Source organism: Lentzea sp. NPDC004782, from assembly GCF_040609115.1.
Lineage (GTDB): Bacteria > Actinomycetota > Actinomycetes > Mycobacteriales > Pseudonocardiaceae > Lentzea.
This window is the reverse complement of record NZ_JBEXJN010000001.1, coordinates 113569-170866: the sequence shown is the minus strand read 5'-3', so window position 1 is coordinate 170866 and position 57298 is coordinate 113569. Positions and strand designations below refer to the sequence as shown.

49 protein-coding genes (2 of these 49 running past the window's edge) are annotated in these 57298 nt (G+C 68.6%); 21 read left to right on the top strand and 28 right to left on the bottom strand.

What is annotated here, in order from left to right; translation table 11 throughout:
- On the top strand, positions 1–675 hold the 3' portion of the coding sequence (locus ABZV40_RS00785; protein ID WP_355433803.1) for an iron chelate uptake ABC transporter family permease subunit. 372 nt of this gene lie to the left of the window's left edge; only the last 675 of its 1047 coding nucleotides appear in the window; its start codon lies off the left edge, out of view; its stop codon occupies positions 673–675.
- Positions 672–1463 carry an ABC transporter ATP-binding protein gene (locus tag ABZV40_RS00780; RefSeq protein WP_355433802.1) on the top strand — a complete coding sequence of 264 codons (792 nt, stop codon included), beginning with the start codon at positions 672–674 and terminating at the stop codon, positions 1461–1463. The genes ABZV40_RS00785 and ABZV40_RS00780 overlap by 4 nt, the downstream gene beginning before the upstream one ends.
- 48 nt (positions 1464–1511) lie before the next feature.
- On the opposite strand, the gene ABZV40_RS00775 is transcribed toward ABZV40_RS00780, so the two are convergent.
- Together ABZV40_RS00775 and ABZV40_RS00770 are read right to left on the bottom strand one after the other, a co-directional pair.
- Positions 1512–1820, bottom strand: a complete 309-nt coding sequence (locus tag ABZV40_RS00775) for a TIR domain-containing protein (protein WP_355433800.1) — start codon at positions 1818–1820, stop codon at positions 1512–1514.
- A 274-nt stretch (positions 1821–2094) separates the two neighbouring features.
- Positions 2095–2895, bottom strand: coding sequence for a (2Fe-2S)-binding protein (locus ABZV40_RS00770; protein ID WP_355433798.1), 801 nt, complete (start codon positions 2893–2895; stop codon positions 2095–2097).
- Between the two features lie 319 nt (positions 2896–3214).
- Here ABZV40_RS00770 and ABZV40_RS00765 point away from each other — a divergent pair, with 319 nt between their 5' ends.
- Positions 3215–5776: an ATP-dependent Clp protease ATP-binding subunit gene (locus tag ABZV40_RS00765; RefSeq protein WP_355433796.1), complete on the top strand. Its 2562-nt coding sequence runs from the start codon at positions 3215–3217 to the stop codon at positions 5774–5776.
- A 116-nt stretch (positions 5777–5892) separates the two neighbouring features.
- Entirely contained in the window at positions 5893–6405 is a 513-nt protein-coding gene (locus ABZV40_RS00760) for a hypothetical protein (RefSeq protein WP_355433794.1), read from the top strand.
- A gap of 4 nt (positions 6406–6409) precedes the next feature.
- Here the strand turns inward: ABZV40_RS00760 and ABZV40_RS00755 are convergent, their stop codons facing one another.
- Entirely contained in the window at positions 6410–7042 is a 633-nt protein-coding gene (locus tag ABZV40_RS00755) for a hypothetical protein (protein WP_355433792.1), read from the bottom strand.
- Between the two features lie 72 nt (positions 7043–7114).
- Between ABZV40_RS00755 and ABZV40_RS00750 the strand changes: the two genes are divergently transcribed.
- Positions 7115–8137, top strand: coding sequence for an endonuclease/exonuclease/phosphatase family protein (locus ABZV40_RS00750; protein ID WP_355433790.1), 1023 nt, complete (start codon positions 7115–7117; stop codon positions 8135–8137).
- Here the strand turns inward: ABZV40_RS00750 and ABZV40_RS00745 are convergent.
- Genes ABZV40_RS00745 through ABZV40_RS00735 form a run of 3 tightly spaced genes read right to left on the bottom strand, consistent with a single transcriptional unit; the run spans position 8109 to position 10676 of the window.
- Complete coding sequence (locus ABZV40_RS00745; RefSeq protein ID WP_355434107.1) at positions 8109–8903, bottom strand: Sir2 family NAD-dependent protein deacetylase; 795 nt, start codon at positions 8901–8903, stop codon at positions 8109–8111. The two genes, ABZV40_RS00750 and ABZV40_RS00745, sit on opposite strands and share 29 nt — an antisense overlap.
- Positions 8903–9214, bottom strand: coding sequence for an antibiotic biosynthesis monooxygenase (locus tag ABZV40_RS00740; RefSeq protein WP_355433788.1), 312 nt, complete (start codon positions 9212–9214; stop codon positions 8903–8905). Before ABZV40_RS00740 ends, ABZV40_RS00745 begins: the two co-directional genes overlap by 1 nt.
- 10 nt (positions 9215–9224) lie before the next feature.
- The gene (locus ABZV40_RS00735) at positions 9225–10676 is read right to left on the bottom strand and encodes a M1 family metallopeptidase (protein WP_355433787.1); all 1452 of its coding nucleotides are present in this window, start codon (positions 10674–10676) and stop codon (positions 9225–9227) included.
- Between the two features lie 15 nt (positions 10677–10691).
- Between ABZV40_RS00735 and ABZV40_RS00730 the strand changes: the two genes are divergently transcribed.
- On the top strand, positions 10692–11438 hold the full coding sequence (locus ABZV40_RS00730) for an alpha/beta hydrolase (protein WP_355433785.1): 747 nt from the start codon (positions 10692–10694) through the stop codon (positions 11436–11438).
- Here ABZV40_RS00730 and ABZV40_RS00725 read toward each other — a convergent pair.
- The 3 genes from ABZV40_RS00725 to ABZV40_RS00715 form a co-directional block, all read right to left on the bottom strand.
- Complete coding sequence (locus tag ABZV40_RS00725) at positions 11387–11896, bottom strand: 2'-5' RNA ligase family protein (RefSeq protein ID WP_355433783.1); 510 nt, start codon at positions 11894–11896, stop codon at positions 11387–11389. The two genes, ABZV40_RS00730 and ABZV40_RS00725, sit on opposite strands and share 52 nt — an antisense overlap.
- Position 11897: 1 nt before the next feature.
- On the bottom strand, positions 11898–12767 hold the full coding sequence (locus tag ABZV40_RS00720) for an A/G-specific adenine glycosylase (protein ID WP_355433781.1): 870 nt from the start codon (positions 12765–12767) through the stop codon (positions 11898–11900).
- A gap of 78 nt (positions 12768–12845) precedes the next feature.
- Positions 12846–13358, bottom strand: coding sequence for a carbonic anhydrase (locus ABZV40_RS00715; RefSeq protein WP_355433779.1), 513 nt, complete (start codon positions 13356–13358; stop codon positions 12846–12848).
- A gap of 154 nt (positions 13359–13512) precedes the next feature.
- On the opposite strand from ABZV40_RS00715, the gene ABZV40_RS00710 reads away from it, so the two are divergent.
- On the top strand, positions 13513–14187 hold the full coding sequence (locus tag ABZV40_RS00710; protein WP_355433777.1) for a hypothetical protein: 675 nt from the start codon (positions 13513–13515) through the stop codon (positions 14185–14187).
- Positions 14188–14297: 110 nt separating this feature from the next.
- On the opposite strand, the gene ABZV40_RS00705 is transcribed toward ABZV40_RS00710, so the two are convergent.
- Both ABZV40_RS00705 and ABZV40_RS00700 read right to left on the bottom strand, forming a co-directional pair.
- On the bottom strand, positions 14298–15401 hold the full coding sequence (locus ABZV40_RS00705; protein ID WP_355433775.1) for a LacI family DNA-binding transcriptional regulator: 1104 nt from the start codon (positions 15399–15401) through the stop codon (positions 14298–14300).
- A gap of 124 nt (positions 15402–15525) precedes the next feature.
- Entirely contained in the window at positions 15526–16563 is a 1038-nt protein-coding gene (locus ABZV40_RS00700; RefSeq protein ID WP_355433773.1) for a LacI family DNA-binding transcriptional regulator, read from the bottom strand.
- Positions 16564–16784: 221 nt separating this feature from the next.
- On the opposite strand from ABZV40_RS00700, the gene ABZV40_RS00695 reads away from it, so the two are divergent.
- The 3 genes from ABZV40_RS00695 to ABZV40_RS00685 all read left to right on the top strand — a co-directional run bounded on the left by ABZV40_RS00695 (position 16785) and on the right by ABZV40_RS00685 (position 19928).
- Positions 16785–18041 carry an extracellular solute-binding protein gene (locus tag ABZV40_RS00695; protein ID WP_355433771.1) on the top strand — a complete coding sequence of 419 codons (1257 nt, stop codon included), beginning with the start codon at positions 16785–16787 and terminating at the stop codon, positions 18039–18041.
- A 112-nt stretch (positions 18042–18153) separates the two neighbouring features.
- Positions 18154–19032, top strand: a complete 879-nt coding sequence (locus ABZV40_RS00690; RefSeq protein ID WP_355434105.1) for a sugar ABC transporter permease — start codon at positions 18154–18156, stop codon at positions 19030–19032.
- A complete protein-coding gene (locus tag ABZV40_RS00685) occupies positions 19032–19928 on the top strand; it encodes an ABC transporter permease subunit (RefSeq protein ID WP_355433770.1) in 897 nt (298 codons plus the stop codon). The genes ABZV40_RS00690 and ABZV40_RS00685 overlap by 1 nt, the downstream gene beginning before the upstream one ends.
- Positions 19929–20186: 258 nt before the next feature.
- Here the strand turns inward: ABZV40_RS00685 and ABZV40_RS00680 are convergent, their stop codons facing one another.
- Genes ABZV40_RS00680 through ABZV40_RS00665 form a run of 4 tightly spaced genes read right to left on the bottom strand, consistent with a single transcriptional unit; the run spans position 20187 to position 26319 of the window.
- Positions 20187–22895 carry a condensation domain-containing protein gene (locus ABZV40_RS00680; protein WP_355433768.1) on the bottom strand — a complete coding sequence of 903 codons (2709 nt, stop codon included), beginning with the start codon at positions 22893–22895 and terminating at the stop codon, positions 20187–20189.
- Complete coding sequence (locus ABZV40_RS00675; RefSeq protein ID WP_355433766.1) at positions 22892–24472, bottom strand: condensation domain-containing protein; 1581 nt, start codon at positions 24470–24472, stop codon at positions 22892–22894. Before ABZV40_RS00675 ends, ABZV40_RS00680 begins: the two co-directional genes overlap by 4 nt.
- Positions 24469–25515 carry a MupA/Atu3671 family FMN-dependent luciferase-like monooxygenase gene (locus ABZV40_RS00670; protein WP_355433764.1) on the bottom strand — a complete coding sequence of 349 codons (1047 nt, stop codon included), beginning with the start codon at positions 25513–25515 and terminating at the stop codon, positions 24469–24471. Before ABZV40_RS00670 ends, ABZV40_RS00675 begins: the two co-directional genes overlap by 4 nt.
- A 12-nt stretch (positions 25516–25527) precedes the next feature.
- Positions 25528–26319, bottom strand: a complete 792-nt coding sequence (locus ABZV40_RS00665; RefSeq protein WP_355433762.1) for an aminoacyl--tRNA ligase-related protein — start codon at positions 26317–26319, stop codon at positions 25528–25530.
- A 182-nt stretch (positions 26320–26501) separates the two neighbouring features.
- Here ABZV40_RS00665 and ABZV40_RS00660 point away from each other — a divergent pair, with 182 nt between their 5' ends.
- Positions 26502–27788 carry a condensation domain-containing protein gene (locus tag ABZV40_RS00660; RefSeq protein ID WP_355433760.1) on the top strand — a complete coding sequence of 429 codons (1287 nt, stop codon included), beginning with the start codon at positions 26502–26504 and terminating at the stop codon, positions 27786–27788.
- Entirely contained in the window at positions 27772–29130 is a 1359-nt protein-coding gene (locus tag ABZV40_RS00655) for a methyltransferase (protein WP_355433758.1), read from the top strand. Before ABZV40_RS00660 ends, ABZV40_RS00655 begins: the two co-directional genes overlap by 17 nt.
- Here ABZV40_RS00655 and ABZV40_RS00650 read toward each other — a convergent pair.
- Positions 29120–30076 (bottom strand): XdhC family protein, encoded by a 957-nt coding sequence (locus ABZV40_RS00650; protein WP_355433756.1) that lies wholly within the window; start codon positions 30074–30076, stop codon positions 29120–29122. The genes ABZV40_RS00655 and ABZV40_RS00650 overlap by 11 nt on opposite strands.
- A 39-nt stretch (positions 30077–30115) precedes the next feature.
- Positions 30116–30610, bottom strand: a complete 495-nt coding sequence (rraA, locus tag ABZV40_RS00645; protein ID WP_355433754.1) for a ribonuclease E activity regulator RraA — start codon at positions 30608–30610, stop codon at positions 30116–30118.
- A 143-nt stretch (positions 30611–30753) separates the two neighbouring features.
- Between rraA and ABZV40_RS00640 the strand changes: the two genes are divergently transcribed.
- The 3 genes from ABZV40_RS00640 to ABZV40_RS00630 are packed head-to-tail and all read left to right on the top strand — an operon-like array spanning position 30754 to position 33928.
- Positions 30754–32037 carry an MFS transporter gene (locus ABZV40_RS00640; protein WP_355433752.1) on the top strand — a complete coding sequence of 428 codons (1284 nt, stop codon included), beginning with the start codon at positions 30754–30756 and terminating at the stop codon, positions 32035–32037.
- Positions 32034–33203 (top strand): NAD(P)/FAD-dependent oxidoreductase, encoded by a 1170-nt coding sequence (locus ABZV40_RS00635; RefSeq protein WP_355433750.1) that lies wholly within the window; start codon positions 32034–32036, stop codon positions 33201–33203. Before ABZV40_RS00640 ends, ABZV40_RS00635 begins: the two co-directional genes overlap by 4 nt.
- Positions 33204–33238: 35 nt before the next feature.
- Entirely contained in the window at positions 33239–33928 is a 690-nt protein-coding gene (locus ABZV40_RS00630) for an alpha/beta fold hydrolase (protein WP_355433748.1), read from the top strand.
- A 112-nt stretch (positions 33929–34040) separates the two neighbouring features.
- On the opposite strand, the gene ABZV40_RS00625 is transcribed toward ABZV40_RS00630, so the two are convergent.
- The 6 genes from ABZV40_RS00625 to ABZV40_RS00600 are packed head-to-tail and all read right to left on the bottom strand — an operon-like array spanning position 34041 to position 39841.
- A complete protein-coding gene (locus tag ABZV40_RS00625) occupies positions 34041–36365 on the bottom strand; it encodes a xanthine dehydrogenase family protein molybdopterin-binding subunit (RefSeq protein WP_355433746.1) in 2325 nt (774 codons plus the stop codon).
- Positions 36362–36838: a (2Fe-2S)-binding protein gene (locus ABZV40_RS00620; protein WP_355433744.1), complete on the bottom strand. Its 477-nt coding sequence runs from the start codon at positions 36836–36838 to the stop codon at positions 36362–36364. The genes ABZV40_RS00625 and ABZV40_RS00620 overlap by 4 nt, the downstream gene beginning before the upstream one ends.
- A complete protein-coding gene (locus ABZV40_RS00615; protein WP_355433742.1) occupies positions 36838–37695 on the bottom strand; it encodes an FAD binding domain-containing protein in 858 nt (285 codons plus the stop codon). Before ABZV40_RS00615 ends, ABZV40_RS00620 begins: the two co-directional genes overlap by 1 nt.
- A complete protein-coding gene (locus ABZV40_RS00610; protein WP_355433740.1) occupies positions 37692–37928 on the bottom strand; it encodes a hypothetical protein in 237 nt (78 codons plus the stop codon). The genes ABZV40_RS00615 and ABZV40_RS00610 overlap by 4 nt, the downstream gene beginning before the upstream one ends.
- Before the next feature lie 13 nt (positions 37929–37941).
- Positions 37942–38499 carry an aromatic-ring-hydroxylating dioxygenase subunit beta gene (locus tag ABZV40_RS00605; protein ID WP_355433738.1) on the bottom strand — a complete coding sequence of 186 codons (558 nt, stop codon included), beginning with the start codon at positions 38497–38499 and terminating at the stop codon, positions 37942–37944.
- Positions 38492–39841: a Rieske 2Fe-2S domain-containing protein gene (locus ABZV40_RS00600; protein WP_355433736.1), complete on the bottom strand. Its 1350-nt coding sequence runs from the start codon at positions 39839–39841 to the stop codon at positions 38492–38494. The genes ABZV40_RS00605 and ABZV40_RS00600 overlap by 8 nt, the downstream gene beginning before the upstream one ends.
- 166 nt (positions 39842–40007) lie before the next feature.
- Between ABZV40_RS00600 and mdlC the strand changes: the two genes are divergently transcribed.
- The gene (mdlC, locus tag ABZV40_RS00595; RefSeq protein WP_355433734.1) at positions 40008–41585 is read left to right on the top strand and encodes a benzoylformate decarboxylase; all 1578 of its coding nucleotides are present in this window, start codon (positions 40008–40010) and stop codon (positions 41583–41585) included.
- 55 nt (positions 41586–41640) lie between these two features.
- On the opposite strand, the gene ABZV40_RS00590 is transcribed toward mdlC, so the two are convergent.
- From ABZV40_RS00590 to ABZV40_RS00570, 5 genes are all read right to left on the bottom strand, one after another.
- Entirely contained in the window at positions 41641–42414 is a 774-nt protein-coding gene (locus tag ABZV40_RS00590) for an SDR family oxidoreductase (protein WP_355433732.1), read from the bottom strand.
- Between the two features lie 11 nt (positions 42415–42425).
- Positions 42426–43307 (bottom strand): VOC family protein, encoded by an 882-nt coding sequence (locus ABZV40_RS00585; protein ID WP_355433730.1) that lies wholly within the window; start codon positions 43305–43307, stop codon positions 42426–42428.
- A gap of 105 nt (positions 43308–43412) precedes the next feature.
- Positions 43413–44480 (bottom strand): ParB N-terminal domain-containing protein, encoded by a 1068-nt coding sequence (locus tag ABZV40_RS00580; RefSeq protein WP_355434102.1) that lies wholly within the window; start codon positions 44478–44480, stop codon positions 43413–43415.
- A gap of 185 nt (positions 44481–44665) precedes the next feature.
- Positions 44666–46078 carry a gamma-aminobutyraldehyde dehydrogenase gene (locus ABZV40_RS00575; RefSeq protein WP_355434099.1) on the bottom strand — a complete coding sequence of 471 codons (1413 nt, stop codon included), beginning with the start codon at positions 46076–46078 and terminating at the stop codon, positions 44666–44668.
- Positions 46079–46111: 33 nt separating this feature from the next.
- Positions 46112–47386, bottom strand: a complete 1275-nt coding sequence (locus ABZV40_RS00570) for a cytochrome P450 (protein WP_355433729.1) — start codon at positions 47384–47386, stop codon at positions 46112–46114.
- A 277-nt stretch (positions 47387–47663) separates the two neighbouring features.
- Here ABZV40_RS00570 and ABZV40_RS00565 point away from each other — a divergent pair, with 277 nt between their 5' ends.
- From ABZV40_RS00565 to ABZV40_RS00545, 5 genes are all read left to right on the top strand, one after another.
- The gene (locus ABZV40_RS00565) at positions 47664–48950 is read left to right on the top strand and encodes a condensation domain-containing protein (protein WP_355433727.1); all 1287 of its coding nucleotides are present in this window, start codon (positions 47664–47666) and stop codon (positions 48948–48950) included.
- Positions 48951–48970: 20 nt separating this feature from the next.
- A complete protein-coding gene (locus ABZV40_RS00560; RefSeq protein WP_355433725.1) occupies positions 48971–49981 on the top strand; it encodes a ferritin-like domain-containing protein in 1011 nt (336 codons plus the stop codon).
- 86 nt (positions 49982–50067) lie between these two features.
- A complete protein-coding gene (locus ABZV40_RS00555; protein ID WP_355433723.1) occupies positions 50068–52017 on the top strand; it encodes a KedN5 family methylcobalamin-dependent radical SAM C-methyltransferase in 1950 nt (649 codons plus the stop codon).
- Positions 52014–52286, top strand: coding sequence for a hypothetical protein (locus ABZV40_RS00550; protein WP_355433721.1), 273 nt, complete (start codon positions 52014–52016; stop codon positions 52284–52286). The genes ABZV40_RS00555 and ABZV40_RS00550 overlap by 4 nt, the downstream gene beginning before the upstream one ends.
- Positions 52287–52298: 12 nt before the next feature.
- Positions 52299–57298: the 5' portion of an AMP-binding protein gene (locus ABZV40_RS00545; RefSeq protein ID WP_355433719.1), read on the top strand. The gene runs 1018 nt beyond the window's last position; only the first 5000 of its 6018 coding nucleotides appear in the window; its start codon is at positions 52299–52301; the stop codon falls past the right edge of the window.

The window sequence follows — 57298 nt, the reverse complement described above, 5'->3', positions numbered from 1 at the left end:
GTGGTGACCGGCAGCGCGGCCGACGTCGGGTTGCCGGCGGCGGGCCTGGCGGGCGGGCTGGTCGCCGGACTGCTGGTGTACGCGCTGGCGTGGCGGCGGGGCATCGAGGGCTTCCGGATGGTGCTGGTCGGCATCGGCATCACCGCGGTGGCCGCCAACGTCACGCATTACCTGCTGACGGTCGGCGACGTGCAGGACGCCGGACGGGCGATGGTGTGGCTCACCGGGTCGTTGAACGGGCGCGGCTGGGAGCACGTCGTCCCGGTCGCGTCGGCGCTGGCCGTGCTCGTGCCGGTGGCGCTGGCCGGCGGGCACGTGCTGGGGGCGCTGCAGTTCGGCGACGAGACCTCGCGCGGGCTGGGCGTCCGCGTCGACCTCGCGCGGTCCGGGTTGATCGTCGTGGCGGTCGTGCTGGCCTCCGTGGCCACCGCCGCGGCCGGGCCGATCACCTTCGTGGCGCTGGCCACGCCGCAGATCGCGCTGCGGCTGGCCGGCACGGCGCGACCGCCGCTGTTCGGGTCCGTGGTGATCGGCGGTGTCCTGGTGATGCTGTCGGACCTGGTGGCGCGAACGATCTACCGGATCGAGCTGCCGGTCGGGGTGGTCACCGCGGTGCTCGGCGCGCCCTATCTGATGTACCTGCTGGTTCGCAGTCGCCGGGAGGCGCGGGTATGAGTGTGCGTCTTGAGGCTTCGTCGCTGTCCGTCGGCTACGGCGAGCGGCTGGTGGTCGACACGCTGGACCTGTCGGTCGTCAGCGGCACCGTCACCGCGGTGATCGGCCCGAACGGCTGCGGCAAGTCGACCCTGCTGCGCGCTCTGGGCCGCCTGCTGCCCGCGCGTTCCGGCGCGGTGCTGCTGGACGGCAAGCAGATCGACCGGATGGCGACCAAGGACGTCGCACGGGTGCTCGGGTTGTTGCCGCAGTCGCCTTCGGCACCGGAGGGCCTGACCGTCGCCGATCTCGTCGCGCGCGGACGGCACCCGCACCAGACCTGGTACCGGCAGTGGTCGTCGGACGACGCGGCCGCCGTCGACGCCGCGCTCGCGATGACGGGCATCTCCGACCTGGCCGAGCGGACCGTGGACGAGCTGTCCGGCGGTCAGCGGCAGCGCGCGTGGATCTCCATGGCGCTGGCTCAGGGCACGGACCTGCTGCTGCTCGACGAACCCACGACGTACCTCGACCTCGCGCACCAGATCGACGTGCTGGACCTGGTGCAGGAGCTGCACGCCACCATGGGCCGCACGATCGTCATGGTGCTGCACGACCTGAACCTGGCCGCCCGCTACGCCGACACGATCGTGGCGATGCGGGACGGCCGGATCGTGGCCCAGGGCACGCCCGCCGAGGTGCTGACCGAGCAACTGCTGCTCGACGTGTTCGGGCTGGACGCGCGCGTCGTGGACGACCCGGTGGCCGGGACGCCGCTCGTCGTCCCGGTCGGGTCGCGCCACCGCTAGCCCGGGAGCAGGTGCAGGGCGACGACCAGGTCGTTCGCCGGCTGTGCGTCAGGCGGCCGAAGCCGTGAAGTGTTGTTCCGAGATCAGCAGGTAGATCGGCATCGGGCTGGCGACGGCCCAGCGGAACTCCTTCCTGGTCCAGTGCGTCCGCCGGTACCGGGGGGACACGACCGCCACGAAGGCGTCCGACTCGCAGAACGCCCGCTCCACGCCCTCGTGCCGGTCGTGGTCCGGATCGTGGTGCAGGTCGTCGAGGTACGGGGTGCTGCCGGGCAGCAGATCCCTGACCTGCCTCTCGATCTCGCGGAGGGCGTCGTCGTCGTTGTCCTTGCGGGAGTAGCTCACGAACACCCTCATCCGAACCTGATCCATCCCACCTGTGACCTCATCTCGGCCAGGAGGTCGCTGACCGAGGAGCCGCGGGACCAGCGGCGCCGGAGTCGACGCCGTTGATGTCCGGCCGTGCCGCCCGCACCAGCTCGCAGGCGCATTCCGCGTCTCCGCCGCAGTTGGCGCTACCGCAGACCCATGTGTTCACGACCAGCATGGTGGGTCTCAATTGGTGGGGGAAGATCTGCGGCGGCAGTCGGAACCAGCGTCGGCTCGCCGACGGCGCCGGGGTGGGCAACGGTCAGGAGCAGGTGCGCGGGCAGGCCGTGCAGGGCTCGGCGTCCGGCAGCACGTAGTGGAAGCAGCAGCTGTTGCGCTTGCGCTTCCAGCCGTCGGCGGAGAGGTGCAGCGTCGACGCGGAGACGAACGGCTCCAGCTTCTCCGGCAGGATCAGCGCGGCGTCGGCGACGCCGCCGTTCTCGTCGCCGCACGCGCGGCCCGCGGCCCAGGCGCCGTACTCCAGCATGTCGGTCGCGGCGGCCCAGAGGGTGCGGCGGCCGAAGCGGACGACCTGGCCGAAGGAGGCCACGAACTGGGCGGCGTGGGCGGCGTAGCGGGCTCGCAGCAGTGCGGCGAGTGCGGCCTCGTCGGCGATGACGGTGGCGGCCGGGTGGTTCGAGGCCGGGTCGTCCGGCAGGCACGCGAACTCGTCGCAGAACAGGGAGATGCCGTCCGGGTGCGGGCGGCCCTCGGCGTTGACGCGGAAGGCGATGTCGGACGGCCTGAGCGAGGGGACGCGGCGGGCGGTGTGGAAGAGCAGGCCCGCGAGGGCGCCGGGGACGTGCAGGTACCAGCCCATGATGTAACCGGCGGTGGCGCGGTCGTCGGACTTGCCGTGCTGCTCGACCATCCACTCGGCGAGGTCCTTGCGCCACAGGTCGAAGCGCGCGGGCTCGGCCAGCAGGTCGGAGCAGATCGTCCAGTCCGGTGAAGTCGGAGTGCCGAAGCGGATCTCGGAGTTCGCTTCCAGGCGGGCGATGGACTCGGCGAGCGGCGTGAGCGCACGCGGGTGCTGCCGTGAGACCCTCGCCGGTACCGTCAACGCGCAAGCCCTCTCTCGGATGAATGAGGCTTGCCTAACCTTAGCGAAGGGTGACCTTGCTTCGCGCCTTGTGGTGGCGCCGGTCACACGAGTATCGCTCAACGGTGGGTTGTTCGCGCTGAGCGGACATCGCCCGATCTGTGGAATCCGTTGCTCCCGACCTGCGTTGATGCCGACGTCAGGGTTTACCGGACGCCACTGTGCGCTGACGGGAACCACAGGCCTCGGTACCGCCCACTACAGTGGAGCCACGGTGCCGCGCTCACCAGGGTAGATCGGTGGAGCCGAGGACCGCCGACGCAGCAGTCAGGGAGTGCGAATGTTCGAAAGGTTCACCGACCGCGCGAGGCGGGTGGTTGTCCTTGCCCAAGAAGAGGCACGGATGCTCAACCACAACTACATCGGCACCGAGCACATCCTCCTGGGTCTGATCCACGAGGGTGAAGGTGTCGCCGCCAAGGCGCTCGAGTCGTTGGGGATCGCGCTGGAAGGCGTCCGCCAGCAGGTCGAAGAGATCATCGGCCAGGGCCAGCAGGCTCCGAGTGGACACATCCCCTTCACCCCGCGCGCCAAGAAGGTCCTGGAGCTGTCGCTGCGCGAAGCGCTGCAGCTCGGCCACAACTACATCGGCACCGAGCACATCCTGCTCGGGTTGATCCGCGAGGGCGAAGGCGTTGCTGCGCAGGTCCTCGTCAAGCTGGGTGCCGACCTGAACAGGGTGCGGCAGCAGGTGCTGCAGCTGCTGTCCGGTTACTCGACGGAGAAGGGCGCGTCGGAGTCGACCGGTCGTGGCGAGGGCACGCCGTCGTCGTCCCTGGTGCTCGACCAGTTCGGGCGCAACCTCACGGCTTCGGCCCGTGAGGGCAAGCTCGACCCGGTGATCGGGCGCACCAAGGAGATCGAGCGGGTCATGCAGGTGCTGTCCCGCCGCACCAAGAACAACCCGGTCCTCATCGGCGAGCCCGGCGTCGGCAAGACCGCCGTCGTCGAGGGACTGGCGCAGATGGTCGTCAAGGGCGAGGTGCCCGAGACGCTCAAGGACAAGCAGCTCTACACGCTCGACCTCGGCTCGCTGGTCGCGGGCTCGCGCTACCGCGGTGACTTCGAAGAGCGCCTGAAGAAGGTCCTCAAGGAGATCCGCACGCGCGGCGACATCATCCTGTTCATCGACGAGATCCACACGCTCGTCGGCGCGGGTGCCGCCGAGGGCGCGATCGACGCCGCGTCGATCCTGAAGCCGATGCTGGCTCGCGGTGAGCTGCAGACGATCGGTGCCACCACGCTCGACGAGTACCGCAAGCACGTCGAGAAGGACCCCGCGCTGGAGCGCCGCTTCCAGCCGATCCAGGTGGGCGAGCCGTCGCTCGAGCACACCATCGAGATCCTCAAGGGCCTGCGCGACCGGTACGAGGCGCACCACCGCGTCTCGATCACCGACTCCGCGCTGGTCGCCGCCGCCACGCTGGCCGACCGGTACATCAACGACCGGTTCCTGCCGGACAAGGCGATCGACCTCATCGACGAGGCGGGCGCGCGCATGCGCATCCGCCGGATGACCGCGCCGCCGGACCTGCGCGAGTTCGACGAGAAGATCGCCGACGTGCGTCGCGACAAGGAGTCCGCGATCGACGCGCAGGACTTCGAGCGCGCGGCGAAGCTGCGTGACGCGGAGAAGCAGCTCCTGGGCCAGAAGGCCGAGCGGGAGAAGCAGTGGAAGGACGGTGACCTGGACGTCGTCGCGGAGGTCGACGACGAGCAGATCGCCGAGGTCCTCGCCAACTGGACCGGCATCCCGGTGTTCAAGCTCACCGAGGAGGAGACCACGCGTCTGCTCCGCATGGAGGACGAGCTGCACAAGCGGATCATCGGCCAGGTCGACGCGGTCAAGGCCGTGTCGCAGGCGATCCGCCGCACCCGCGCCGGCCTGAAGGACCCGAAGCGCCCCTCCGGCTCGTTCATCTTCGCCGGCCCGTCCGGTGTCGGTAAGACCGAGCTCTCGAAGGCGCTGGCGAACTTCCTGTTCGGCGAGGACGACGCGCTCATCCAGATCGACATGGGCGAGTTCCACGACCGGTACACCGCGTCGCGGCTCTTCGGTGCCCCACCCGGTTACGTCGGCTACGAAGAGGGCGGCCAGCTCACCGAGAAGGTGCGCCGCAAGCCGTTCTCCGTCGTGCTCTTCGACGAGATCGAGAAGGCCCACCAGGAGGTCTACAACACGCTGCTCCAGGTGCTGGAGGACGGCCGCCTGACCGACGGTCAGGGCCGGACGGTGGACTTCAAGAACACCGTCATCATCTTCACGTCGAACCTGGGCACGTCCGACATCAGCAAGGCCGTCGGCCTCGGCTTCACCTCGGGTCAGGACACCGCGTCCAACTACGAGCGGATGAAGAACAAGGTCAACGACGAGCTGAAGAAGCACTTCCGCCCCGAGTTCCTCAACCGCATCGACGACATCATCGTCTTCCACCAGCTGACTCAGGACGAGATCATCAAGATGGTGGACCTGATGATCGCCCGCGTCGAGACGCAGCTGAAGAACAAGGACATGGCTCTCGAGCTGACCGACAGGGCCAAGGCCCTGCTGGCCAAGCGCGGTTTCGACCCGGTGCTGGGCGCCCGCCCGCTGCGCCGGACGATCCAGCGCGAGATCGAGGACCAGCTGTCGGAGAAGATCCTGTTCGGCGAACTGCAGCCGGGCCAGATCATCATCACCGACGTCGAGGGCTGGGACGGCGTGTCCGACGACCACGACAAGGCGCGCTTCGTCTTCCGCGGCGAGGCCAAGCCGAACCGCGTGCCGGACGCCCCGCCGGTCGACCTGGCAGCCCCCGCGGCCACCGAGCCGCAGGACGCCCCGGCGACCGAGACCGAGTGACGTAGCAGGTCAGTGAGACAGCCCCCAGGCATCAGCCTGGGGGCTGTTTTCGTCTTGCTTCAACAATCCAGGCCCGCGGCGACTTGATGACGTGACACGTCTTCGCTGGAGGGGCCATGGAATTCCTGCTGATCCTGCTGCAGCCCTATGTCGTGATCTTCGTCGTGATCATGGTCGTGATGCTCGCGCTGCTTCCCCAGCGCCGCGCCAGTGCCCGCGCCGAGGCGATCGCCGAGCAGGCCCCGGACCTGGCCGAGCTGGCCTCGAAGCTGGGTGGTTCGCTGTCCGGCCTCGGCCAGGCCACCGCCTGGACTCCCCGGCTCCAGCGCTCCGCGCTTCAGGCAGAGCTGACGCTGACCTTCCGGCGCGGGCCGTGGCACGTCCGCGTGACCGAGGCCGCGGACGACTCCGCGGTGCGCGAGCACTGGATCGAGGTGGCGACGATGCCCGTGCCGCCGAGGAAGGTCCGGCAGGAGTTCCTCGAACTGTCCTTCGAGGACGGTTTCGTGCACGTCGTCGGCGACGGCCCGGTCCGGCCGGAGGAGCTCCTCGTCGTGGTCGACATGATCCTGGAGACGCTCGACGCCACGTTCGGCATGGCGCCGAGGGACCCGTCCGCGGTCGTCTGACCGGTCAGCGCGGCGTCACGGCGTAGCCGGCCAGCACGATCTGCCCCAGGTCCGGGTCGTCGTCCTCGTAGGCGCCTTCGTAGTTGAAGCCGAACAACGAGCGCAGCGCCGCCTCGGCCAGGTCGAGCGGGTGGAAGCGGAACGGGTACTCGTCGTCCTCCTCCAGTCCGGCGAGGAACTCCGGGTCGCCCGCCAGGTACCTCTCCTCGAACGGCAGGGGCGCGCCGACGTCCTCGATCACGCCGCTGTCGGGGGAGAGGCTGAACGCGCGGCGCACCGTGCCGTCCGGCGCCCAGATCGCATAGGCGAAGAAGTCCACGACGCTGTGCATGGCGTGCAGGTAGAGGGTGCGGCCGGCGGCCTCGCGGACGAACCGCTCGTCGAGCTGGGTCGGGGCGTCGCCGGCGGCGTCCCAGGTGCAGACGATCGACAGGCCGGGGAAGACCGCGGCGTAGACCTCGCCCTCCGGCGGGTTGGCCGAGTAGAGGTCGCCGTCGGCGATCGGGCGGATGTCGTGCGCCGGGTAGAGGCGCTCGACCAGGGCGGTGGTGGCCTCGCGGTCGATCTTCGGCGCTGCGCGCAAGACCTTGCTGACGTCGTCGGACGCGTAGAAGAGCATCCAGTCTTTGGCTCCCATGGGTTCAGCATGGCGGAGGGGTCTGACAGTTCCGGGACGCAACGGGACGCCGCCGCTGACCGTCCTTCCACCGTGGGCACCACACCGGAGACTGACGAGCACTCGGCGACACTGCACGACGTGGTCACCACCGAGGTGAAGCCGCCCAAGAGCGGGTTCGCCACGTTCCTGCTGGTCGTGTGCGCGATGGCGTTCGTCACGGCAGCACTGGTCAGGCTGCTCGGCATCGACGGCACCCGGTACATGATCGCCGCGACGACACTGACGCCGTACATCACCGTCGCAGGGCTGCTCATCGGGCTGTTGGCGCTGTTCCGCAGGAGATGGGTCGTCGGGCTGACGATGACCCTGGTGGCGATCGTGCTGGTGGCGAACGTGGCGCCGCGAGCGTTCCCCGACGCGCGGCCGAACGGAGTCGGCCAGCCCGTCCGGCTGATGACCTCGAACCTCCTCGTCGGCATGGCGGACGCCGAGGCGCTCGTCCGCGAGGCCAAGGCGCGCGACGTCGACCTCCTGACCATGCAGGAGCTGACGCCGGAGATGGTGCGCGACCTCGAACGGGCCGGTCTGGACGAGGTGCTGCCCAACCGGGTCTTCCTGGCCGAACCGGGCGGGTCCGGCAGCGGCATCGCGTCGAAGTACCCGCTCACCCGGCGCGACCTCACCCCGCCGGGCACGTTGCAGCAGGCGGGGGCGCTCGTCGACCTGCCGGGCAAGGACATCGAGGTCGTCTCGGTGCACCCGTTGCCGCCGGTCGTGCCGGAAGGCCCGGAGGCGTGGCAACGCGAGCTCGCCGGGCTGCCCGCGCCGGACTCCACCGGCGCGATCAGGGTGCTCGCGGGCGACTTCAACGCGACGCTCGACCACGTCGGCATCAGGCGGCTGCTCAACAAGGGCTACGTGGACGCCGCCGACCAGGTCGGCAAGGGCCTGATCCACACCTGGCCGAGCAACAGCGGGATCTGGCCGCCGCCGGTCACCATCGACCACGTGCTGGTCGACACGCGCTGTCCGGTCGACACGCTGGACGTGTTCGACCTGCCCGGCAGCGATCACCGGGCCGTCGTCACCCAGTTCGTCGTGCCAAGGTTCTGAGCGCTTCCAGGGCACCGACCGGCAACGAGACGCCGCGGCCGTGCCGGATCTCCGGTTCGCGGACGTTGATCCGGATCAGTGAGCCGTTGGACGCCGAAGCCAGCTCGGCTTGACGCCGCACGGTCGGCACCGCGGTACCGGCACCGATCTCGATCACCACGAGGTTCCGCTGCGCACGCCGCCACTCGTTCAGCGCGTCGAGCTGCGCCTGGCTGCGGTGCGGGATCCAGCCCCAGTCGCCGAACATCAGGATGTTGGGCCGGGCCAGGCCGCCGCACGACGGGCACGACGGCAGCTCGCCCACCGCGCGCATGGAATCGGGGTCGACGACGACGTCGAACGAGCACTCCCAGATCTCGTCGGTGCACGGTTCCACGCACTGGGCGTGGTGGATCGAACCGTGGACCTCGGCGACGTCGGTGAACCCCGCCTTCTGGAACTGGCCGTCCACATTGGACGTGAACACGCGGGCACCCCACGAGCGCAGGATCGCGAAACCCTCGTGCGGCACGGTCGCGCGGTAGAGCCCGAGCCGGTGGCCGTAGAAACCCCAGGCCAGCGCGGGATCGTCGACGAAGTGCGCCGGGTCGGCGATCTCCTCGAACTTCAGCCCGAGGCGCTCGTACGGCGGATAGGCCCGCCAGAAGCCCTCGGTGCCGCGGAAGTCCGGCAGGCCCGAGTCGACCCCGATGCCGGCACCGGCGCAGACGAGCACCGCGTCCGCGCCGGCGATCAGCTCGGCGGCCCGGTCGTAGGCCTCGTCGATCACCGCTGAGGCTTGCTCCCCAGCACGACCTCGAACTCCAGCAGGTCCGCACCGGTCGACACGGGCTTCGCGCGCTCACCGGAGTGCGCCTCCCGGCCGGCCTGGCCGTCGCGCCACGCCACGAAGTCCTCGTGGGTCTCCCAGTGCGTCACGACGAAGTAGCGGTCCTCGCCCGCGACCGGGCGCAGGAGCTCGAAGCCGAGGAAGCCCGGCTGGCCGTCGACCGCGCCGAGCCGCGCGGCGAAGCGCTTCTCCAGCTCGGGGCCGGCGCCCTCGGGGACCTTGATCGCGTTGATCTTCACGACTGCCATGCCATCCACCCTAGCGGCGCACACCGACAGGCAGCAGGTACTGATCATCCGGAATGCCGGAAGAGCGGAACCAGGCGGCGAAGAACCCGTCCAGCTGCTGACCGGAGGCCTGCTTGAAGTGGTTCTCGAAGTCCGGCCACGAGGCGTTGCCGTCGCGGTGCTTGGTCGTCCACGACTGCAGGGCCTTGAAGAACACGTCGTCACCGACCTGCTTGCGCAGTGCGTGCATCGCCAGGATGCCCTTGTCGTAGACGCCCTTGAACTCGTTGCCCTTGCCCATGTCGTAGAGCTTCGGCGCCCAGAACGACGCCCGCGTGCGCAGTTCCTGGACGCGGTCGCGGTAGCGCTGGTCGAGGTTCGTGCCCTCCTTCTCCAGCCACAGCCACTGCGAGTACGACGCCAGGCACTCGTTCAGGCAGATGTCCGCCCAGTTCTCGATGGTCACCGAGTCGCCGAACCACTGGTGCGCGTTCTCGTGCACGACCGTCTCCAGGTCCGCCCACGACGCGTAGATCGGCCGGGTCTGGGTCTCCAGCGAGAACCCGATCTGGTCGGCCACCCAGATGCCGCCGGCCGCGCGCTGCGGATACGGGCCGAACTTCGTCTCCAGGTAGCCGAGGATCTCCGGCAGCCGTGTCTGGATCGGCTTCTTGGAGCCGGCCGTGCCGGGTGCGTAGGCGTCCAGGATCGGGGCACCGCTGGGCAGCTTGCCGCGCACGATCTCGAACTTGTCGATCGCCACGGTGGCCAGGTAGGTCGCGAGCGGGGTCTCCTCGGACCAGTTGAACGTCGTCCAGCCGCCGTCGCGCGTCACGGGGCCTTCGACACCGTTGGACACCGCCGTCCAGCCGTCCGGCACGCGGGCCGCGAGCTTGAACGCGGCCTTGTCGCGCGGGGTGTCGTTGGCCGGGAACCACGTCGTGGCCGAGTGCGGTTCACCCGCGGCGAAGGCACCGCCGGTGGTCGAGATCTGCCAGCCGCTGCGGCCCAGCGACGCGTCGCTGACCGTCGTGGGCTTGCCGGCGTAGGTGACGACCGCGGTGAACTGCCTGCCCTTCGCGATCGGCGCGGCCGGCGTGATCACCAGCTCGTGGTCGCCCTCCTGCGCGAACTTCGCGGTCTGGCCACCGACCTTCACGTCGCTGACCTTGAGGCCCTCCAGGTCGAGGTTGAAGCGCGAGAGGTCGCCGGTGGCGGTCGCGGTGACCGAGGCGACGCCGTCGAGCTGCTTCGAAGCCGGGTCGTAGGTGATCGCCAGGTCGTAGAGGGTGACGTCGTAGCCGCTGTTGCCGTCCGCCGGGTAGTACGCGTCACCCGCACCCGCACCGGCCTCAACAGCGGCCTGCGGTGACGTCTCCTGGCGCTGCTGCGCCGGGTCGCTGCCCGGTGTGCGGAACACGACGAGCAGCCCGGCGACGAGCACGATCAACACCAGGGCGATCAGGTACGGGCGGGCCTTCATGCGTTAATCATCCCTGTGTCGGTGGTGGAGTTCGGCGGAACGGGCCAGGGCGTGCTGCTGTTGCACGGCCTGATGAGCAGGGCCACCGCCTGGTGGCCGGTCGCGCAGTGGCTCACACCTTTCGGCCGGGTCGTGGGCATCGACCAGCGCGGACACGGCCGCAACCCGCAGCGCGGACCGTTCCGCACCGAGGACTTCGTCGCCGATGCCGCTGCCGCCGTCGAGGAGCTCGGCCTCGGGCCCGCCGTCGTGATCGGGCACTCCATGGGCGGGCTGCACGCCTGGTGTCTCGCGGCCACCCGTCCCGACCTGGTCCGGGCGATTGTGGTCGAGGACTTCGCCCCGGACAACAGGGGCAGGACGGTCGACGAGTGGAAGTGGTTCTTCGACGCGTGGCCGGTGCCGTTCCAGTCGGTCGCACACGTGACCACGTTCTTCGGCGCGCCGGTGTTCGCCGAGTACTTCGAGGAACGCGAGGACGGCTGGCACCTGATCGCGTCGATGGACGACCTGTACGAGATCGCCGGCCATTGGGGCACGCGGGCGTACTGGGACTTCATCGACCGGGTGAAGTGCCCGTCACTGGTGATCGAGGCAGGTCAGGGTGGCCAGCTGCCGAACCAGATGGAGGAGGCCGCACGCCGGTCGAACGGCCAGTACCTGTACGTGCCGGAGGCGGGCCACGTCGTGCACGCCACCGCGCCGTGGGTCTACCGGGGCGCCGTGGAGGCCTTCTTGAGCACGTCGATCTCGCCGGTCTGAGTGTCGACGATCGACACCTCGCGGACCTTCGCTCGGATCGGCTCGACCGGGAACACCGCGGCGAACGCGGCCTTCATCGCGTCGTCGTCGACGTCGTGCACGAGCGTGCAGTGCGGCACCCAGTTGCCCGGCAGGTAGTAGGCGCTCGGGTTCTTGACCTTGCTCGCCAGCACGTCGTGGACGGCCGAGTGGACCGCGAGCAGCTCGGTGTCGACGACGGCACCGAGCATCAGCACGTTCTCCGAGGCCGAGAACGTGCTGAGCGTGTGCAGGTAGAGGTCCGGCAGCCACAGCCGTTCCAGGTCGTCGCGCAGCTCCTTGCGCACCTTGGGGCCGATGGTGCCCGCGACGGCGTAGGTCAGGTGCGGCGGGTACCTGTGCTTCGCGCCGACACGCGCCTGCAGCTCGCGAACGCGTTTGTCCGCCTCGTCGTCGAAGAACGCCACCAGCGCGTGCATGTCAGTGCTCTCCCGGTAGCGCGAACAGGCCGTCCCGCGTCTGCTCGACCAAACCGTCGTCTAGCAGCGAGACCAGACACTTCTCTCGTTGCGTGATGTCGTGCCAGACGATGTCCAAGTGCGCCTTGGGCACCGGACCGGGCGCGCCGCGCAGCACGTCGAGCAGCTTGCCGCGCACCTGGCGGTCGGTGCCGGCGAACTTCTGGATCTTCTTCTCCGGCCCCGCGTAGGCCGGGCGACCGGCCAGCTGCCAGGCGCACTCGGCGTAGAGCGGGCAGTCGGCGCACTTCGGGTTCTTGGCCGTGCAGATCAACGCCCCGAGCTCCATCAACGCCGCGGAGAACACCGCCGCGTCGTCCTGGGCCTCGGGCAGGATCGCCTCGACGTCCCGGAGATCGCGCTTGGTCGACGGCGGACCGGCATCGCCCGCACCGTGCACCGCGCGTGCCACGACCCGTCGGACGTTCGTGTCGACGACTGCGCACTTCTGCCCGTACGCGAACGTGGCCACCGCACGGGCCGTGTAGCTGCCGATGCCCGGCAGCGATTCCAGCGTCTCCACGTCCGACGGCACCACGTCGCCGTGATCGCGGGCGATGGCCGTGGCGGCCTCGTGCAACCGCAGCGCGCGCCTCGGGTAGCCGAGCTTGCCCCACATGCGCAGCACTTCACCCTGGGACGCGGCCGCCATCGCGCTCGGCACTGGCCACTTCGCCAGCCACTCGTGCCAGATCGGTTCGACGCGGGCCACCGGCGTCTGCTGCAACATGATCTCGCTGACCAGCACACCCCAGGCGGTGCAGTCGGGACGGCGCCACGGCAGGTCGCGGGCGGCGGTGTCCCACCAGCCCAGCAGCAACTCGTGATTCATCGCGCGCCATTCTCGCAAACGCACGCGGGGAGCTTTCGTTCGCTCAGCGCACACGAAAGGCCCCCGCGTGCGGAGAAATCAGGCGGCGGCGGTTTCCGTTGCGTCAACTTCGCGCAGCTCACCGGTGTGCACGTCGTAGACGAACCCGCGGATCTTGTCGGTGTGCGGGATGAACGGGCTGCGGCGCAGCCGGGCCATCGATCCGCGCACGCTCTGCTCGACGACCTTGAACGCCTCGACGGCCCAGGTCGGGCGCAGGCCGGTGTCGGCCTCCAGCTCGTCCTTGAAGTCGTCCTCGGTCACCAGCTCGAGGCCGCAGTTCGTGTGGTGCACCAGCAGCACCTCGCGCGTGCCCAGCTTGCGCTGGCTCAACGCCAGCGAACGGATCATGTCGTCGGTGACGACACCACCCGCGTTGCGCAGGACGTGCGCCTCACCCTGCTTCAAGCCGAAGATCTCGAACACCCGGATGCGCGAGTCCATGCAGGTCAGAATCGCCACCTGCAGAGACGGCTTGGGGGACGAACGGTCTCCGGGAACCACGTTCCCGAGCTCGTAGTTCCGCTTGAGCAGTTCGTCGATCGCGGTCATGACACCCTCCATGGCCTACCGGCGGACCTCGCGGCAACGATTGGAACCGGAGTTAGCGCCCGTTCACAAGGGGTTTCCGGTCAATGTCACGTTCAACCGATCGAGCGATGCTCGCCTACCACTGGATTCCACCTGGTCAGGCTACGTTCGGGCCGTGATCGAGCCCACAGGACCGTTGCCGCCCGCCGTGTACTGGCGCCGCCGCATCGCCGCGATCGGTGCCGCGCTCGTCACACTCGTGCTGCTGATCTGGATCGTCGGGCTGTTCTCGTCCGACGAGCAGCCCGCGCTGCCCACCAACGCGGCCGCGGCGTCGTCCTCGGACCCGCCGCCGAGCCTGTCCGAGTCACCGGTCGCGTCGTCCTCCTCGACCACGCCTCCACCACCGCCGTCCTCGACGCAGCCCGCGCCGCCGCCCCCGCCGCCCGGACCGCCGCAGGCGTGCGCGGACGACGTGATCGGGGTCGTGGCGAAGACGAACAAGCCCTTCTACACCATCGGTGACCAGCCGGAACTGTCGATGGACGTGGCGAACAACGGCCCGGTGCCGTGCATCAGGGACATCGGCCGCCAGCACCGCGAGCTGGTCGTGCTGACCGCGGACGGTGCGACGCAGCTGTGGTCGAGCAACCACTGCCTGTCCACGGCCGGGTCCGAGGTGCGGGTCATGCAGCCGAAGGAAGTCTTCAACTTCGGCACGAAGTGGGCGGGCTCGACCTCGCAGCCGGGGTGTGGTGCGCACACCCGCGTCGGGCCCGGTGACTACCTGCTGGTGGCGAAGCTGGCCGGCAAGGCCAGCTCACCCGTCGTGTTCCGGCTGGAGTCCTAAGGCCCGGACCTGTGAGCCCGGTGCTCGATGATGGGCTCCTTCATCCACGTCAGGTGGATGAAGGAGCCCATCATCGACGGCGAACGCGCACAGGACTTTGTGGCAACTGCTCAGGGACCGAACCAACGTTCTTCGGCACCACCGCGCGGCGCCGCCGACGTCTTGCCGATGATCAGCTCGGTCGCGAGGTTGACCGACCGCGGCCGCGCCCGCTCGTTCGTGTCGAGCAGCAGCTTGCCCGCCGCGCGGCCCTTCTCCAGCACCGGCTGGCGCACCGTGGTGAGCCCGGCCTCCTCACCGGCGCGGATGCCGTCGAACCCGGTCACGGTGATGTCGTGCGGCACGCGCAGGCCGCGCCGGGCGGCCTCGGTGAGCGCGCCGAGCGCCAGCACGTCCGAGGTGCAGATCAACGCGGTGATCTGCGGGTCGCGGTCGAGGACCTGGGCGGCACCGGACGCGCCGGAGGCCATGTTGTGGTCGAAGCGCTCGACCACCGGGACCTGGGACCAGTCGACGCCCGCCTCGCTGAACGCCTCGGCGAGGCCGGTCAGGCGGTTGCGCTGCACGTGGAAGTGCGCGGCGTGCTGGCGTTCGGGGGTCACGAAGCCGTCGTTGCGGTCGCGCGCGAGGCGCATGCACACGACACCGACCCTCCTGTGCCCCAACGAGATCAGGTGCTTGGCGAGCTCGTACATCGCACCGCGGTCGTCGATGCCGACCCGGTCGACGGTGCCGAGGTCGGGCTGGTCGCAGACGACCGTGGGGACGGGACGCTCCAGCACCGCGGCGAGGTGCGGGTCGTCGTCGGGCACCGAGTAGACGACGAAGCCGTCGACGCCGGCGCGGTGGACGGACGCGACGTCCTCGCGTTCGGGGTTGGCCGGGACGAGCAGCAGACCGGTTCCGGCGTCCTCGCACGCCAGCGCGAGGCCCTCCAGGAAGCCGATCGCGGCCGGGTCGCGGAACGCGTAGGAGAGGTTCTCGGTGAGCAACAGGCCCACCGCACCGGCCTTGCGCGTGCGCAACGAGCGCGCCACAGGATCCGGGCCGGGATAACCCAGCCTTCGGGCCGTGTCCAACACCCGCCGACGCAGCTCGGGCGAGAGCTGGTCGGGCCGGTTGTACGCGTTGGACACCGTTGTCCGGGAAACGCCCAGCTCAGCGGCCAGAGAGGCCAGCGTCGCCGGACGTCGCACATGCATCGACCGCGCCATGAAAGGACCGTAACGGTTCAGAACCAATTCGTGAAGCGAGGGTGACCTGTGTCCCTCAAATGACGCATCACCGCTGGTTGACCCATCTGCCTTGTTCAGAATATGGTCCAGACCACTCGATGTCTCACTTGGGCGGGGCCGTCGACTCCCGCACGACCAGCCGCGGACGGAACACACGCGTGTAGTTGTCGGTGCCCTGCCTGCGGCGATCCGGGTCCAGGCGCAGCACCAGCTCGTCGATCGCCGCCGCCGCCATCTCGTCGATCGGCTGCGCGAGCGTCGTCAGGGCGGGCGACGAGTAGGCGGCCAGCGGAATGTCGTCGAACCCGACGACGGACAGCTCGTCCGGCACCGAAATCCCCCGTTGGTGTGCCTCACGCATGACGCCCAGCGCCATGTGGTCGGACGAGCAGATCACCGCGGTCGGCCGGACCGTGTCGAGCAGCTGCCCCACCGCCACGCCACCGCCCTCCGCGCTGAACGGCGCGTGCGCGACGTACTCCGAGCCCGCCGGCAGATGGTTCTCCTCAAGAGCAGCGGCCCAACCGGCGCGCTTCAGCCGTGATGGCAGAGATCGCGCCGGGCCTGAGACGAACCCGATTCGCGCGTGCCCCAGCTCGATCAGGTGCTTGGTGGCCGTGTAGCCCGCGAGCTGCTCGTCCACAGTCACGTCGGGCACGTCCAGCGCGGGCGTGGCACCGTTCAGGAAGACCATGTGGACGCCGTCCGCGACGAGCTTCGCGTAGTAGCTCGGTTGCGGCGCCTGACCGAGCGGCACTTCGACGTTGGTGATCTCCGGTGACACGAACACCATGCCCTCGACCCCGCGGGCCAGGAGCATCCGGACGTACTCCTCCTCGCCCATCGGCGCGCCGCTGCGGGTGTTGCACAGCAGCGAGGAGTAGCCGAGCCGGGCGGCCCGCGTCTCCAGGGCTTCGGCGAACGCGGGGAACACCGGGTTCGAGAGCTCCGGCACGAGCAGGCCGATCACGCCGGTGCGCTGCAGCGCACCGAGGCCGCGCGGGGTGTACGGCATCTCCGCGAGCACCGACAGCACCCGCTGCCGGGTCTCCTCGTTCACACCGGCGCGCCTGTTGAGCACGCGGCTGACGGTCGAGATGGACACCCCGGCTGCCCTGGCGATCTCGGACAGTCCGGACACGTTGCCTCCCTGGTCACCCTCGGTTCGGGGCAAGCTTGCCGCGCTTAGAAAAATTTTGCAACGAGCGTTTGCAAGACGGTGTCGTTACGGCTTGGTTACGGTCGACGTCTTGACCTGACCATGGTTCGGGTAGTGAAATCGCCCGCAACATTCTCGCAAAACCTTGCAAGACCCTCATCTCGCTGGGAGATGAGGCCCAGCTGGAGGGAACGGCAGCAACGATGCGACGGACAACCCTCGTGACCGCCATGGCGACGGGTGTCGCCCTCGTGCTCACCGCCTGTGGCGGCGGTGGATCGAGCAGCAGCGGATCCGACTCGGGCGAAGTGACCTTCTGGGACACCAGCGGCCCCAACGAGAGCCCCGTGTTCAAGAAGATCGCGGAGGCGTGCGCCACCAAGGACGGCTACAAGGTCAAGACCGAGACCGTCGCGTTCGACCAGGCGTTCGCCAACTACAAGACCGCCGCACAGGGCGGCCAGGGTCCTGACGTCTTCCGCTCCGAGGTCGCGTGGGTGCCCGCGCTCGCCAAGAACGGCATGGTCGCCGACCTCAGCGACACCGACCTCGCGAAGGACACCGGCGACTTCCTCGAGACGCCCCTCGGTTCCGTCAAGTACGAGGGCAAGTCGTACGGTGTTCCGCAGGTGACCGACTCGCTTGCGCTGCTCTACAACAAGAAGAAGCTCGCCGACGCGGGCGTGCAGCCGCCGCAGACGTGGGACGAGCTCAAGGCCGCCGCCGCGAAGCTGGGTGGTGAGAAGTCGTTCTTCCTCAACAACGACGCGTACTACGCGCTGCCGTTCATCTACGGCGCGGGCGGCGATCTGATCGACACGAACGCCAAGAAGATCGTCGTCAACTCCGCGACGAACGTGAAGGCGATGCAGACCGCGAAGGGCCTGCTCGACGCCAAAGCCGCGACCACGGCGCTCGACCAGACGAACTCCTACAACAACATGCAGGCGGCGTTCTCGTCCGGCGAGGTCGCGATGGTGGTCAACGGCCCGTGGGCCGTTGCCGACTACCTGAAGGGCGCCGCGTTCACCGACCCGGCGAACCTCGGCGTCGCACCCGTCCCCGGTGACGCGGCGGGCAAGGGCAGCGCCCCGGTCGGCGGCCACGACTACGTGATCCGCCAGGGCACCAAGGCGAAGACGTCGTCGATCAAGTTCGTCCAGTGCATGAGCTCGACCGAGTCGCAGGCTCAGATCGCCAAGGAGCTCGGCCTGCTGCCGACCCGCAAGTCGGCCTACGCCAACGCCGACGTGAAGGCCAACGCCGTCGTGACCGCGTTCGAGCCGGTGGCCAAGTCCGCGCACCCGCGTGCCTGGATCCCCGAGGGCGGTCAGCTGTTCGATCCGCTGAAGATCGCCTACGCCGATGTGCTCGCCGGCAAGAAGGACGCCAAGGCGGCGCTGGACGAGGTCGCCAAGGCCTACAAGGACACCGTCGTTCCCGAGTACTCGATCGGCTGATCAGCGGTCGCGGATGACCAGGAGGGCCACCACCCTCCTGGTCACCCACGACGCTGTCTGAGGGGAGTTGGCGGTGCGCAAGTTCCTGGAACGGCACTGGTACGCGTATGCGATGGTCCTGCCCGTGGTGGTGGTCATCGCCGTGTTGGTGCTGTACCCGCTCGCGCAGGGCGTGTTCTTCACCTTCACCAACATCAACGAGGCCAACATCGCGAACCCGGTGCTCGACCGGGCGGCTACCTACGTCGGGGTCGGCTTCAAGAACTACCTGAACGTGCTGTCGGGCGACCCGTCGTACGGTTCGTTCTGGGGCACGTTGGCCCGCACGCTGATCTGGACCTTCTCGTGCGTGTTCTTCCACTACACGATCGGCCTCGGCCTGGCGCTGTTGCTCAACCGCGAGGTTCGCGGGCGCTCGCTCTACCGCGTGCTGTTGATCCTGCCGTGGGCGGTGCCTGCGTTCATCAGCGCCTTCGCGTGGAAGTACATGTTCAACGCGCAGTACGGAATCATCAACCAGTTCCTGCGCGCGATCGGCCTGCCCGACCCCGTCTGGCTCGGCCAGTCGAACTGGGCTCTGGTGTCGGTGATCATCGTGAACGTCTGGCTCGGTGTGCCGTTTCAGATGGTCGCGTTGCTCGGTGGTCTGCAGTCCATCCCCGGCGACCTGTACGAGGCGGCGGAGGTGGACGGTGCGACGCCGTGGCAGCGGTTCGTCCACGTGACCCTGCCCGGTCTGCGCTCGGTGTCCTCGACGGTGATCCTCTTGGGCATCATCTGGACGTTCAACATGTTTCCGGTGATCTATCTGATCGCCGAGAAGAACCCGAACACCCGCATCCTCGTGACGTACGCGTTCGAGAGGTTCTTCTCCGGCGCCTCGCGTGACTACGCGATCGCATCGACCTACGGCGTGTTGATCCTGTCGGTGTTGTTGGTCTTCGCGTCGGTGTACCGCCGCGCGCTGCGCAAGCAAGGCGAGGTGTGGTGATGACGCTCGACGCCAGTACGCTCCAGGTCGTCAAGGCCCAGGACCGCAGGCTCAAGCGCGCCGAGCGGTCGAAGCTCGCCTCGTTCGGGTTGCACGCCACGCTGATCGCGGCGTCGTTGATCGCCGTGTTCCCGGTGTTCTGGGTGCTCGTCACGTCGTTCAAGCCGGATGCCCGCGCGGTCGAACCCACGCCGAAGTTGTTCAACGAGTCCTCTTTGGACAACTACGCGCGGATTCTGGCTGGGGAGAAGGGAAGTTTCCTCTCCTGGTTCGGCAACTCCGTGCTGATCGCGTTGCTGACGACGGTCATCGCCGTGTTCCTGTCGGCCACCACCGGCTATGCCGCGTCCCGCTTCCGGTTCCCCGGCAAGCGCGGCTTGATGATGCTGTTCCTCGTCGTGCAGATGTTCCCGTTCGCGGTGCTGATCGTGCCGCTCTACAACATCCTGCTCCTGCTGGGGCTGCAGGGACTGTCGATCGGCTTGGTTCTTGTCTACTGCACGACGGCCGTGCCGTTCTGCACCTACATGCTCAAGGGCTACTTCGACACCATCCCGTCGGACATCGACGAGGCGGGCCGCGTGGACGGCCTGTCACCGTTCGGCGTGTTCTGGCGGCTCGTCCTGCCGCTGGCCAGGCCGGGCCTCGCCGTGACCTCGTTCTACGCCTTCCTGACCGCGTGGGGTGAGGTCGCGTTCGCGTCCGCCCTGTTGTCCGCGGCGGACAAGTCGAAGACGCTGGCGGTCGGCCTGCAGGTGTTCGTGCAGCAGAACAGGACCGAGTGGGGACATCTCGCGGCGGCGTCCATCCTGGTCGCGATCCCCGCCGTCGCGGTGTTCTACCTGGTGCAGCGGTTCCTGGTGACCGGTCTCGCGTCGGGCGCGGTGAAGGGGTAGCCGTTCTCGAGCCGCAACGCAGCCTGGCCTCCCCGACCTCTCGGCCAGGCTGCGTTGTCGACTGCGTTCAGCTTGCCTGGACGGGCTCGTAGCCCGCATGCAGCTCTCGACCAGCTCGTGCCGGTCATGCCTGCTCGCGAACTCCAGAACCGGGTTGCTGGCATCGACAGCTGTGGCCGGCCGCGTCCGGCAGCAGGGTGACACCCGCACCTGCCGCCGGAGCTGCGCGGCTGCTTCGAACGACAACCTCGGGACGTCTCACGGGTTCTGGCTCCGGACGGCGAGCAGGATCCCCGACACCGTCGGTGCGTCGAACAGCGCCTCGATCGGCACCTCCGCGCCGAGTGCGTCACTCGCCAGCGCGATCATCCTGAGGGCGTCGAGCGACCTCCCGCCCAGGTCGAAGAACGAGTCGTGCAACCCGATCCGCCGTACGCCGAGGATTTCGGCGAAGATCCCGGCGACGGCAATCTCGTCGTCGGTGGCCGGGGTGTCGTCGTGCTCGTCGGGAAGCCCGATCGCGGCAAGGGCTGCCGTGTCCGGTTGACCGGAAGGCACAACCGGTATCTGTGCGACACGCACCACCGGGATGTCACCCGCCGAACGCCGGAGCTCGTCCACCACGCTCTCGGTGCCGGCAACGACGTGGGCGACCAGGCGATCGCCCTGCAACGACACCACTGCGTCCGTGACGAGCGGGTGTGAACGCAGCCTCGCCGCGATGACCGACGGGTCGGTCGCGGCCGCCAGCAGCTCGATCGTGCCGTCCGGTGTGCGTCGGCCGCGGTCGCCCGTGCGGTGGCCGTCCACGTGCACATCGCCCACTGCGTCGATCGGCGCCGGGTTGAGCGCGTGGTCCAGCACCACGAAGCGGTCACCGTCGACAGTTCCGTTCGCCCGCACGGCGGATCGAATCGGCCACGCCAGCGGCAGGTACCGGTCCACCACGCGGGTGTGCGGCCCGAACAGCCCGGTCGCACGGTCCTGGACCTCGACGCCGTCACCGTCGCAGACCACGACCCGCACGGTGCTCGGCCGGGTGCCGGGCGCCCACCGGCGCAGGTCGTGCGGCGTCACACCGGCTACGCAGGTGACGCCATGTCTGGCCATCGCCCCGAAGATCTCCTCGGCGTCGAGCCGATCTCCTGCCTGGACGAACGTCGCTCCCGCCGTGAGACAGCCGATGAGGTACGCCACCGAGGTGACCGATGACAGCGGAGCCAGCGAGAGAATGACATCAGCCGCGGTCATCTCGCACAGCTCGATGACGTCGGAAGCGGCGCGCAGGATGTCCCTGTGCGTGGCGACGTCCGTCCACGTGCAGGCCGGATCGTCCAGCAGCACGTCCACGTCCGGAGGTGTCGTCGGCTGTCCCGCGAACACGGTCGCGTCGTCCAGCCGGACGCGCGCCGTGCCGCCCGCGAAGGCGAGAGGACGCCCGGCCTTGAGGGCCCCGAGCACGGCGACCACGCTGTCCGCGGAGCACGGCATGCGCACCTCGACGGGTGCCCGGTCCACTGCGCCGAGGAGCCAGTGCGCGACCTGGTTCGCGCGCGACTCCAACTCGTCGTGCCTGAGCCGCTGGTGTCCGCAGATCACCGTGCTGTTCACCTGGAACGCCATCGGTTCTCCGTCGTCGCCGGACGGAGCCGACGGGGACCGCGGAACCGTCACGAGGTCGGCCAGTGTGCCGTCCAGGCCCTCGGCCAGCGCGTTGAGGGTGTCGACGACGTGGTCCAGCAGCCGCAGGACGAAGTCGTCGGCGTATCGGGTCCGGTCGTGCGACAGCACGAAGTCAAGACCGGGGCCCTCGATCGCCAGCAGGGTCAGCGGATCGTTGGCCCGTTGGTGGTAGTCGATGCGCTCGATCGCGGCCGACTGCCGCCAGCCGGAACTGTCGATCGGGTAGTTCTCCACGACGACCGTGGTCTCGAACAACGGCAGCCCTCCCACGACGCCGGTGCAGGCGAGCGCGGTCGACAGCGGAGCCCACGCGTGCTGCTGCAGCTCCAGTTGTCCTTTGTGGACGTCGGACAGCCAGTCGAGGACGTTCCGCTCAGGGGTCGCCCGGATGCGCGTCGGCAGTGTGTTGAGCAGCAGGCCGACCATCCTGTCCGCCCCCTCCAGCTCGGGTGGACGAACAGCGAGCGTCGTGCCGAAGACGACATCGGTCACGCCGCTGAACCTGCTGACGGTGAGCCCCCACGCGGCCTGAATCAGGGTGCTGAGCGTGACCCGCGCGCGCTGTGCCGCCGCACGCCATATCTCCGTGCGTTCTGGTGAGAGGCCAATCCGTTGGCCCGCGTAGCGTTCCTGCTGTGCACCTCGCACGACGTCCGGCAACACGGTCGGCGTGCGGACGTCGCCCAGCCGGAACTGGAAGCACTCCTCGGCGTCGACGGGGTCCTGGCGCCCCAGCCACGCCACGTAGTCGCGGTACGGGCGGCGGTGGGGGAGACGCACTTCCCGGCCACGGCACACGGCGTCATAGGCGTCCAGCAGGTCGTTCAGCGCCAGGTGCGCGCTCCACCCGTCCAGCACCAGGTGGTGGAAGGTCCACACCAGCACGTCGCGACTTCCCGGCATCTTCACCAGGGTCACCCTGCTGAGCGCTGGGCGTTTCAGATCGAACCCCTGTCCGCGGTCGTCGCGGAGCAGTTCCACGAGCGCAGTTTCCGGGTCCCGGTGCGACGTGAGGTCGCACGAGCGCGTCGGCGCTGCCACATCCCGGTGCACCACCTGCGACAACTGCCCGTTCGTCCCGGTGTGGAACGAGGTGCGCAGCACGGGATGCGCCTCGAGCAACGCGGTGTGTGCGCGCAGCAGCGCGGTGTGGTCGAACTCCGAGGAGAGTCGGCACGCCAGCTGTCCGACGAAGAGCTCGGGGTCGGGGTCGCGCAGGCAGTGCAGCACCAGCCCTTCCTGCAGCGAGGTCAGCCGGTAGACGTCTTCGACCACTGGGCTCATCGTGCCGTCGCGTCCTCGTCGGTGGCGAGGTCCTTCAGCAGCGCGGTGAGCTGCTCGGAGTCGAGTCCCGCCAACGGGAAGTCCTCCGTCGAGTGCGCATGCGCCGGACCGCGGCCCAGCTCGGTGACGATCTCTTCCATCCGCGCGACGATCGCGTCTGCCAGCCAGTCGACGGGATGGTGGGCCAGTACGTCAGCGCTCCTGGTGACACACACCTGCAGGCGTCCGGCGTGGATCCGCGCGGTGACGTCCACGGGGTGTGTACCCGCCGGGTCCGTGACGACCCGCTCGCCGAACAGAGCGGGCACGTCGTCATTGAGGAATCGCACGCGGATCTCCGGCACCGGCAATGCCGCCATCTGTTCGCGGACGGTCGGGTCGAGGCTCAGTCGGCGCAGCGCGCCGTGGCCCGCTCCAGCGCGCGGAACCGCTCGCCGCGCGGCTCGAACGGCCCTCACCTGCTCGCCGGCCTCAGTGCCGCCCACGTCGACCACGAGCGGGAACACAGTCGTGCAGGCGCCGACCGTCGCCGAGAAGTCCTGGTCATCGGAAAACCCGCGCCTGCCGTCGCAGTCCAGGTCGACATGCGTCCTGGCGTCACCGGTCCAGCGGCTGACCGCGTCGGCGACACCGGCGAGCAACACGTCGATCTCGTCGACCAACGGCTGACGGGCCAGCGTGTCGCGCAGCGCTGACGTCCGCTCCTCGTCGAGTTCGACCTGCACGGTCACCCGCGCGTTCGACGAGGACCCGGTGTCCGACGGTCGGCTGTCGCTGGGTGCGAGCCCCCGCCAGTAGGCGAGCTCGCGGTCGGCCTCCGCCTCGCCCAGCCACTCGTTCAGGCGCCTGCTCCACCGGCTGAACGGGGCAGCAGCGTGCGGAGTGGTGAGCGGCTCACCGTCGGCCAGCTGTTCGTAGGCAAGCGCGATCTCGTCCAGCAGAAGTGCCTGGGAGGTCCGGTCGGCGACGAGCGGGTGCACGGCCAGCAGGAAGTGACCCGCCTCGTCGGTGTCGAGCAGGGCTGCCAGCATCGGGCCACGCGTGATGTCGAGCTGGTCCGCAGCGGATTTTCGGAGATCGTCGCCGGAACCGCGGATGAACGCGACCGGCTCGCCCGCGTCAGCGAGGCTCTGCGTCCATCCCGTCGGGCCGTTGACGAACCGCAACCGCAGCGCCTCGTGGCGTGCGGACACCGCGGTGAGGGCGGCGCGGAGCAGGTCTGGATCGAGCTCGCGCTGCCCGTGCAGCTCGATCACCTCCGGTTCGCACGGGTGCTCGAGGAAGCTCTTCTGGTACGGAGACAACGGGATCGTGCTCCTGTGCGCCCACCCGCCGCTCGCCAGAGCGGGGTTCGCTTCGAGCAGCGCCGCGCTCAGCAGACGAACCGTGGGGTTGTCGAACAGCAGGCGCGTCGTCAGCGGGATGCCGAGCTCTCTCGCCCGGCTGCTGATCAGGACGTTGGAGATGGAGTTCCCACCGAGGTCGAAGAAGTGGTCGTCGGGGTCGATGGACGCCACCCCGAGCGTCTCCCTCCAAATCCCGGCGAGGGCCGACTGGAGTTCGTCGTGTGCAGTCATGAGTTCTCCCGCAGGCGGTCGAGGTGTTCAAGTCCGGTGAGCACCGCGTCCTTGGGCACGCCGAAGTCGATGAGGCAGGCCAGCTCGTCGACACCCGCCGCGCGTGCCTGCTCGACGATCGCGCTTGCCTGCTCGACCGTGCCGAACAGCCCGCTGGTGTCGTAGTACCTGTCGAATGAGCGCTGGACGAGGAAGTCCACGTGCTTGTCGCTGAGTTTGCCTAGGTCGAGGCCCTGCAACGTGTCCGCCGACGACCGGGCAAGCAGGTCGAAGTTGCCCTTCAGATAGGCGATGAAGGGCGCGCGCACGGTCTCCCGCACGACGTCGGGATCGTCTCCCACGAACGTGTGGATCATGAGAGCAACGTGGCCGGGCCATCCGTCGTGGTGGGGCCGGTCAGCGAGCGCGCTGCGATAGATGGCGATCTTCTCCGCGAGCTCGTCCGCGGTCTGGCCCAGCAGATGGGTGAGCACACCGACCCCGGCCTCGCCCGCTGCGCGGAAGGTCGTCGGTGAACCCGCGCTGGTCAACCAGACCGGCAGTTCCGGCTGCACCGGCCGGGGGTAGGAGCGCACCGCGACCGCTTTGCCGAGGCCGTCGAGCGTCTGCAGGCTTTCCCCGCGCCACAACGAGCGCACCTGGTGCACCGCGTCGAGCACGACCTTCCTGCGGTCGGCGTAGGTTTCCGGCCTCAGCACGAAGTCCACCGGATCCCACCCCGAGGCGAAGGAGATGCCGACCCTGCCGCGGGAGAGGTTGTCGACGACCGCCCACTCCTCGGCGATGCGCAACGGGTGGTGCAGCGCCGGCACGACGCTGCCTGCGCGGATCGAGATCCGTTCGGTCACGGCAGCCACCGCGGCGCTGGTCACCGACGGGTTCGGGTACGGCGCACCGACGGCGTGGAAGTGACGCTCCGGCGTCCACACCGCAGCGAAACCGCGCTCGTCAGCGAACTTCGCTCCCTCCAGGAGGAGGTCGTAGCAGCCGCTCGCACCGACGTCGATGCTGTTGTCCGCGAAGTAGAAGAGACTGAATTCCACGCGCTTCCCCGATCAGAGCGAAAGACGCGCCCGCACACCGGCGGGCCATTGCGAAATTTCCTCGCCGTGCACGTCCTGGAGCGCGAGAATGATGCGGTCCAATCCGAACGCCACGCAGGCGCTGTGCGTTGCGGAGCCGTCCGTGTTGCTCACCTTGAATGCTTCCCCGAAGTGTTCTTTGTGGTAATTCGCCGACGCGATGGCCTGTCGCAGCCCGTTCGCCACGCACGCGGTGATCTCCCATTTGAGCTGTTGTTCGCGTTGGGTGTGCGCGAGAAACTCGCCCGTGCTCCCGAAGAACGGGTCGGTCGCCGGGACCGTGTGCGTCGACAGTCCGAGCGAGGACAACCACCCCTCGGCCGCCCGCAGTGCCCGGTCGCGCCATTTCTCCACCGCGCCCGGCTGCCCGAAGCGCACGACCTCGTACATGCGGAACGACCGCAGCCGTCCCGGTTCGGACGTCTGTTCGCCGCGGTAACAGGTGGCCTCGACGCTCAGGCACCTCGGCCCGTCGAGCACGTGGCCCTCCATCAGCGGGTAGAGGTGGTGGCACGCCGCGGATGTGAGCACCAGGTCGGTGGCACCCTCCTCGCCGCTGACGGTTCCCAGCAGGTGGGGGAAGGACTTGGGGTATCCGGAGCGCTCCGAGGTCGCGCGGGAAATGACCGGAGGGGCGACGAAGTGCTCCTGCCGTTCGGCTGCGAACAGCGCCGAGATACCCGTGCGCAGTCCGTTCGTGATTTTCTCGTTCTGGCTGGAAGACAGCGGGACACCCCACGTCTCGGCCTCGCGAATTTGTGACAAGGGTGCCACCACTGCCCCCACCCGAAGATTCTTGTCGTCTGGCGTTCGTCACCGTAGGGCTGGTCGGTGCTGTTTGGCCAGACGTGCCGGCGGCCGTTCAACTGCCGCCGATGCGCAGTTGACCCGCATCCCGGGAATGTGAAAAGTCATCTCGCGTGACGGATTCATCCACGTTTCACGAGTTGCGTTTTTCCGGGCTCAGCGCGCGGACGTCCGCCCTCACGTGGGGCCAGCGGTGGATCTGGGACGAGGCGAAGTGGTTCGCGCCTCGGCACGAGCACTTCAACATGCGCTTGGTCGTCGACGTGCCGGAGACCGCCGGGATGCCGGAGGTGCTCGACTGCGTCCGAGTCCTGCTGGAGGCGCGCGAGTCGCTGCGCACCACCTTTCCGTTGTCAGCCGACGGAGTGCCGTTCCAGAACGTCGTCTCGACCGGTCGGATGAGGGTGGAGGTGCGAGACGCGGTCGACCCGGTTGCGTTCGCGACCGAGCTGCAGCGCATTCCCTTCGCCACCGACGAGCTCCCCGTCCGGTTCGGGGTGGTGACGGCCGACCGCCGGCCTCGCCACATCGTCGCTGTCGTGTTCCACCTGACGGCTGACGGCTGGGACATCGCGAACCTGTCCACCGAGATCGAGCGGTTCCTGGCCTCGGGCATCGCACCGCTGGAACGACTGCAGCCGGTGGACCAGGCGGAGCGCGAGGCCGGTGCGAAGGAAACGTCGGACCGTGCGATCCGCTACTGGAAGAAGCAGCTCGCGCAGGCTCCTGCCGCCGTGCTGCCTCTGGGAGACGCGGTCCCCCGAACACCGCGGTTCCAGGAGGTGCTGTTCGAGTCCGATGTCATGGCGGCTGCGACCTACGTGCTGTCACAGCGGCTGGAGGTCAGCCAGACGGCGATCTTCCTGGCACTCACCGCCGCGCAGTTCGGCGGGAATCCCCTCTGCTGCTTCACCGTCTGCTGCCGCAACCGCCTCAGTCCGGAGGAGGAAACGGCGACTGGGACCTACGTCCAGGACGTCCCGGTGACGATCGACGTCTCCGGGCCCACCTTCGCCGACCTCGTCCGGCACACGTGGCGTGCGCTGCTGCCTGCCTACGCGGCGGGCAGGTACGACCCGGTCGACGCCGCGGCCGCAGTCGAGGAAGCCGCGCGCGAACGCGGCACGGAGATCGACCTGTCCCGCACCGTCAACGTCGTGCTGGCCGACGTCGCGCCGGCTGTGCCGGACGACGTCGGCGCGTTGCGGACGAGGACCCGGATCACCACGAAACCCGGACGCGCACAGGACCGCCGTGGGCGAAGGCTCTACCTCAGGGCGCACAACTACTCGGGAAACGTCCAGGTGTCGCTCAGGTTCGACACCCTCGTCATGTCCACTTCGGACGCCGTCTCCTTTCTGGAGTCGATGGAGCAGCGGGCGGTTGACGCGCTGACGGAAAGCGGAACTGGTGAACAGCGAGATTGAGGCAGTGCTGCGGCAGCACCCGGACGTGGCCGACGCGTGCATCGGTGCGGACGCCATCTACGTCGTGCCGCGCGATCACAGCGCGGACGATCGCGTCTCAGGATGGCAGGACCTGTTCGAGGGCACGTACGAATGGGGAGCGGAAGCGGGCGAGGCGGACTTCAACATCGTCGGCTGGCACAGCAGCTTCACCGGTGAGCCGTTGCCCGACGCCGAGATGCGGGTCTGGGTGGAGTCCACCGTGGATCGAGTTCTCGCGCACAAACCGCGGCGAGTGCTGGAGATCGGATGCGGCACAGGCCTGCTGCTGTCACGGATCGCACCTCGCACGAGTGCCTACTGGGCAACCGACTTCTCCTCGGCCGCGCTCGACTACGTGCGGCGCAACGTGGTTCCCGGGGTACCTTCCGACGTGCGGTTATTGCACCGTCAGGCCAACGACTTCCGCGGCCTGCATGACGAGTCGTTCGACGTCGTGGTGCTGAACTCGGTGGTGCAGTACTTCCCGGACGTCCGGTACCTGAGGCAGGTCATCACCGAAGCAGTGGCGCTGCTGCGGCCGGGTGGCACCGTGTTCCTCGGCGACCTGCGCCCGCTTCGGCTGCAGGAGGCGTTCTGCGCCGAGGTCGAGCTGGCCCGCGCCGAACCTGGGCTCATCGTCGCGCAGCTGCGTGAACGGATGCACCAACGCGCCGAGCAGGAGCAGGAGCTGGTGGTGGATCCTGAGCTCTTCTCGTTGCTGCGCGCCGAGATCCCCGCGATCACCGATGTCGAGGTGATGCTCAAGCGCGGCGCCTACCGCAATGAGCTGAGTCAGTACCGCTACGACGTCGTTCTGCACGTCGGCGGTGCCGCCTCCGCACCTCGGCCCGCCGTTGTCGAATGGGCCGGCGACTTCGACGCCGTCGAGATCCCTGCGGAGGGACTCGTCATCGACAACGTGCCCAATGCGCGTCTGTCATCGATCAACGCCTGGCTCGTCGCACTGAAGAACGCTCGCGGCTCGGCGCAGGTCGACGCTCTCCGGCCGGTCCAGCAGGACGGCATCGACCCCGAAGACTGGTGGGGGCTCGCGCGGTCGCGCGGGTTCGAGGCGGACATCGCGTGGTCAGGAGACAACGGCCGATACCGGGTCGCGCTGCGTCCGGCCGGCTCTGCGCGCTGGGCGCAGGAGGTCTCGCCGGCCCGCTCCGTGCATCAACACGTGAACAACCCGCTGCTGGCCCAGGTGGGCCCGCGGATCAGCGAGCGGATTCGCGGCTACCTGCAGGAGACCCTGCCGCAGCACGAGATTCCGGCGAGCGTGGTCGTGCTCCCCGAACTTCCCGCCGTCATCGGCTGACGTGCGGCCGGAGGCGGCACATGCCGTCGGGGACCGCGGTGGTGCGGTGGATCGGCGTGTCGAGGTCGGTCAGTGGCAGGCCCGAGCCGCCGTGCCGCAGGGCGACCAGCTCGGCCGCGATCGACACCGCTGTCTCCTCCGGTGAACGTCCACCCAGGTCGAGGCCGATCGGGGAGCGCAGCTGCGCCAGCTGAGCGCCGGTCAGCCCTGCCTCCCGGAGGCGCTCCAGCCGTTCGGCGTGGGTTCGCCGCGAGCCGAGTGCGCCGACGAACGCCAGCGGCGTGCGCAGCGCCTCGATCAGCACCGGGACGTCGAACTTCGGGTCGTGCGTCAGCACGACGACGGCGGTGCGCGAGTCCGTCGTGGTGTTCGCGAGGTACCGGTGCGGCCAGTCGACGACGACCTCGTGCGCGTCAGGAAACCGTTGCGGCGTGGCGAAGATCGGGCGCGCGTCGCACACGGTCACGTGATAGCCGAGAAACCTGCCGATCGTCGCGACAGCGCTCGCGTGGTCGATCGCACCGAAGACCAGCAGACGAGGCTGGGGCAGCCAGGTTTCGACGAACTCGCATTCGGTGCCGGGCAGCCTGCGGCGCAGGACTGCCGGCCGGCCGTCACGTGCCGCTCGCAGCGCCTCGCGAATCTCCGGAGTGTCGCGCTGGACCAGCACGTCCAGCTCGCCGCCACAGGTGAGGCCGACCGCGAAGGCGTCGTCGTCGGAGTATCCGAACGTCGCGAGCCGCGGGACACCTGAGACGAGCACCTCGAGTGCGAGCTCGTAGACCGCGCCCTCGACGCAACCGCCGGAGACGCTGCCGACGACCTCGCCATCGGTGTTGACCGCGAGCGCGGCCCCGACGTCCCGCGGCGCGCTGCCGCGCACGGACACCACCGAGGCCACCGCGAAGCGGTCCCAGGAGAGCAACGAGTCAGCCAGATCACGCATGAGCGCCTTCCAGGATCGACTTGGTGTGCAACAGCTGACTCAGCTCACTTGAACAGTGCCGGCGGGCAGCAGAACCACTCCGTCCTCGTCGGCGACGAGGGTGTCGCCCGGCCGGAAGGTGGCGTTGCCGAAGGTGAGCACCACGTCCGCCTCTCCCTCGCCCGTCCTGGTGCTGCGCCGCGGGTTGACGCCGACCGCCCGGACTCCGATCGGAAGCTCCGCCAGCTCCGCGCAGTCCCGGACGGCACCGTTGATCACGACACCCGCCCAGCCGTTCCGCGCGGCCGACTCGCCGATCAGGCCGCCCATCAGCGTCGAGTGCACCGAGCCGCCGCCGTCGACGACGAGGACGCAGCCGTCGCCGGGCGTGCGCAGCACCTCCCACAACAGTCCGACGTCCTCGAAGCACCTGACCGTGCGGACCTGGCCGCTGAAAACGACGCGCCCGCCGAACTGGCGGAATTGTGTGTCGCACACCTCGACCTGATCGCCGTACTCGTCAACCAGATCCGCCGTGCACTTGAATTCAGTCACGATTGACATCACCTTTCAGTGCTCGTGCCGGTCACCATATTGCCGTCCAGGGTCCACGTGGTCGCGCAGTTGATCGGTTCCCACCTGCTGCTACGCTCCGCCGGTAGCTTTCTGCAGCGATTCCTGATCCACAAAGGACGACGATGAACGCAGATCGGACTGACGAGCGCGGCATCTGGCGAAATCGAAACTTCCTGCTCCTGCTCAGCGGTCAAGTGGTTTCGTTCGTCGGCAACCAGGTGCAGGATCTGGCATTGCCGCTCGTGGTGCTCGCACTCACCGGCTCGCCGACGCAGGCCGGCCTGATGCTCGGTCTGCACACCGCAGCCTACCTGCTGTTCGGACTGGTAGCGGGCGCATTGGTTGATCGATGGGACCGCAAGCGCACCATGATCTGGTGCGAGATCCTTCGCGGTGTGCTCACCGGAACCGTGGCCGTCGCACTGTGGCTGGACCTGCTCGGAATGCCGCAGCTCTATGCCGTGGCGATCCTGACCGGCATTCTTACCACGTTGTTCAATTCCGCGAACAGTGCCGCGATGCCCAATGTCGTGTCCGCCGAACAGCTGCCCGGTGCGCTCGGCGCAGCTCAGTCGTCCGTCAACACGATCCGGATATTCGGCGCGCCGTTCGCGGGTGTGGTCTACGCGATCGGGCGCACCGTTCCTTTCCTGATGAACTCTGTTTCGTTCTTCATCTCCGCACTCGCGCTGCGTTTCATCGACACGGAGTTCCAGGCGGAGAAGCAGTTGAAGCCGACGCCGACGAGGCTGACCGCCGACATTCGCGACGGGCTCGGCTGGGTGTGGAAACAGCCGGTGATCCGGTTTCTGGCGTTCATTCAGGCGGGCGACAACCTGCGTTATGGCGCCGGGTATCTGCTGATCATCATGCTCGCGACCCGGCTGCAGTCGTCCCCGCTGGAGATCGGCGTCGTGTTCAGCGGCGCCGCGGTCGGCGCGCTGATCGGCGCGCTCGCGTCGTCGCGGATCACCAAGAAGTACCCGCTCGGCAAGGTGGCCGCGGTGATGCTGTGGATCGAGGCGCTCGCGTTCCCGCTCTACGCGTTCGCGCCGAACCCGTGGTTGCTCGCGGGGGTCGCGCTGCTGGAGTCGATCATCGCGCCGATCTACGGCGTCGCGATGAGCACCTACCGTCTTTCGATCACCCCGGATCACCTGCGGGGCCGGGTGCACAGCGCGGTCAGCACTCTGGTGACCGGCGCAGGCTCGCTCGGTGCGTTGCTCGGCGGCTTCCTGCTCGCGGCGATCGGCCCCGACTCGATGGTGTTCGCGTCGGCCGCCTGGTTGGTGCTCCTGGCGATCGCGACGACCGCGAACCGCACCGTGCGGCAGGCGCCGGTGGCCACCGAGGTCAAACCGGTGGAGCGCAACGAGAACGGCGACGTCACGCGGGAACGCCGATGAGCTACGACGTGATCGTGGTCGGCGCCCGGTGCGCGGGTGCGCCGCTGGCGATGTTGCTCGCCCGCGCAGGACGTTCGGTGTTGCTGCTGGACCGGTCGCGGTTCCCCAGCGAAACCATGTCGACTCACTGGGTCCTGCGACAGGGAATCGACCTGCTCGCCGAGTGGAACCTGCTGAACGACCTGTTCGCGACCGGCTGCCCACCGATCACCGAGGTGCGGATGGACTTCGGCGACGTCGTGCTCTCCGGCGTGCCGACCACCGCGTCGGGAGCCACCGCGGTCACCTGCGCACCACGCCGGTTCGTGCTCGACAACCTGCTGGTCCGGGCGGCCGTGGAGGCGGGGGTGGAGGTGCGGGAAGGCGTCGCCGTGAGCGATGTCGTCTGGGAGGACGGCGCGGTGGTCGGCGTGACCGGCGCGGGATTCACCGAACGCGCCCGGCTCGTCGTCGGCGCGGACGGGCGCAACTCCACGATCGCGCGCGCGGTCGGCGCGGCCACGGCCGATGACCGCGGTGCACTGACGGCAACCAGCTACGCGTACTGGTCGGGCCTGGACGTGTCCGGTGTCGAGACCACGATCCGGCCCGGTTGCGGAGTCTCGATGTGGCCGACCCACGACGGGCTCACCGTGGTCGGGCTCGTGCTGCCGCGCCAGGACTTCCTCTCCCGCAAACAACCGGGCGAGCAGATCTACCTGGATTCGCTGGCTCAGTTCGACCGGCTGCGCGGCTGCCGCGTGGAGAGCCGGGTCCGGGTCGCCACGAACCTGCGCAACTACCACCGGCGTTCGCACGGACCCGGTTGGGTGCTGGCGGGCGACGCCGGCTACCACCAGGACCCGATCGGTGCCCACGGCATCTCGAACGCGTTCTCCGACGCGGACCAGTTGTCCCGCACGATCCTGCGTGCGCTCGACGGAGGTGTGCGAATCGAGCGCGGCCTCGCCCGCTACGAGGCTCGGCGCAATGCCGACCGTGCCGCCTCCTTCGAGTTCACCTGCGGCCAGGCAGCTCTGCGGCCGGTGAACGACTTCGACCACGTGCTGTCCGCCGCGGCGGCGCACCCCGCCACCGCGAGTGAGCTGCTCGGCATGTTCGTGGGTGGCAGGCGCATCGAGCAGTTCTTCGCACCGGCCAACCTGGCTCGCATGATCGGGGGATAGAGATGGGGAATGACAGGACGAACCATCGGTGGTTGGTGGAGATCTCCGATTCACACGCCCTGGACCGGGTCTTGTACGCGGTTCCGCACGCCGGGGCGGGCGCGAGCGCGGTTCGTTCGCTGTGCAAGGACCTGAGCGGTGACCTCGACGCGGTGGCGGTCCGGTTTCCCGGCCGGGAGTCGCGCATGGACGAGGAGCCGATCGGCGACGTGGCGACGCTCGCGGACGGCCTCGCCGAACAGATCGGGGACCACGCTGCGGGCAGAGTGGTTCACCTGTACGGCCACTGTTCGGGTGCGATCGTGGCGTTCGAGACCGCCCGCAGGCTCGGCACGGTCGCGATGCTCACCGTGTCCGGGCACTGGGCGCCGGACCGGATGCCCGAGCAGACGGCGTGGCGGCTACCGACCGACGAGTTCCTCGCCAAGGTCGCGGGTGACGGCTATCTGCCGCCCGCGGTTGTCGGCGATCCGGAGCTGAGCGCGCTCGTCGAGCCCGCGCTGCGCGCCGACTACCGGTCCGCCGGCTGCTACCGGAGCACGCCGGGGAAGATCCAGGCGCCGATCCGCGCGCTGCTCGGCGCTGAGGACCACGCGGTGGCCGTCGAGGACGCCGAGGCCTGGGGTGCGTGGACCACTGGCCGATTCGAGCTGACCACGCTGCCCGGTGGGCACAACCTGCTGCTGGGATCAGCGAAAGCCGTGGCGGATGCGATCCGCGGCTGAACACCGCCGGTGACGGCGATCCCGCTTCGAAGTACGTGCAGGTGTGGCGGGTTTCCTGAACATGGCGAAGGGCCTGGGGGTTGCACCGGAACCCAGGCCCTTCGCCGTGCTGTCAGCCGGCCAGCCCCGCGTCGGAAAGCAGCTCCCAGACCCGTTGCGGAGTCAGCGGCGTGACCGTCAGCGACCCGGCGATCTCCGGTACCGCGTTGGCGACGGCGTTCGCCACGGTCGCGGGCGGCAGCATCGTGCCGCCCTCTCCCAGTCCCTTGAAGCCCCCGGGATTGTGAGCGCTGGGCGTCACCCTGTGCTCCACCACCACATCCGGCACGTCTTTCGAGCGTGGCAGGTGGTAGTCGGCGAACGTGGTGGTCAGCGGCGCACCCGTCGCGTCGTCGAACAGCACCTGCTCGTGCAGCGCGATGCCGAGCCCCTGCGCGATGCCACCGACGATCTGTCCGTCGGCGATGCGCGGGTTCACCAGAACGCCGCTGTCGTTGACCGACCAGTAGTCCTCGACGGTCACCGTGCCCGTGTCGAGGTCGACCGCGACCGCCGCGCCGTGCGCCGCGTGGGCGAAGGTGATCGCGGGCGGATCGAAGTCGACAACCTCCTCGAGCTGAATGCGGTCGGGATCGGGGCGGCCCCAACCCATCCAGCCTCGATGAGCGACCTCGCGCCAGGTCGTCTCCCGCTCGCTCGATCGGAACACCGCACCGTCCAGCTTCACGTCCTCCACCGCCACACCGAGGTGCGCGGCGGCCAGCGCGTGCATCCTCGCCCGCATGCGTTCGCCGGCGTGCATCAGCGCACCACCCGCGAGCGTGACCGACCGGCTGGCCTGCGACGTGAGGTTCGAGTACGGCGACGTCGCGGTGTCGCCCAGCTGCACCGAGACCCAGTCCAGCGGCACGCCCATCTGCTCGGCCACGATCTGCGCCAACGCGGTCTCCACACCCTGGCCGATCGAGATGACGCCGGCGAACACCGTGACGGTGCCGTCCTCGTTCACCCGGACTCGTGCGCTTTCCCAGCCGGCCATGTCGATGGCGAACATCTCCAGCAGTGCCGACGGGGCAAAACCCGTGACCTCCACCGCGGAGGTCACGGCAACGCCGCGGCGGATCCGGCCGGTGGACGGCTTTCGGCGTTGACCTGCCAGTTCCGCCGCCCGTCGCAACGCCTCCGGGTAGTCACCCGAGTCGTAGGTCAGGAAGGTGTGCGTCGTGTGCGGCAGCTCGCGGGGGCTGATCATGTTGCGCAGGCGCAACTCCACCGGATCCAGCCCGAGCTCGCGGGCCGCGTCGTCGATCAGGCGTTCCCGGATCCACGAGGACTCTTGCATCCCGTAGCCGCGGTAGGCGCCAGTGGGAACCGTGTTCGTGTACACAGCCGTGACGGTCGCCGCGGCCAGCTCGAAGCGATATGGACCCTCCACGGTGAGGCCGGCGACCTGGAACGGTCCGCTGCCCGCCTGGCTGGGGTACGCGCCGAGGTCGCCCTTGATCCACGTGTGCAGCGCGAGGAATCGGCCGTCGGCGTCCAGTGCGAGCCGGGCGTGGGCGCGTTGTCCCCGGCCCTGGTAACTCGCGGTGAGGTTCTCGCGGCGGTCCTCGATCCACTTCACGCGGCCGCCGACCACCTTGGCGGCCAGGCATACGAGCGTCTCGTCCACCGACAGCACGGCCTTGCCGCCGAACGCGCCTCCGACGTCCGGCGCGACGACTCGAACCTGATCGGCGCGCAGCCGCAGACCGGCGGCGACCCCCGTCCTGACGACGTGCGGGACCTGCGTGCTGATCCACACGGTCATGCTGCCGACGCTCGGCACCCACTCGGCGAGCAAACCGTGCGGTTCCATCGGGCTGTGGCAGATCCGCTGCACGTCGAACACACGCTCGACCACGTGCGGTGCATCGGTGACGGCCTTGTCGACATCTTCGACCGGAGCACCGAAGTGGATCTCGCCTGCCACGTTCGTGCCGATTTCCGGGTAGACCAGCGGTGCGCCGTCGGCGAGCGCCGCGTCGATCCCGATCACCTGTGGCAGCGGGTCGATCTCGATCTCGACGAGCTCGACGGCGTCTTCCGCGCTCGCCCGGTCGCGCGCGACGACTAGGCCGATCGGCTGGCCGACATAGCGCACCGTGTGAGCGGCGAGCTCGACCTCCCCGAGGTGCTGGCCGGGTATCCGCCAGATCGTCGGCAGCGGGCCGGTGAGCCGCGCGATGTCGTCGGGGCCGAGCACAAGCGCCGCCCCCGCCCGCAACGCCGCCGTCGCGTCGAACCGCGTGACGTGGCCGTGCGCGACGGGACTGCGGACGAAGGCGACGTGCAACGCGCCGATGGCGTCGATGTCGTCGACGTAGTGGCCGTCTCCGCGCAGCAGGCGTTCGTCGTGCAGACGCGGCACCGAGGCGCCGATCAACCTCTCGCTCATCGTGCTGCCTCCCGTTCGCGGAAGTGGCGTTCGATCGCCGCCCGCAACCCGAGGTAGCCGGTGCAGCGGCAGACGTGGCCCTGCAAGACTGTCGACACGACCTCGTCCGCAGTCTGCTCGTCGCGCTCTGCGGCAGCCATGCTCATCAGAATTCCCGGTGTGCAGAATCCGCACTGCAGACCGTGTTCTTCCATGACGGCCCGCTGCGCGCCACACAGCCTGCCCTCGTCCGCGAGCGACTCGACGGTTTCCACGGTGTGACCGTCGACCTGTGCGGCGAGCACCAGGCACGCCCGCACCGCGGCGCCGTCGAGCAGGACCGTGCACGAGCCGCACACCCCGTGCTCGCAGCCGACGTGCGTGCCGGTGAGCCGCAGATCGTGCCGGAGAAAGTCGCTGAGCAGCGTGCGCGGCTCTACCGTCCTGGTACTGGTGACCCCGTTGACGGTCACCGTGATCTCCTTGTGCGCCATCAGTTCCCGCCTCCTGTGGCCAGTGCGGCAGCCGCCCTGCGCAGCAGCGTTCTGAGCAACGCGTGCCGGTAGCCGGCGGTCGCGTGTGTGTTCGTCGGTGGCGTCAGAACCGCCGATACGGCGGACACGACGTCGTCGACGTTCCCCGCGAGGTCGCGCCCGTGCAGCAGCCGTTCCCCGGCGGGCAGACGCACTGGATGTTCAGCGACGCCTCCAGCCGCTACCAGCGCTTCGGCCACCAGACCTCGCTCGTCGACACGGACGCCGAGGCACACGCCGACGAGTGGGAAGCCACCGCTGCGGGTCGCCTCCTCGAAGCGGAACCGGAAGCCCTGCCGCCGTGGGAGCTCGATTTCGGTGAGCAGCTCGTCTGGCCGGCGCGAGGTGCCCGGTGGGGCGAAGAACGACTCGGCGTCCTCGATCCGGTCGCCGCGGGCCGATCGCAGGAGCAGCCGGGCACCGAGTGCCACTGCGAGCGTCGGCAGCTCAGCTGCCGGATCGGCGTGGCACAACGATCCCCCGATCGTCGTACGGGTCCGGATCTGCGGGTACGCCACGAGCGCCGCGGTTTCGGGCAGGACCGGCAGTGCCGACCGCAGCCCCGCGTGCCGTTCGATGTCACGCAGTCGCGTCATCGCGCCGATCCGGACGACGTCGTCCGTGATGTGCACGCCCGTCAGCTCGGGGACCTGGTTGACGTCCACCACGATGCGGGGGCGAACCCGGCGCAGGTTCAGCAGCGGCACCAAGCTCTGGCCGCCCGCCAGCACCACGCACTCGCGGCCGGGCGTGGCCAGCACGGCGACCGCTTCCCCGAGGCTGCGCGGCTCCTGGTATTCGAACACGGCGGGCTTCATCGCTCGGTCCTCTCCCGAACGATCTCCGCCGCGCGGGCGGGGGTGAGGTGGCACAACGCTTCGAGCACGGTCGCGTCAAGCAGGACCTCGTCGCCGGAGCGCTCGGAGTGCAGCTTGAGTCTCAGCCCGTTGCCGGTCGGGAACGTCGAGACGGTGACCGCCGCAGACTCGCAGGTGATCCGGCAGAACTCGATCTCCTGCCGGTCCGGGCTGTCCCAGGCAAGACCTCTCATCGGTTTCTCCCGGCTAGAAGATGATGGACAGTTGTTCGTGCGTGGCCACCTCGACGTCGAGCAGCACCCGTCGGCGCAACAACCGCAGTTCGCCGTCCTGCTCGCGTGTCACCAGGTCCTGACGAGCAGCGCTCACCAGCGCCGTCTCGCCGCGTCCGCGGCTCCACGAGGCGAGGATGTTGCTGTCGACCCGAATCCGGCGCTCGTCCGTCGTGTCGAACGCACGGACCGTGCCGATGAAGTGCCGCACCGTTCCTCCTGGCCGGTCCGACCACGCGTGCCGCAGACCGATGCGCCCCAGTTTGAGCGAGAGCACGTTCTTGGTGGCCTCGAACAACATCGCGTGGTCACTGTGCCTGGGCAGGCTCGGGTCCTCCCGCAGCACCGGGACCGGAACCTGGTAGATGAACCCATCCGCGAGGTGGTCCAGCCAGTCGTTGTACCGGCATTCGTCGAGTGCGGCGGACTCCTCGGTGAGGAACTCGGTCACTGCGGCTGTGAGATCCCTGCGACGGGCACCGCGTTCGGGGAAACGGGAGTCCTTCACCGCGGGTTCCAGGTGCTCAAGCATCGGTGTCCCCCATCATCTCCGCCCAGCGCCGGTAGAAATTGCGCTGGTTGTGTTCGGACAGCAGCACGCGTTCGGCGTGCCCCGGCCCGGGGAAGTCCGGCTCGTGCACGCCGAGACCGAGCCCCAGCTCCAGATTCGTCGGTGCGGTGTCCGCCACGCTGCCGCTGACCGACGCGTCGATGCGGGCGAAGTTCTCGAAGTCGTCCATCTCGAACAGCAGGCCGCCGGCGGACTGCGAACGTGCCTGGAAGGCGTAGGACCGCTTCTTCCACTCGTCGTCCATCATCTTCGGCACGAGCGTCCAATAGAGACACTCGGTGTGCCTGGCGTCGACCGGGACGTGCACGCGCCACACGAAGTACTTGGTCAGCGGGTCGGTTTCGTTGCCGAGCACCCGGTCGTGCGAGACGGAGAGGAAGGCGGCGTTGGGAAAAACCGAGCCGTGCACGACCTCGAGGTGAGAGTTGAAGCGGATCTGCTCCTTCGTCTGGCCCTCGCTGAACGCCGGCCAGATCTCGCGCGGGTAGCCGATGTAGACCGGCTCGTCGATCTCGGCATCCATCACGTGCTGGCCGTTCTCCAGCACGTAACCGGCACGCACGGTGTGCCCGTGCTCGGTGCCGATGTTGAACGCCACCAGCTCGACGTCGTTGCGCCCCAACGTTCCGCTCGCGAGCGTGTCACCGAAAACGCCCTGGTCGAACGCAGCCTGGTGGGTGGTTTGCATGTGGTAGCCGTCTCCGGCGAAGTTGTCCGTGACGACCTTCCAGTTGCCCGTCATGACCGACCGCTGCGGCGGGCCGTACACCTCCCACTCGCCGCCCGCGAGATCGAGCATCGCGTCCAGGTACCAGCGGAAGTCGCCGAGATACTCCTCCAGCGGGACGGCGTCGTGGTCCCACGTCGCGAAGATGAACCCGCGGTGCACAGCGACGTTCGCGGTCCGCAGCGCGTGGGCCTCCTTGCTGAAGTCGCGCGGATAATGCGTGCGGACGTTCGGCACGCCGACGAGTCGGCCGTCGTTCGCGAACGTCCAACCGTGGTAGCTGCACCGGAAATGCGCCGCGTTGCCGAACGTGGCCCGGCACAGGCGGGTCGCGCGGTGGGTGCAGGAGTTGAGCAGTACGCTGACCACGCCGTCCTCGTCACGGCACACGATCACGCTGTCGTTGCCGAGCTGGCGAACGACGTAGTCACCGTCGTCAGGCAGCTCGGACTCGAACCCGACGAACTGCCAGGTCTTCTTGAAGACGCGTTCCAGCTCGACCTCGAGGATCTCGTCGTCGGCGAACGCGCGTCGATCAGGCAGGAACACCTGCCGGTTTCCGTCCCCCTCGGTCATCACCGACACCCCACTCCACCCCTCTGTCGCCTTTGGACCGCAAGAAATCTCTTTCGCCGCAACGATAAGGCTGGTCCGAGTGTCTGCACAGACGTCACCGGAGTTCACCAGACACCTGGACAGACCTACTCTCGAACCGGTTCACGATCTATTGGGGGAAAAGGAAATGACCGTTCGTCCGACCGTGCGCGAGGCCGTCGTTGAGCTGTTGCGCGCACATGGCTGCACCACGATCTTCGGCAACCCCGGCTCCACCGAGCTGCCGCTCTACCGCGACTTCCCCGACGACTTCCGCTACGTGCTGGGCTTGCAGGAGTCGATCGCACTGGCGATGGCCGACGGTTTCGCCCAGGCAACGCACAACGCAGCAGTGGTGAACCTGCATTCGGCGGCTGGGGTCGGGCATGCCATGGGCACGATCTTCAACGCTCACCGCAACCAGACGCCGCTCATCGTCATCTCGGGCCAGCAAGCCCGGTCGATGCTCACCGGCCAGCCGTACCTGTACTCCGACGAGCCCGCGGAGCTGCCGAAGCCGTACGTGAAGTGGAGCCGTGAACCTGCGCGCGCAGAGGACGTTCCTGCCGCGATCGCCCGCGCCTACTACGTCGCGATGACGCCGCCACGCGGGCCTGTGCTGGTGTCGGTGCCGGTGGACGACTGGGACCAGCCCGCCGACCTCGTCGAACCACGTGTGCCGGGCTCCGTGCTGCGTGGCGACCCGTCTGCGCTGGCCTCGGTGGCGCAAGCCCTGGGTATCGCGCGGAACCCGGCGTTCGTGGTGGGCGCGGGCGTCGACCGGGACATGGCGTTCGGTGACGTGGTCGCGCTCGCGGAGAGCCAGAAAGCCGCGGTGTGGGCGGCACCGATGTCGTACCGGTGCGGGTTTCCCGAGACGCACCCGCTCTTCGCCGGTTTCCTGCCCCCGGTGCGTGACAAGCTCGCCGAAACTCTCGCGGAGCACGACGTGGTCGTTGTGCTCGGCGCTCCCGCGTTCACCTATCACGTCGAGTCGCCCGGTCCCGTCCTCGCACCGGGCACGCGGCTCTTCCAACTCGTCGACGACCCCGCGCAGGCCTCGTGGGCGCCGACCGGCACGTCGGTGATCACCTCGGTTCGCCAAGGAGCGCGAGACCTGCTGGCCCTCACTCCCGCCGCGGACCGCTCCGTTCCCGCACGCCGTGTGCTGCCGCCGCGGATCGTGGCGTCCCCGGACGGTCCGATCACTCCGGAACTGCTCGTGCAGACCATCGCTGACCTGAGGCCGCGCGACAGCGTGATCGTCGAGGAGGCGCCGAGCACCCGGCCGGTCATGTTCGAACGACTGCTCATGGACCAGCCGGAGAGCTTCTACACCACGCCGAGCGGCACGCTCGGCTACTCGATGCCGGCGGCGGCAGGCATCGCACTCGCCCGCGCGGACCGGCAGGTGATCGCGGTCATCGGTGACGGGGCCTGCATGTACTCGGTGCAGTCGCTGTGGTCGATGGCCCAGCTCGGCCTGACCCACCTGACCGTGGTGATCGTGAACAACAGCTCGTACGCGACGGTCGACAACTTCGCGCGACGCTTTGACATCGGCAAACCCGTCGGCACGTCGCTGCCCGCCATCGACTTCGTCAGCCTGGCGCGAGGCCATGGTGTGTCCGCGAGCCGGGTGAGCAGGCCGGAAGAGCTGGCGAGCTCGCTGCGGGCGGCGTTCGCCGGAGACGGCCCGCACCTGGTGGAGGTCCAGGTCTATTGAGGTACCACGAAAAAGCGCGGCTCCCATCAGGGGAACCGCGCTTTTTCACGGTGCCTCAACGGACGGACAGACCGCCGTCCGGACGCAGCACCTCACCGGTCATGCCCACCGACTCCGGCCCTGCGAGGAACCGGTAGAACGGCGCCAGCTCCTCGGGCGTGAGGACCACCCCGAGCGGGTTGACCTCCCGGATGCGCTCGCGGATCGGTTCCGGTTCGGTGAACACCTCGCCACCGTCGGCCGCGCGCAGCCCGGTGACCACACCGCCGGGCGCGACGGCGTTGACCCGCACGCGCGGCGCCAGCTCGGCGGCCAGGTGCCGCACCAGGCCCAGCGCAGCGTGTTTCGCCGAGGTGTACACGACGCCGGCGCCGTTGCCGGTCACGACGAACGACGCGTCGGACAACGTGAAGACCATGGCGCCACCACTGCGGGTGAGCGGCTCGGCCGCTGCGTGCGCCCCGAGCAGGTACCCGAGCACGTTGACGTCGAACACGCGACGGGCCAGCGTCGCGAGGTCCTCGGCCGACCGGTCCGCGATCGTTCCGCCACCGTCGTGGATGCCCGCGTTGCCCACGAACAGGTCGAGCCGCCCGAACTCGTCCAGGGCGAGGCCCACCGCGCGCTCGTTGTCGCGGGGGCTGCGGACGTCGCCGACAAAGGAGACGACCTCGCCATCGGACACCGTGGTGTCCTGGTCGAACGAGACGACGCGGTAACCGTGGTCTGTCAGGTCCGCCACCACCGCGCGCCCGATCCCGGAGGCGCCACCGGTCACCACGGCAACCGGAAAGTCCTTGCTGGACGACAACTTCACTCCCTTCGCCACTGCGGAACCTGCTACCGCGGCGGTGGTGTCCACAGTCCCGCGTCGGGTTTGCCGCGCATCAGAGCGCGCACCGTGTCGTCGAGCTCGTTGGACGTGCCCCATCGGTCGGTGTCGCCTGCCGGGTGCACCGTCGGGGTCCACGACTCGTCGACCAGTTCCAGCTCTGTCGTGTACTCCATGACGAACCCGCTCGAGGGGTCGCGGAAGTACGAGAACGTGTTGTTGCCGACGCCGTGGCGGCCGGGCCCCCACACCGGCTGGTGGCCGCGCCGCATCATGCCGCCGGTCGCCCTCATGAACTCGTCGAGGCCGTTGACCTCGAAGGCGATGTGGTTGAGCGAGTGGTGCGGTGAGCTGGTGAACGCGAGCAGGTGGTGGACCTCGTTGGTGCGCATGAAGCAGAAGAAGTCCTCGACCCAGTCGGACACCTTGAAGCCGAGCACCGACTCGTAGAACAGACGGGTCTTGTTGATGTCGCTGGTGTTGAACACGACGTGGCTGATCGCCTTCGGTCGACTGTCCTCGTGGCCGATCGGCACGAACTCCCGCCGGGCGACCTCGATCGCCACCTCCACGGTGCGGCCGTCGCAGTCGAGGAACCGCACGCCGTAACCACCACCCAGGTCCTGGCGCACGCCGGGCTCGCTGATCAGCCGCGCCTCCGGGTGCCGGGTCACCCGCGCGGCGACGGCGTCGACGTCCGCGCGGGTCTCAGCGGCCAGTGACAGCAGGTCGACCCTCGACTCGTCGGTCGCGCGCAGCCGCAGCACGTGGCTCTCCGGGCAGGCCGCCCCGAGGTAGACGCGATCGTCGTCCGTGCCGACAACCTCCAACTGCCAGTGCTTCTCGTAGAACTCGCGAGCCTGCGCCAGATCGGGAACGCCAAGGCCCACGTGCCGAACATGGGTGATCACTGGAGAAACTCCGTTCACGAAAGACGCGGCCGCGTTCAACCTCGGCGAGTCAGCAGTTGAACGCGGCCGCGACAGAAGAAAGACTCAGCTGACGGCCCTGCGCTGCAGGTCGTCGGCGAACACCTGCAGGATCTCGGCGCAGCCACGCGCGAGTTCCACCATCGACGACACCCGGTGCACCGGGAGGTTGCCGACGATCTGGTGCTTCTCCCTGCCCGCGACGATGCACGTGTCCAGGATGCGCAGCAGGACGCGGCCCGCCTGGTTGAACCTGAGCGACGGGTCCCGCTTGAGCGACTCCATCGTCATCGCCAGCTCCGCGAGCGACCGCGCGTCGCCTGGGCGGAAGGTCGCCTGTGCCGAGACCTCCGGCTCCGGGCAGTTCTCGCGGTCCCCGCCGCTCGCCGCCGTGCCGCGTTGCTTGGGAGGCACCGGGTCCTCGCCCCGGCTCAGCCGATCACGAACGTCGGCCACGGTCGCCGGGGAGATGCCGGCCTCCTTGGCGATCTCGCGCAGTGACGCAGTCGGGTCGCGCTTGATCAGCTCGCTGGCCATGAGCCTGCCCTGCGCGCTGTTGATCGGCCTGACCCGGCCGTCCCTGCCGATCCTGCTCGTGGTCATCGGCGCCTGTCCGGCCATGGATTGCCGGATCTCCGCCACCCGCTTCGCGGACAGGCCTGCCACGGCCGCCACGGCCCGGTCCGACCACCCTGGATGGGAAGTGACGATGCGCTCGGCGGCCGCTCTACGGTCACCCGGCGTGAGCGGCATGCCGTGCGCGATGTTCGCCTGCACAGCGAACACGAACGCATCCCGCTCGTCACCGTCGAAGAACCTGACGGAGATCATGTCCTGCCCGCGCATCAACGCCGCGTGCAACCTGTGCATTCCATCGACGACCCGCATGGTCGGCCGGTGCACGACGATCGGCGGCAGCGCCGCCCCCGACTCGGCGAGCGCCTTCACGTGGTCGGCTCGCTGGCCGTCCAGTCGAGGCGTGTCCGCTGACATCAGCGAACAAATGGGAACCATCTCGGCGAGCGAGTCCGACACCCGCCCCCTGCCTGACGCCGGAGGCGACACGGCTCCGACCTGCACCGCTTGCGCTCCGACAGTTGTCACGCGGTTGCCGTCGAACGTCGTGTCGATCATGGACAATGCGGCATTCGACTGTTTTCCAACTACCACTTTCCAACGCCCCCCAGCGCGTGAGTGTCCTGGCCGAACTGCAGACTCGTCAGTTGTCGGCGATACCACGACGGCGGGATCGGCCGTTCGTCGCGGGCTGACAAGGTCATCGTAACGCTATGTGTTGACCTTGGCACGTTCCGCACATATCAAGCGATCCTATGCATAACGTGTTTGATGCGGGTGTAGTCCTCGAATCCGTACATGGACAGGTCTTTTCCGTAGCCCGAGTGCTTGAAGCCGCCGTGCGGCATCTCGGATGGGAACTGCAGGTGGGTGTTCACCCACACACAGCCGAAGTCGAGCTTGGCGCTGACCCGCATGGCACGCGCGTGATCGGTCGTCCACACCGAGGACGCGAGCCCGTAGTCGACGCTGTTCGCGCAGCTCACGGCCTCGTTCTCCGAGGAGAACGGCTGGACCGTGACGACTGGTCCGAACACCTCGCGGGTGCTGATCTCGTCGTCGGACCGCACCCCGGTGACCACGGTCGGCGCGAAGAAGTACCCGGTCTCCCCGACGCGGTGACCACCGGTGACCACGGTCGCGTGCGCGGGCAGTCGTTCAACGAAGCCCTTGACACGTTCGAGCTGTTTTGCGCTGTTCAACGCGCCGTAGGTCGCGTCCGGATCGGACGGTGGCCCTGGCCTGCGCCGCTTCGCCTCCTCCACGAGCAGCCGGATGAACTCGTCGTGCGCCTCCTGCGCCACGAGCACACGGGTGGCGGCGGTGCAGTCCTGGCCGGCGTTGCCGGTCACGCCGGTGATCACCGTGTTCGCCGCCTTCACGAGGTCCGCGTCGGCGAACACCACGACCGGAGTCTTGCCGCCCAGCTCGAGGTGAGCCCGCTTGAGGCCACCGGATGCACCGTCGGCCACGTCGATCCCGGCCGCGACCGACCCGGTGATCGAGACCTGGGAGGGAACGGGGTGGCGGACCATCAGACGCCCTGTCGCCTCGCCGCCGCACACGACGTTGAGCACGCCTTCCGGCAGGAACTCCGACGCGAGCTCGGCGTACATCAGCGCGGTGACCGGCGTCGTCTCGGCGGGCTTGAGCACCACCGTGTTGCCGGCTGCGAGCGCAGCCGCCGACTTGAGCACGGCCATCATCAGCGGGTAGTTCCACGGCGCGAGCTGGGCGCACACGCCGATCGGCTCCCGCCGCACGTAGGACGTGTGGTCCTCGGAGTACTCGGCAGCTCCTCTGCCCTCCAGGATCCGCGCCGCCCCCGCGAAGAACCGCAGCTGGTCGATGGCCACCGAGATGTCGCCGGTCATGTCGTTGCCGGTGTTGCGGTTGTCCGCGGCGGCGAACTCGTCCGTGCGGGCCTCCAACACGTCCGCGATCCGCAGTAGCGCCGCCTGCCGTTGTGCCGGCGATGTCGCGCGCCAGCTGTCGAACGCCGTTTCAGCGGCTCGCATCGCCGCGTCGACCGCTTCGGGGTCTGACTCCGGCGCGAGGAGGTAGGCCTTTCCGGTGCACGGGTCGACGACCTCGCTGTGCGGAAGTTCTGGAGTCGCCGTGAACTTGCCGTCGACGAAGTTGCTGAGCGTGGGCAGTGACATCTCACCCGTCCTTGTTGTGGCGGTGGATCAGGCCTGGTGGGCGCCGACCAGCTGGTCGGCGGCGAGGTGCAGCGACACGAAGCCGTGGAACCCGAGGTTGTTGTTCCAGTCCAGCTCCTGCACAGGCACGTGCAGGCCGGGCATCCGGCGGTACAGCGACTGCAGGGCGATTCGCAAGGTCTGGCGAACCAGCGGGTCACCGAAGCAGATGTGCCGTCCCGCGCCGAAGGTCAGGTGCTGGTTCGGTGCCGGCCGGTCGAGCACGAGCCCGCCGGCACCGGGGAACTTCTGCGGGTCGCGGTTGGCCGACGCCACGTACAGCATCAGCGGCTGCCCCGCCTTGATCTGGATCTGCTGGCCGTCGGCGACCGTGTAGACAAAGTCCTCGCGGGGCACCCGGCCGACGAACTGCACCGGTGTGCAGAAACGCAGCAGCTCCTCGACGGCGTTGGCCGCGGTCTCCGGCTTCATCAGCAGATCGCGCTGCTCGGGCGTGGCGAGCCGGTCCAGCGCGTAGACGCTGTTGCCGATCTGGTAGCGGATCGACGCCACGCCTGCGAACAGCAGCAGTGCAGCTTGGGCGACGATGTTGTCTTCGTCGTTCGGCGCGCCGTTGACCTGAGTCGCGCGCAGCATGTGCAACAGACCGTTCTCGCGCTCCGACTGGGCGATCGACTCCGGCTTCGCGAGGAACTCGGCGAGCTCCAGCGTGCTCTGCCTGGTGCGGTGCAGGTGCTCCGTCGTCACGCTCGTCGAGCCGAACAGGTGCGCGATGTCGTCGGTCCAGCGGGTCAGCTCGGGGTGCGCGTCCACGGACACGCCGAGCAGGTCGGCGATGACCATGGCGGGCAGCGGGAACGCGAAGTCCCGCATCAGGTCGAATCCTCCGGGGTCGACGTCGTCGAGCAGGCGGTCGACCAGAGCCTGGATGCGGGGCTCGAGTGCCTCGTCGCTGAACGGCCGATAGCTGCGGTTGGCGTGCCTGCGCAGCTTGGTGTGGCTCTGCCCGTCGTGGAACGCGAGCCATCGCTCGAAGATCGCGATCATGTCGGCGAACTCGGCCTTCTGCTCCGCCGGCAGGAACCACAGCGGAACCGCCGCGCGTGCGTTGGACAGGCGTTCGTCCGTCATCAGCTTCAGGCAGTCCTCGTACCGGAAGAACAGCCAGGTGCCGCCGAAGATGCCTTCAGAAAAATAAGCAGGACTTTCCTCGCGCATCCGCTCGTAGAACGGGAACGGATCCGGAATGTAGCTCTCCTCGTTGTGTGAGAAATTTTCTGCAGACAGGGTTTCTGTCTCCACCTGTACCTCCATGAATCGAACTCCCCCGGTATTTGGTTCAGCAGCTTCGTGCTTCGCAGTTCTCACAAAGGGTGTGGTCGGATGCTGTACGAGCAGGTGCCGGGCGTGCAAGCTCATGTTGAACAATCTTGAACAACGCTGAAAAGCGTTGACAGGTCGGTTCAACACGACGGCGGCTAAACGTCTGGACGTGCTGCTCGGAGCTGTGCACGATCCCCGGATGGGCCGGATTTCGGGTGGCCCCGATCAGCCGACTCGATGATTCGAGGAAATCCACATGACCGTTTTGCGCACCGCGCCGGCCTCACTGGGGCAGCGCCTGCTGTGGTTCCTGGGGCACTACCGGGACACGGGATCGAACCTGAACGTGCCGGTGTTCTACCGACTCCGCGGCGAGCTGGACGCCGACCGGTTGGAAGCCGCCGCGACCGCGCTCGTCGTGAGGCACGAGGCGTTGCGGACGACCTACGGCGGTGGCGGGCGCAAGCTCGTCCAGCAGGTGCATGCTCCTGAGCCCGTTCGGCTCGTGCGGCACAGGGTGCACGGCCCTGAGCACCTCGACGCGGCACTGCTCGAAGAGGCGGGCAAGCCGTTCGACCTCACGGTCAGTCCGCTGAGGATGGTGCTCTTCGAGCTGGCACCGCGCGACCACGTGCTGATGATCAACATTCACCATCTCTCGACGGACGGCTGGTCGGGCGGCGTGCTGTCGGAGGAGCTCGGGGCGCTGTACCGGCAGGACGCTGAGCAGGTGCCGCGCAAGTCGTGGCAGCCGGTCGATTTCAGCGAGTGGCAGCGCGCCAGGTTCGACGGCGGCGAGCTCGCCTCGCACCAGAAGTTCTGGCGGGAACAGCTCGCGGGCGCCTGTCCTCCCGCCTGGCTGGAGAAGATCGCGAACCCCGATCCGGGGGAGACCCCGACACCGAAGCTGCTGTCGTTCGAGTTCGAGGACGACGTCGCGACCGCGCTGAATGCGCTGTGCCGTGCGCAGCGGACCACGATCTTCACCGCTGGCCTCGCTCTGTTCGCATCCGTGCTGCAGGCGCGCGGCGGGGACAACGACTTCGCCATTGCGTCGATGTTCGCCAACCGCTCGCGCCCCGAGCTGCTCGGCACCGTGGGCTTCCTGGCGAACATGCTGGTGATGCGGATGCGGCTGCCAGACGCGCCGACGTTCACGCAGGTGCTCGACGCCGGCAGGGACGTGGTGTTCGAGGCGCTCGACCACCAGGAGGTGCCGTACCACCTGGTGCCGCAGTCGCTAGGGGAGCGCAGTGCCGGGCTGGAGAACGTGATGTTCCAGGTCACCACCGGCCCCAGCTACGGGTTGCGGCTCGGCGAGGTCGAAGTCGCCCAGGTGACCGCGCCGAGCGGCATCGGCAGCCGGTTTCACCTCGAGTTCGCACTGATGCCGGACGGGGGCCGGCTCGGCGGCCTGGTCTGGTTCGACGAGAGCCGGTTCAGCGAGGACTCGATCCGGCAGTTGGTGGACGACTACCTGCGGCTGGCGCAAGGCGTCGGTGCGGATCCCGACCGGCCGGTCGCCGAACACCTCGCGGTCTGACCTGGGGGAGGACTGAGGCCATGAGCAGGGAAATCGACTGGACACGGCTGAGCATCGACGCGGATGTCACCGCGGTTCTCACGTGGGTCTACGAGACCGGAGGCTCGCGGCTGACCGCTTTGTACGAGAACGCGAAGGCCGCGCAGTGGAACGCGACGACGGACATCGACTGGACGATCGATCTGCCCTACGGCAGCCCGCTGCCCGACGGCTCCGACCTGGCGCGCCGCTCGTTCCTCTCCTCCCCGCTGGGCGATCGAGGCAGAGCGGGGTGGGACGAGTTCCGCTGGGAGGTGCAGGGCTGGACCGTGAGCCAGTTCCTGCACGGCGAGCAGGCCGCGATGGTCGCGAGCGCCCGGCTCGCCGAGTTGCTGCCGAACATCGACGCGAAGTACTACGCGATCAGCCAGGCCGGCGACGAAGCGCGGCACACAGAGGCGTTCGCCCGCTACGTCGACCTGCAGATCCCGGAGCCGTACCCGCTCTCGCCCGCGCTGAAAGCGCTCTTCACCGACGCGTTGAGCGCCTCTTCGTGGGACATCACCGCAATCGCCATCCAGTCGCTGGTCGAGCCGATCGCACTCGCCGGATTCCGGATGGCCGGCTCGACGTTCCACGACGACCTGGTGAAGCGGATCGTCGCGAAGATCGCCCAGGACGAGGCGCGGCACGTGTCGTTCGGCGTACTGCTGCTCAACGAAGCGCTGCGGGAGCTCACCTCAGCCGAGCTGGCGAGTCGTGAGGAGTTCGTGCTGGAGGCGGTCTCGCTGATGCGGACGCGTTTTCTGATGGCGGAGGTGTGGGAGCGCTTCGGCGTTCCGGTGAGCGACGGCACCGCGTTCGCCGCCGTCGATCCCGGGCTGTCGGCATTCCGCAGGACGCTGTTCTCCAGGTTGGTGCCGATGCTGGCGCACATCGGCCTGCTGACCCCGAGGGTGGTCGACGGACTGACTCGCATGGATCTGCTCGACCGCGCCGCCGTCCGCACCGTCCGCCGGGTTCTCGAAGAGACGGGAGTGTCCAACCGCTGACTTTCCGCGGTTGGACGCCGGAACCCAGTTGAACGACCGAGTTCACGCACTTTACGTCGCGCATTCACCGTGCGAACATTCGCAATATGGGGGGCAATACCGTGAGCCGATCCGCACTTCCGTGGCCACGTCCGCGTTCGCGAGCAAAGCGGGGCCGAGCACTTATTGTGCAGCAGGGCGCCTGGGATATGCCGAAAGAATCGATGCCGCTGGCGGCCGGATATTTGAAAGCAGCGGTCGCGGCTGATCCTGTGGTTGGCCCCGAGTTCACCGTCGAAATCCAGAACTTCCGCGGCGGCGAGTCGCTCGGCGCGATGGCCAGGGCGATTTTCTCCGACAACCCGCCCGATGTGCTCGCGTTCTCGGTGTTCGGGTGGAACTTCAACCAGTTCGGCGCGCTGGCCGAGACCTACAGGTCGGTCCGCCCGGACGGCTGGGTCGTCTTCGGCGGCACGCACGTCGCCCATCAGGCAGAACGGGTCTTCCGCAAGTTTCCGCAGGTCGACGTGGTCGCCAACGGTGAAGGTGAGTACACCTTCCGCGACCTGCTGCTCGCGTTCCTGGAAGACGGGTCCGTGTGCGACCTGGCCGGCGTGCCCGGCATCTCGTACCGCGACGAGGAAGGCACCGTTCACACCACCGCGGAAGCGCCCAAGATCGAGAACCTCGACACCATTCCGTCGCCGTTTCTGACCGGCGCGATCCCGTTGCTCGACCATCGCGGCCAGTTCCCGTACGACGTGGCGTTGATGGAAACCAACCGGGGTTGCCCGTACAAGTGCTCGTTCTGCTACTGGGGTGGCGCAGTCGGTCAGAAGATGCGTGATTTCTCTCGGGAACGGCTGCGTGCGGAACTCGACATGTTCGGCTATCACCAGATTCCGACGGTCGTGCTGTGCGACTCGAACTTCGGCATGCGGCAGTCGGACGCGGAGTTCGTCGAGGACCTGGTGAAGACCCGGGAGAAGTACGGCTTCCCGCAGTCGCTGGAAACGTCGTGGGCGAAGAACAAGTCGAAGACGTTCCACAACATCGTCCGCAGGATGAAGGAACAGGGGTTCCAGAGCTCCTTCACAGTCGCTTTGCAGACGCTGGACGACACGGCGTTGCGCGACATGGGCAGGCGCAACATGCGGTTGAACGAGTGGGAGGACCTGGCGGCCTGGCTCGCGGCGGAGGGGCTTGACGCCTACGCCGAACTGATCTGGGGCGCGCCCGGCGAGACCGTCGAGTCCTTCCTGACCGGCTACGACCGGCTCTCCAAGCACGTTTCGCGCATCGCGGTCTACCCGTTGCTGCTGCTGCCCAACACCAGCTACGTCGAGAACCGCGAGGAACACGGGTTCCTGACTGTGAGGGGCGACAGCGACGACTTCGAGTACGTGCTCGCCAACCGCACCGTCACGGTCGCGGAGAACGTGATGATGCAGCGGTTCATGTTCTGGGCTCGGATGATGAGCGAGAACATGTACTTCCGGCACATCTGGGCGCCGCTGCGCGAGCTTGCCGGTCTCACCCAGAGCACCGTCCTGCTGAGCCTCTCGGACTGGTTCCAGGACGACTCGTCCGATCCCGCGATCGCCGAACTGATGGGGGACCGGCGCGAGTTCACCGACTCCGGCCTGGTGGTCGAGTCGCTGCACAAGTTGTACGCCGAGCCTCGGTTCGAGCAGGTCTTCCAACGGTGGTGGGATGAGGCGATCATCCCGAAGGTGCCGGAGCAGTACCGGCACCTGCTCGACGAGGTCTTCCGGTACGACAACGTCACCCGCCCCGTCTATGCGGGCATCGGTGCGGAGAACGCCGAGGTGCGGACGATCGACAGCCTGCCGCACTACGTGCGCAGCGCGATCCGGTTCGACTACGCGATGCCGCGGGTGCTCGAGGCCATCCGCGCCGGCGAGCCCGTCGACACCGAACCCGCGCCTGTTGAGCTGACACTCGCCCACCGCGTCGGGTTCGAGGAGTACCTCGACAACCACGAACTGGCGACCTACTACTCCGCCCGCTGCCTCGCGATCCAGGAGCTCACATGACGGACGAAGACGTTGTACGCCACCGCATCCGCGCGCTGATCCTGGAGATGGCACCCGAGCAACCGGCCGACGACAGCGATCCCGACCCGTTGCTGGTGGAGACGCTCGGCTACTACTCGCTGTCCATGCTGGAGCTCGCCTTCGCGCTGGAGGACGAGTACGACCTCCCTCCGATCGACCAGGAGACGGCGAGCCGAATCCGGCGCGCGAGCGATATCGAGGACTACGTGATCAACCAGCTGCGCCAGCACACGACCAACACCGATTAGGGAGCGGCACCAGTGATCGACAGGATGCTTCACGACACAGTCGCCGCAGGCCCGCAGGACACGGCCGTCGTCTGCGGCCGGCGTCGCATGACGTACGGCGAGCTCGGTCGCCGGGTGGCTGGTTTTCGGGACCGGTTGCGCGACCTCGGCGCGCAACGCGGCGACCACGTGCTCATCGTCCTGCCGAACCTGCCGGAGTTCGTGGTGGCGTACTTCGCGACGGCGGGGGTCGGCGCGACCGTCCAAGCGGTCGATCCGGACAGCACCGATCACGAGCTGATCGGTCACAAGCCGTCCATTGTGGTCACCACGCCGAACCGGATCGCCCGGCTGCGGTCGTTGTTCGAGTCGGCAGCCGTTGTCGAGGTCGGCGACGCCGAGGCCGAGTTCACCATCGAAGAGCCGGGCAACGGGCCGTGGGTGGTCGCGCTCTCGTCTGGCTCGACCGGCGAGCCGAAGCGCGTGGTGCGCACTCAAGCCAATCAGTTCGCCGAAGCGACCAACATCGCGGAGACCGCGGCGATCGGTCGCGAAGACGTCGTGTTGTGCGCGTTGCCGCTGTTCCACACGTTCGGGCAGGGCTGCTGCATGCTCGTCGCGATGCGCACGGGCGCCACGCTCGTGCTCGTCGACCAGGATGCAGGAGACGATCTCGTCGACCTGTTCGCCCGCCACCAGGTCACCATCTTCCCCGCAGTGCCGTACCTGTTCGAGTCGCTCTCCGACCTCGAACATGTGGCGGACCTGTCGTCGTTGCGGCTCTGCCTCTCCGGCAGCAACTTCCTGTCCCCCGCAGTGCGGGAACGCTTCGAGGCGCGGTTCGGCGTGCCGATCCGGCAGACCTACGGCAGTACCGAGGCCGGCAGCGTCTCGTGGGACTGCGACCCCGGCGAGTTCGTGCCCGAGTCGGTCGGCAGGCCGCTGAACGGCGTGACCGTCGAGATCCTCGACGAGGACGGCGGCGCCGTGCCGCGAGGTGCGGTCGGCGAGATCGTGGTGAGCGGTGGCGCGGTGATCACCGAACACAAGCGGTACCGCACCGGCGATCTCGGTCGTATCGGTGCGGACGGCAGGCTCCACGTGGTCGGGCGCATCCGGATCCTGATCGACACCGGCGGCCACAAGGTCAACCCGGTGGAGGTCGAGGACGTGTTGGAACAGCACCCCGCGGTCGCCGCGGCCGCGGTGGTCGGTCTGCCACTGCCCGGTGGGGGTGAACTGCTGGCAGCTGCGGTGATCCCGCGTGCCGAGGTCACCGCGGCCACTTTGCGCGACCACTGCCGGGAGCACCTCACGGCGCACAAGATGCCGCAGCGGTTCGACTTCGTGACCGAGATTCCCCGTTCCGCGCTGGGTAAAGTGCGTCGAGCCGAGCTGGCCGCGGTGCTCGGCGGGCTGCAACGGGAGCGCTCTCTGACCGGGCAACCTCACGAGGTCGTCGTCGACCACCTCGTGGCGACGGTCGCCGAAGTCGTCGGACTCACGCCGGGGAAGGTCGATCCGGACACTCCACTGAGGACGCTCGGGTTGGACTCGCTGGGCGCACTGCGGGTGCGCATGGCGATTCAGCGTGATCTCGGTCGTTCCGTTGGCCTGCCGAGGCTGCTCGGTGGCGCGACGATCACCTCGCTCGTGCAGGAGGGCGACGGCACCGACGACACCGGCCTGCTGCCGCCGGTTCCCGTCGGGGAGCCGACTGACGACTTCCCGCTGTCCCACAACCAGCTCTCGCTGTGGCACGACGACCAGCTCGCGCGCACCGATGCTCGTTACAACCAGAACTTCGCCGCACGGCTGCTGTCCGACGTCGACGTCGACGCGCTGCGCCGGTCGTTCCAGGCCCTCGTCGACCGGCACCCGATGCTGCGCACCAACGTCAGGATGCGCGGCGGTGTGCCGCGGCAACGCGTGCTGGAGCAGTCCGCCGTCGACTTCGCCGTCGTCGAGGTGGACTCCGACTGGGACGATCTGTCGTTGACCGAAGAGGCGTTTCGGCCCTTCGACCTGGAGACGCAGACACCGCTGCGGGTGCGGCTGTTCACTGGGCCCGAGCGCGGTCCCGTGCTGTTGGTGAGCGTGCACCACCTCGCCACGGATTACTGGACGTTCGTCGCGATGCTGAGCGATCTCAGCGCGCACTACACCGCCGAGTCCTCAGGCGCCGAGCTGTACCGGCCATCGCCCGCCCACACCTACGCCGACTACGTGCGCTGGCTCGGCGAGGTGGTGGACGGTCCGGTGGGTGCCCGGGATCTCGCGTTCTGGCGCGAGCGCCTGCGCGACCTCCCGCCCGCACCGGAACTTCCTGTCGCCGACCTCCGGCCCGCCGTACAGCACCGGGAACGGGCAACGCTCTTTCAGGACCTCACCCCGAAGTCGGTGACCGCACTGCGCGACCTCGCCCGCTCGCGGGGCACGACCCCGTACACAGTGCTGCTCGCCGCGTTCCACCTGTTGCTACAGTCGTGGACAGGGGAGCACGACGTCCCGGTTGCTGTGATCACCACGAGCCGTCAGCACGACGAGTTCCGCGACGTGCACGGCTACTTCACGAACCCGATCGTCTCCCGCGTGCCCATCGACGCCGACGAGTCGTTCGACGATCTCGTCGAGCGCGTCCGCCGTGCGCTGCTGGACGGAATCGAACACCAGCTGTTGCCGATCGAGGTGCTGGTCAAGCACCTCGACGTCGTCCGCGACCGCAGCCGGGCTCCGCTGGTGGAGGTGGCGTTCGGCCAGAACAAGGCGCACGACGACGACCTGGCGCCGGTGGGCAGGTTGCTCAGCTCCGGCCCAGGCCGGCGCATGCGCCTCGGCGCACTGGAGCTCGAGTCCGTTGCTCTTCGTCAGCGCGGAGTGTCGTACGACTACTCCGGTGCGGTGTACGAATCCGGTGACGCCATCGCGATCGCGTGGGAGTACAACACCGCGCTGTTGAGCGAGCGGAGTGTGCAGCGGATGGGGGATGCGTTCGAACGGTTGCTGCTCGCGGCCTGCGAAGCATCGGCCGATCCGGTTCGGACGCTGGAGGACCCGGCTGAACGAGACCACCTGCTGGCCGCCTCACGCGGGTCTGCCGCTCAAGAGGTCACGCGGACGGTGGACGAGGTCATTGCGCAGCGGGCTGCGGTACAGCCGGATGCCATCGCGGTCGACAGCCCGTCGGGCCGATTGACCTACCGCGAGCTACACGAGAACGCCGACCGCCTGGCAAGCGCCGTCCACGCTGCTCCCGGTTCACGGGTGGCGATCCTCGCGGAGCACTCACCTGAGCTTGCCGTCGCCGGGCTCGCCTTGCTGCGGGCCGGTGCGGTCGCCGAGCCGCTCGACTGGAACGCCGAGCTCCCCGCTGACATCCAGCTGGTAGTCGCCACGCCTTCGGCACGCGAACGACTTGCCGGCACAGCGGTTCCGGTCGTCTTCACGGACGCATCCGGGGAACGCGAGAACCCCGGCGGCCGGCTGGACGCGCAGGCGATCGTGGTCCGCACCGGCCTGGGTCGCGTGGTCGTTCACGGCCACCGTGCGCTTTCGGCGCACGTCTCCGCTTTCGGCGAACGGTTCGGTGACTGCGGCGACGTGCTGGTCCACGGAGCACTGTCCGCCGACCAAGCGCTGCTGCGGGTGCTGGCTGTCGTGGCGGCGGGAGGCACGGCCGTGCTGACCCCCGCCGGAGCGGAGCCCGAAGACCTGGCCGCGCTGCTCGGTGCGGGCCGCCGCTACGACGTCGTCATGCTCACCCCGACTGAGCTCGCACTCGTGTTGCCGCACGTCGGTCCGACGGCCGACATCGGAGTGCTGGTCGTCGGAGGTGAGGTGCTGCCGTCGCATCTGGTGCGCGAGTGGCGGGGCCGCACCGGCTGCGGCCGGGTCGTGCACGAGTACAGCACCGCTGAGCTGTTCACCGTGTCCGCCGGCGATGTTCCGCTCGACGTGGGTTTGCTGGTACCGGCAGGAAGGCCGGTCGCGGGTGTCGAACGCCTGGTGCTCGACGCGGTCGGCAGGCTGTGTCCGGCCGGCGTGACCGGCGAGATCCACGTGATGACGCCCGAGCTCCCGCGACCGCAGCCGACAGGCGACCTCGGCCGGTACCTCGACAACGGCGACGTGCTGGTGCTCGGCGAGCGCACGACGATCCGCGGCTACCGCGTCGACCTCGGTCAGGTCGAGGCGGCGCTCAGCCGCCTGCACGCGGTGGCGCACGCGGTGGTCGTCGCCCACCAGGAGCGGCTGGTCGCGCACGTCGCGTTGACCGAGCCGGCACCGGTCGCCGAGCTGCGTGACGCGTTGCGGCGGGTGGTGCCCGAGTACATGGTTCCTGCGGACTTCGTGGTGCACGAACGGTTCCCGCTCGGCCGCAACGGCAAAGCACGGCGGGACGCGTGCCCTCGGCCCACGCAGGTGGAGACCGTCGCCGACGACGACCTCAGCCCGGCAGAGGCAGTTCTCGCCGACGTGTGGCGGAAGGTGTTCGAAGTGCCGGAGGTCGGCCCGCACGACGACTACTGGGTCGATCTCGGCGGCGACTCCGTCACGAGCCTGCAGGTCGTCGCCCTGGCGGCGGAGGCCGGGCTGCGGGTGACCGCGAAGCAGGTGTTCACCCACCCGACCGTGCGCGAGCTCGCTCGGGTGGCCGAGGTGCTGACGGACACCGTGGTCGTACCCGGCGACGCCGATCGCACGAGCCTGCCGATGACACCCATGCAGTGCTGGTTCTTCGAACAGGACTTCGCCGACGTCAACCACTGGAACCTGGCGGTACTGCTGCGCCCGCGCCGTCCGGTGGACAGCGCGACGCTGCGCGCCGCCGTCCAGGCGGTTGCCGAGCACCACGCCGCATTCCGGCTGCGGTTCAGCCGCACCCCGGACGGGTGGCGGCAGGAGCTGGACCGGCAGGCGCAGGCGGTCGTGATCACCGAGCACGACACCTGGTCGGACGATCTGTGCCTGAAGGCCCAGCGGAGTCTCGACATCACCAACGGCCCGGTGCTGGCCGCGGTGCTCACTCCGGA

Coding starts and splice junctions, on each gene's coding strand:
- ABZV40_RS00555 (WP_355433723.1), top strand. CDS start 50,068: ATGGGGGGCAATACCGTGAGCCGATCCGCACTTCCGTGGCCACGTCCG.
- ABZV40_RS00650 (WP_355433756.1), bottom strand. CDS start 30,076: ATGCGTGATCTGGCTGACTCGTTGCTCTCCTGGGACCGCTTCGCGGTG.
- ABZV40_RS00760 (WP_355433794.1), top strand. CDS start 5,893: ATGGAATTCCTGCTGATCCTGCTGCAGCCCTATGTCGTGATCTTCGTC.
- ABZV40_RS00685 (WP_355433770.1), top strand. CDS start 19,032: ATGACGCTCGACGCCAGTACGCTCCAGGTCGTCAAGGCCCAGGACCGC.
- ABZV40_RS00720 (WP_355433781.1), bottom strand. CDS start 12,767: ATGAATCACGAGTTGCTGCTGGGCTGGTGGGACACCGCCGCCCGCGAC.
- ABZV40_RS00690 (WP_355434105.1), top strand. CDS start 18,154: ATGGTCCTGCCCGTGGTGGTGGTCATCGCCGTGTTGGTGCTGTACCCG.
- ABZV40_RS00560 (WP_355433725.1), top strand. CDS start 48,971: ATGAGCAGGGAAATCGACTGGACACGGCTGAGCATCGACGCGGATGTC.
- ABZV40_RS00600 (WP_355433736.1), bottom strand. CDS start 39,841: ATGACCGAGGGGGACGGAAACCGGCAGGTGTTCCTGCCTGATCGACGC.
- ABZV40_RS00765 (WP_355433796.1), top strand. CDS start 3,215: ATGTTCGAAAGGTTCACCGACCGCGCGAGGCGGGTGGTTGTCCTTGCC.
- ABZV40_RS00635 (WP_355433750.1), top strand. CDS start 32,034: ATGAGCTACGACGTGATCGTGGTCGGCGCCCGGTGCGCGGGTGCGCCG.
- ABZV40_RS00740 (WP_355433788.1), bottom strand. CDS start 9,214: ATGGCAGTCGTGAAGATCAACGCGATCAAGGTCCCCGAGGGCGCCGGC.
- ABZV40_RS00695 (WP_355433771.1), top strand. CDS start 16,785: ATGCGACGGACAACCCTCGTGACCGCCATGGCGACGGGTGTCGCCCTC.
- ABZV40_RS00610 (WP_355433740.1), bottom strand. CDS start 37,928: ATGAGAGGTCTTGCCTGGGACAGCCCGGACCGGCAGGAGATCGAGTTC.
- ABZV40_RS00615 (WP_355433742.1), bottom strand. CDS start 37,695: ATGAAGCCCGCCGTGTTCGAATACCAGGAGCCGCGCAGCCTCGGGGAA.
- ABZV40_RS00620 (WP_355433744.1), bottom strand. CDS start 36,838: ATGGCGCACAAGGAGATCACGGTGACCGTCAACGGGGTCACCAGTACC.
- ABZV40_RS00625 (WP_355433746.1), bottom strand. CDS start 36,365: ATGAGCGAGAGGTTGATCGGCGCCTCGGTGCCGCGTCTGCACGACGAA.
- ABZV40_RS00735 (WP_355433787.1), bottom strand. CDS start 10,676: ATGAAGGCCCGCCCGTACCTGATCGCCCTGGTGTTGATCGTGCTCGTC.
- ABZV40_RS00640 (WP_355433752.1), top strand. CDS start 30,754: ATGAACGCAGATCGGACTGACGAGCGCGGCATCTGGCGAAATCGAAAC.
- ABZV40_RS00675 (WP_355433766.1), bottom strand. CDS start 24,472: ATGACTGCACACGACGAACTCCAGTCGGCCCTCGCCGGGATTTGGAGG.
- ABZV40_RS00775 (WP_355433800.1), bottom strand. CDS start 1,820: ATGAGGGTGTTCGTGAGCTACTCCCGCAAGGACAACGACGACGACGCC.
- ABZV40_RS00755 (WP_355433792.1), bottom strand. CDS start 7,042: ATGGGAGCCAAAGACTGGATGCTCTTCTACGCGTCCGACGACGTCAGC.
- ABZV40_RS00550 (WP_355433721.1), top strand. CDS start 52,014: ATGACGGACGAAGACGTTGTACGCCACCGCATCCGCGCGCTGATCCTG.
- ABZV40_RS00715 (WP_355433779.1), bottom strand. CDS start 13,358: ATGACCGCGATCGACGAACTGCTCAAGCGGAACTACGAGCTCGGGAAC.
- ABZV40_RS00565 (WP_355433727.1), top strand. CDS start 47,664: ATGACCGTTTTGCGCACCGCGCCGGCCTCACTGGGGCAGCGCCTGCTG.
- ABZV40_RS00680 (WP_355433768.1), bottom strand. CDS start 22,895: ATGAGCCCAGTGGTCGAAGACGTCTACCGGCTGACCTCGCTGCAGGAA.
- ABZV40_RS00725 (WP_355433783.1), bottom strand. CDS start 11,896: ATGCACGCGCTGGTGGCGTTCTTCGACGACGAGGCGGACAAACGCGTT.
- ABZV40_RS00780 (WP_355433802.1), top strand. CDS start 672: ATGAGTGTGCGTCTTGAGGCTTCGTCGCTGTCCGTCGGCTACGGCGAG.
- ABZV40_RS00705 (WP_355433775.1), bottom strand. CDS start 15,401: ATGGCGCGGTCGATGCATGTGCGACGTCCGGCGACGCTGGCCTCTCTG.
- ABZV40_RS00605 (WP_355433738.1), bottom strand. CDS start 38,499: ATGCTTGAGCACCTGGAACCCGCGGTGAAGGACTCCCGTTTCCCCGAA.
- ABZV40_RS00580 (WP_355434102.1), bottom strand. CDS start 44,480: ATGATCGACACGACGTTCGACGGCAACCGCGTGACAACTGTCGGAGCG.
- mdlC (WP_355433734.1), top strand. CDS start 40,008: ATGACCGTTCGTCCGACCGTGCGCGAGGCCGTCGTTGAGCTGTTGCGC.